The sequence below is a fragment of the Burkholderia sp. Ac-20384 genome, assembly GCF_017104605.1.
Lineage (GTDB): Bacteria > Pseudomonadota > Gammaproteobacteria > Burkholderiales > Burkholderiaceae > Burkholderia > Burkholderia lata.
The window spans coordinates 1-42542 of sequence record NZ_JAAGPE010000063.1 but is presented as its reverse complement, the minus strand read 5'-3'; the positions used below and the strand labels follow the sequence as shown (position 1 = coordinate 42542).

Annotated in this window: 33 protein-coding genes, 1 rRNA gene and 1 pseudogene; 21 read left to right on the top strand and 14 right to left on the bottom strand. The window is 63.4% G+C overall.

Features of this window, described 5'->3' with window-relative positions; translation table 11 throughout:
* Positions 1-3 precede the first annotated feature (3 nt).
* Together rrf and G3O00_RS14800 are read left to right on the top strand one after the other, a co-directional pair.
* Positions 4-116, top strand: a 5S ribosomal RNA gene (gene rrf, locus G3O00_RS14805).
* A gap of 441 nt (positions 117-557) precedes the next feature.
* Positions 558-851 carry a hypothetical protein gene (locus tag G3O00_RS14800; RefSeq protein ID WP_206143419.1) on the top strand — a complete coding sequence of 98 codons (294 nt, stop codon included), beginning with the start codon at positions 558-560 and terminating at the stop codon, positions 849-851.
* 132 nt (positions 852-983) lie between these two features.
* Here the strand turns inward: G3O00_RS14800 and G3O00_RS14795 are convergent, their stop codons facing one another.
* From G3O00_RS14795 to G3O00_RS14780, 4 genes are all read right to left on the bottom strand, one after another.
* Positions 984-1700, bottom strand: coding sequence for a class I SAM-dependent methyltransferase (locus G3O00_RS14795; protein ID WP_206143418.1), 717 nt, complete (start codon positions 1698-1700; stop codon positions 984-986).
* A gap of 105 nt (positions 1701-1805) precedes the next feature.
* Positions 1806-2102: a ferredoxin family protein gene (locus G3O00_RS14790; RefSeq protein WP_081436543.1), complete on the bottom strand. Its 297-nt coding sequence runs from the start codon at positions 2100-2102 to the stop codon at positions 1806-1808.
* A 2-nt stretch (positions 2103-2104) separates the two neighbouring features.
* Entirely contained in the window at positions 2105-2413 is a 309-nt protein-coding gene (locus G3O00_RS14785; RefSeq protein ID WP_206143417.1) for a hypothetical protein, read from the bottom strand.
* Positions 2414-2425: 12 nt separating this feature from the next.
* Complete coding sequence (locus G3O00_RS14780) at positions 2426-3010, bottom strand: sigma-70 family RNA polymerase sigma factor (protein ID WP_011349334.1); 585 nt, start codon at positions 3008-3010, stop codon at positions 2426-2428.
* Positions 3011-3553: 543 nt separating this feature from the next.
* On the opposite strand from G3O00_RS14780, the gene G3O00_RS14775 reads away from it, so the two are divergent.
* Positions 3554-5383, top strand: coding sequence for a methyl-accepting chemotaxis protein (locus G3O00_RS14775; RefSeq protein WP_206143416.1), 1830 nt, complete (start codon positions 3554-3556; stop codon positions 5381-5383).
* 50 nt (positions 5384-5433) lie between these two features.
* Here the strand turns inward: G3O00_RS14775 and G3O00_RS14770 are convergent, their stop codons facing one another.
* The 3 genes from G3O00_RS14770 to G3O00_RS14760 all read right to left on the bottom strand — a co-directional run bounded on the left by G3O00_RS14770 (position 5434) and on the right by G3O00_RS14760 (position 7071).
* Positions 5434-5898: a GNAT family N-acetyltransferase gene (locus tag G3O00_RS14770; RefSeq protein ID WP_011349336.1), complete on the bottom strand. Its 465-nt coding sequence runs from the start codon at positions 5896-5898 to the stop codon at positions 5434-5436.
* Positions 5899-6007: 109 nt separating this feature from the next.
* Entirely contained in the window at positions 6008-6379 is a 372-nt protein-coding gene (locus tag G3O00_RS14765; RefSeq protein ID WP_206143415.1) for a nuclear transport factor 2 family protein, read from the bottom strand.
* 92 nt (positions 6380-6471) lie between these two features.
* The gene (locus G3O00_RS14760) at positions 6472-7071 is read right to left on the bottom strand and encodes a hypothetical protein (protein ID WP_206143414.1); all 600 of its coding nucleotides are present in this window, start codon (positions 7069-7071) and stop codon (positions 6472-6474) included.
* 384 nt (positions 7072-7455) lie between these two features.
* Here G3O00_RS14760 and G3O00_RS14755 point away from each other — a divergent pair, with 384 nt between their 5' ends.
* The 3 genes from G3O00_RS14755 to G3O00_RS14745 all read left to right on the top strand — a co-directional run bounded on the left by G3O00_RS14755 (position 7456) and on the right by G3O00_RS14745 (position 12144).
* Positions 7456-8961 carry an aldehyde dehydrogenase gene (locus G3O00_RS14755; protein ID WP_206143413.1) on the top strand — a complete coding sequence of 502 codons (1506 nt, stop codon included), beginning with the start codon at positions 7456-7458 and terminating at the stop codon, positions 8959-8961.
* Between the two features lie 81 nt (positions 8962-9042).
* Positions 9043-10434 (top strand): aspartate aminotransferase family protein, encoded by a 1392-nt coding sequence (locus G3O00_RS14750; protein ID WP_206143412.1) that lies wholly within the window; start codon positions 9043-9045, stop codon positions 10432-10434.
* Between the two features lie 300 nt (positions 10435-10734).
* The gene (locus G3O00_RS14745; RefSeq protein WP_206143411.1) at positions 10735-12144 is read left to right on the top strand and encodes a cytosine permease; all 1410 of its coding nucleotides are present in this window, start codon (positions 10735-10737) and stop codon (positions 12142-12144) included.
* 362 nt (positions 12145-12506) lie between these two features.
* On the opposite strand, the gene tssM is transcribed toward G3O00_RS14745, so the two are convergent.
* The 5 genes from tssM to tssH are packed head-to-tail and all read right to left on the bottom strand — an operon-like array spanning position 12507 to position 22572.
* Positions 12507-16298, bottom strand: a complete 3792-nt coding sequence (gene tssM, locus G3O00_RS14740; RefSeq protein ID WP_206143410.1) for a type VI secretion system membrane subunit TssM — start codon at positions 16296-16298, stop codon at positions 12507-12509.
* A 15-nt stretch (positions 16299-16313) separates the two neighbouring features.
* Positions 16314-17741, bottom strand: a complete 1428-nt coding sequence (gene tssA, locus G3O00_RS14735; protein ID WP_206143409.1) for a type VI secretion system protein TssA — start codon at positions 17739-17741, stop codon at positions 16314-16316.
* Positions 17738-18418: a type VI secretion system-associated protein VasI gene (gene vasI / locus G3O00_RS14730; protein ID WP_206143408.1), complete on the bottom strand. Its 681-nt coding sequence runs from the start codon at positions 18416-18418 to the stop codon at positions 17738-17740. Before vasI ends, tssA begins: the two co-directional genes overlap by 4 nt.
* Positions 18415-19992: a sigma 54-interacting transcriptional regulator gene (locus G3O00_RS14725; RefSeq protein WP_206143407.1), complete on the bottom strand. Its 1578-nt coding sequence runs from the start codon at positions 19990-19992 to the stop codon at positions 18415-18417. The genes vasI and G3O00_RS14725 overlap by 4 nt, the downstream gene beginning before the upstream one ends.
* Positions 19993-20004: 12 nt before the next feature.
* Positions 20005-22572: a type VI secretion system ATPase TssH gene (tssH, locus tag G3O00_RS14720; protein ID WP_206143406.1), complete on the bottom strand. Its 2568-nt coding sequence runs from the start codon at positions 22570-22572 to the stop codon at positions 20005-20007.
* A gap of 494 nt (positions 22573-23066) precedes the next feature.
* On the opposite strand from tssH, the gene tssB reads away from it, so the two are divergent.
* The 10 genes from tssB (at position 23067) to G3O00_RS14670 (ending at position 34410) form a co-directional block, all read left to right on the top strand.
* Entirely contained in the window at positions 23067-23570 is a 504-nt protein-coding gene (tssB, locus tag G3O00_RS14715) for a type VI secretion system contractile sheath small subunit (RefSeq protein WP_206143405.1), read from the top strand.
* A gap of 52 nt (positions 23571-23622) precedes the next feature.
* Positions 23623-25095 (top strand): type VI secretion system contractile sheath large subunit, encoded by a 1473-nt coding sequence (gene tssC / locus G3O00_RS14710; RefSeq protein WP_206143422.1) that lies wholly within the window; start codon positions 23623-23625, stop codon positions 25093-25095.
* A 13-nt stretch (positions 25096-25108) separates the two neighbouring features.
* The gene (gene tssE, locus G3O00_RS14705) at positions 25109-25537 is read left to right on the top strand and encodes a type VI secretion system baseplate subunit TssE (RefSeq protein ID WP_206143404.1); all 429 of its coding nucleotides are present in this window, start codon (positions 25109-25111) and stop codon (positions 25535-25537) included.
* A gap of 10 nt (positions 25538-25547) precedes the next feature.
* Positions 25548-27314, top strand: a complete 1767-nt coding sequence (gene tssF / locus G3O00_RS14700; RefSeq protein WP_206143403.1) for a type VI secretion system baseplate subunit TssF — start codon at positions 25548-25550, stop codon at positions 27312-27314.
* Entirely contained in the window at positions 27278-28297 is a 1020-nt protein-coding gene (gene tssG / locus G3O00_RS14695; RefSeq protein WP_206143402.1) for a type VI secretion system baseplate subunit TssG, read from the top strand. Before tssF ends, tssG begins: the two co-directional genes overlap by 37 nt.
* Positions 28294-29658: a type VI secretion system-associated FHA domain protein TagH gene (tagH, locus tag G3O00_RS14690; protein WP_206143401.1), complete on the top strand. Its 1365-nt coding sequence runs from the start codon at positions 28294-28296 to the stop codon at positions 29656-29658. Before tssG ends, tagH begins: the two co-directional genes overlap by 4 nt.
* A gap of 43 nt (positions 29659-29701) precedes the next feature.
* A complete protein-coding gene (locus G3O00_RS14685) occupies positions 29702-32290 on the top strand; it encodes a T6SS effector BTH_I2691 family protein (protein ID WP_277399273.1) in 2589 nt (862 codons plus the stop codon).
* A complete protein-coding gene (locus G3O00_RS43360) occupies positions 32290-33090 on the top strand; it encodes a DUF6708 domain-containing protein (protein WP_241025147.1) in 801 nt (266 codons plus the stop codon). Before G3O00_RS14685 ends, G3O00_RS43360 begins: the two co-directional genes overlap by 1 nt.
* 64 nt (positions 33091-33154) lie before the next feature.
* Positions 33155-33961: a DUF6708 domain-containing protein gene (locus tag G3O00_RS43355; RefSeq protein WP_241025146.1), complete on the top strand. Its 807-nt coding sequence runs from the start codon at positions 33155-33157 to the stop codon at positions 33959-33961.
* A 191-nt stretch (positions 33962-34152) separates the two neighbouring features.
* Positions 34153-34410 carry a PAAR domain-containing protein gene (locus G3O00_RS14670; RefSeq protein WP_206143399.1) on the top strand — a complete coding sequence of 86 codons (258 nt, stop codon included), beginning with the start codon at positions 34153-34155 and terminating at the stop codon, positions 34408-34410.
* Between the two features lie 180 nt (positions 34411-34590).
* On the opposite strand, the gene G3O00_RS14665 is transcribed toward G3O00_RS14670, so the two are convergent.
* Positions 34591-35595 (bottom strand): AraC family transcriptional regulator, encoded by a 1005-nt coding sequence (locus G3O00_RS14665; protein WP_206143398.1) that lies wholly within the window; start codon positions 35593-35595, stop codon positions 34591-34593.
* 143 nt (positions 35596-35738) lie between these two features.
* Between G3O00_RS14665 and G3O00_RS14660 the strand changes: the two genes are divergently transcribed.
* Genes G3O00_RS14660 through G3O00_RS14650 form a run of 3 tightly spaced genes read left to right on the top strand, consistent with a single transcriptional unit; the run spans position 35739 to position 39405 of the window.
* A complete protein-coding gene (locus G3O00_RS14660) occupies positions 35739-37406 on the top strand; it encodes an acyl-CoA synthetase (protein ID WP_206143397.1) in 1668 nt (555 codons plus the stop codon).
* 22 nt (positions 37407-37428) lie between these two features.
* Entirely contained in the window at positions 37429-38196 is a 768-nt protein-coding gene (locus G3O00_RS14655; protein WP_206143396.1) for a 3-hydroxyacyl-CoA dehydrogenase, read from the top strand.
* Positions 38197-38214: 18 nt separating this feature from the next.
* Positions 38215-39405: an acetyl-CoA C-acyltransferase gene (locus tag G3O00_RS14650; RefSeq protein ID WP_206143395.1), complete on the top strand. Its 1191-nt coding sequence runs from the start codon at positions 38215-38217 to the stop codon at positions 39403-39405.
* Positions 39406-39513: 108 nt separating this feature from the next.
* Here the strand turns inward: G3O00_RS14650 and G3O00_RS14645 are convergent, their stop codons facing one another.
* Positions 39514-40206: a TetR/AcrR family transcriptional regulator gene (locus G3O00_RS14645; protein WP_174943740.1), complete on the bottom strand. Its 693-nt coding sequence runs from the start codon at positions 40204-40206 to the stop codon at positions 39514-39516.
* Between the two features lie 355 nt (positions 40207-40561).
* Here G3O00_RS14645 and G3O00_RS14640 point away from each other — a divergent pair, with 355 nt between their 5' ends.
* Entirely contained in the window at positions 40562-41842 is a 1281-nt protein-coding gene (locus G3O00_RS14640) for a Zn-dependent hydrolase (protein WP_206143394.1), read from the top strand.
* 135 nt (positions 41843-41977) lie between these two features.
* Positions 41978-42542: pseudogene (locus G3O00_RS14635) on the top strand (dihydropyrimidine dehydrogenase); the annotation flags it as partial.

Sequence of the window (42542 nt, the reverse complement as noted above, 5' to 3'; positions counted from 1 at the left end):
TTGCCTGATGACCATAGCGAGTCGGTCCCACCCCTTCCCATCCCGAACAGGACCGTGAAACGACTCTACGCCGATGATAGTGCGGATTCCCGTGTGAAAGTAGGTAATCGTCAGGCTCCCTAAGCCAAGAACCCCTGCCCGAAAGGCGGGGGTTTTTGCATTTCGGCGGCGGAAATGCACTAAGGATCGGGACGGGCGGTCCGGCTGGAACTGGGGCACCGAATGCGTCGATCCAGGCACCTGCCGTTCTCGAGCGATCCGCGGCACCGTCGCCACGCAAGTCTTTAGGTGCGTTTCGCTGCGCTCCACATCAATCTGGCTGGGGCCGAAGCGCCGAAGCGCCGAAGCGCCGAAGCGTCGACTCGGGTCTCCATTGTTCTCGAGCGGTCGACAGCTCTGCGCCACTGATCAAATCGATCGAGCTGGCCCCGCACTCGTGGCTGGCGCTGGCCGAAACCCACATTCAAACATCCATCCTCCGGCTATTGCCCCCAGACAAAGTAGTACCGTCTTCAGGAGCCACACAGGCCGGCCTGTTCATCAGTGAGGAGATGCCGATGCGCGTAATTGCAGAAGAGCCGTGGAGTTGGTTCCTGTTGGAGGAGGACGGGAAGCTATATCTGGACGTACTGGTTGAACACAGCGCTGTCTCATTTAGCGTGACGTCCGAACTCAGTCCTGAACAGGCGACGCGCTACGCCCACGAAGGCATCCGTTACCTGTGCGACCTCTCGACCGCAATGCGCCAGAAGGCATTGATGCGCGAATGGTCTGCGCCACCCCTTCCTCCTGATTGGGAAGCGCGCTCAATTACTGCGATCCATGAATGGCAAAAGCGCCGCAACGGATAGCGCCGGGCACCCGATCTTCGCGATGTATCGGGTGAACGATGTTCTTGATTATCTGCGCGGCGCAATTTCGAGCGATGGCGTCGTTCTTTATCCCGAGATCCCACCGTACAAACGTTTCGACGACGTCCCGACTCAAGAAACGACGACCGTAAATTCGACCCCCGATTCAAAGTCGAGGGTTGTGGTCGAATACCGCGGGTCGTCGTCGAGGTAGTGCTTATACGGTCGAACAGCGTCCTCGGCCGTGTACATGTTGTCGGCAAGTACGACAGAACCCGGGCGCAGCAGGCGCTCGATCTGCTTGAACAGTTTCAGATAGGCATCGGCCCATACGTCGATAAAGACCATGTCGAACGTACCGTCCAGTTCGGCAACGGTCTCGAATACGTCGCCTTCCCGCGTGTCGACATAGGCGTCCAGGCCTGCCGTCCTGACGTGAGCGCGCAAATGTGCACACTTGAGCGCATCGCGTTCGGTCGCGACGACCAGGCCACGGCCCAACGTGCGCAGCGCTTCGGCGAAATACAGCGTGGACACGCCGCATGAACTGCCGAGTTCGAGGATTCTCGCCGGCCGTTGCGAGAGCACCATGTTGCGTAAAAATTTTCCCGTTTCCGGGGACACCGCCAACGACAGCGGACTGCCTTCCGAGGACTCGAAGTCGTCGCTGGACAGCCCGAACGTTTCGAGAAACCGCCCCCGCAGACGAGGGGCGATCGCTTCGTATTCCTCGGCTAACGACAGGAAATCCTCATTCGATCCCTGGAACTGCGCACGGGCGCGGGCGACGATTTCGGTTCGGCTCTCTTCGTGGAGCCGTTGCAGAAGGGCGATGGTAGGTGAAGCCATATGCGTTCCTTGAGGAGATTGATCCGGTCGACGATGTATCCAACGACTGCTTCTCCCGTCAGGGTTACTGGGCTGTCGTTCAATATCGGCGATACACGGATGGCGCTATGCCGTTCGGGCGAGCGTGATGGCGCGTTCGGGACACGCCGTCACGCAAAGTCCGCATGACCGGCAGGCATACGCATTCGGCGTGTAGGCGACCTTCATTCCATGCACGCGCAGCTTCAGGCGATGCATCAGATCGAGGCCCTGGAAATCGGTCTGGTCGATGCGTCGGATCTCGAACACGTGCTCGGGGCAAACCGCGACGCAATCGCCTTTGCCTTCGCAGCGTTTCAGATCGACGACCGGCGCAATCACCCCCGGCTGCTGTTTGCAGTCGCCCGTTGATTCATCACGCACGGTCACTCTCCCGTGGGTCGGTCGTTGCGGGATCGCCACGCGGTCCGGAAATGCTCGCGTTCCTCCGGTGTCATGGATTCCCACTTGCGCCAGTGGCGTCGACCGCGCCAGCCGTGATGTCCGCGGAATCCGCCGAACAGGATGCGGCTCAACACGAGCAGGCCCAACGCATGGGCGAAGTCGATCGTACGGGCGCCGACGAAGAGCGCCGGAATCACCCAGTTCCATAACATCATGACGACCCATCCGAGCACGCCGATCGCGACCAACACGAGCAGCGCCTTGCCTGCACATCTGATTCGGAAATTCATCTGTCGATTCCTCTAGGTGTTATCCAATTCGTCATAAATGGGCTGCAGCCGGGCACGCAAATGCAGGACCGCATAGCGTTTGCGAGCGAGCAGCGTATTGAGCGCGACACCGCTTTGCGCGGCCATCTCCTTGAAAGACTGACCCTCCAGCTCGTGTGCGATAAAGACGTCACGCTGATTCGTCGGCAACTCGTCGAGCGCATCCTGCAAGGCCTTGAGCACGAGCGTGCGAGCGTAGAGTGCTTCGGGGCCGGCATCATGCGCCGGTAGCGCGAGGTCGAGGCGATACTCGCTGTTCGCGTCATCGTCGACCTCCGACAGGTCGGCCAGCGGCTGCTCCTTCTTCTTGCGAAAACGGTCGACGATTCGGTTGCGCGCGGCACGGAAAAGCCACGCGCTCACCTGTTCAATGGGCGCTGGAAGTCGATACGCTTGTACGAACTCGTGAAACACATCCTGCAGGATGTCCTCGGCATCGTCCGGGTCGCGTATCCGGCGCCGGATAAATTTCACTAGCCTCGTTCGTTCACGCATCACTGTCGCTGTGATGTCGCGGTCCGGGTCGGTCATCATGTGCGAAGTGGGTGGCGATTCCATGCGCTTGAAGACGTTTCAGGCGCGCGAATATTGTGGCGAGCGTAAAAATCTGCAGCTGAACGCGTGGGCTTTGCGGACATACCCTTGATCGCTGACCCAGCCTGGGGAACAGGAATCGCAGGCGTCCCATCAAACATGCCTGCGAGAGAAAGGAATGGGTACCTCATCCCGTCTCTCTGCTTTGATACGCTGAACCGCATGCCTTCCTGCCGTCGCCCATGAGGAAGTCGACCGGATCGTGAGGCAGATGGATCTTCAGCCCTTCGCCGAACAGGGACGTGGCAACCGCCCGTGCATCCGGACGATCGTCGCCGGTTCATCAAGGCTCCCCGCTACGCGCTCCAGCCAGTCGGCGCGGTATCCGGTCTTGCCGGATCAGCCCCTCCGTTCCCCACTCCGAGGTTCCGTCGATCCGTTACCCACACTGGTCTGGCCAGTCAGGCCTTAAGTTCCCTCAACCGCAGTCGTTAAGTCGTTAAACAGGACGCTGCCTGTTTTCGGAGACCTCATTCATATAACGCGGTAACGGAGATCGAAGTCATCATGTTGTCCTCGATTCGTGCTCGGATACTTGCGACCTGTGTCGCCATCGTGGTCACGGCGCTGGCCGTGACAGGCGGCTTGGTCTATTACGTCGTCAAGCAACACAACGACGAGACAATCGACCAGAATCACAAGTCGATCCTCGCCGGGCATGCGCTTGCGATCAACGAATGGGTGGCCAGCAGAGGCCGGGAGACCCAGGCACTCGCGGACACGATCGCGATCGGCGAGGGCGACCCGCTGCCGGCGCTGAAGCTGCTTGGCAAGTCGGGCGGCTTCGAGGTGTTGACGCTCGGCCTGCCGGACAAGACCGCGTTCTCGAACGTGCCGCTCGCGCCCGGCTACGACCCGACAGCACGTCCATGGTACAAGCAGGCGGTCAGTGCCGGCAGCCTGGTCGTGACGGCACTCTACCGTGATGCAACGACCGGCAAGCCCGCTGTTGCGTTCGCGGTGCCGGTGGTGCGCGACGGCACGGTGAAGGGCGTGCTGGCCGCCAGCCTGTTCATGGAGAGCGTGAGCTCGATCGTGACCTCGGTACACCCGACACCCGCGAGCTTTGCATTTCTGGTGGACAAGGGCGGGCGCGTGATTGCGTCGGCCAAGACCGACCTCATCATGAAGCCGGCAACCGGTCTTTCACCTGCATTCGATGCCGACCACCTGGGCGCGCTGCAAACGGCATCCGAGCCCGTCGCCGTCGACATCGACGGCGCCACCAAGCTGGTGCGAGCACAGCCGATCGCCGGTACCGATTGGTCTCTCGTGCTCGCGCTCGACAAGGCGGACGTGACGGCCGGCATGCGCGCGGTCGCGACGACGACGCTGGCGGCAATCCTGATCGTTGCGGTGATCGCGGCCGCACTCGTCGGCGCGATGACGAACGCGGCCTTCAGGCGCATCCTGCTGGTCCGCGACGCGCTCACGGATGTCTCGAGCGGCAGCGGCGATCTGACGAAACGCCTGCCCGCGGACGGCGCGGACGAAGCCGCACAGATCGCGCATGCGTTCAACCTGTTCGCCGAAAAGATCAGTACGATCCTGCTGCAGATCCGCGAGTTCAGCGAATCCGTCAACCTCGCGAGCGCCGAGATCGCGCAGGGCAACCAGGATCTGTCGGGCCGCACCGAACATGCTGCATCGAGCTTGCAGGAAACCGCCGCTGCGCTCGAGGAAATCGCCGGCACGGCCCGCAACTCGGCCGATGCGGCGAGCCAGGTGAGCCATCTGGCGGAATCGGCGTCGGACGTCGCGGTGCGCGGCGGCGCGGTCGTCAGCGAGGTCGTTTCGACGATGAACGAGATCACGCAAGCGTCGAGCGAGATCGCCAACATCGTCGGCGTGATCGACGGCATCGCGTTCCAGACCAACATTCTCGCGTTGAACGCTGCCGTCGAGGCCGCACGTGCGAACGAGCACGGCCGAGGCTTCGCCGTCGTCGCGGGCGAAGTGCGTGCGCTCGCGCAGCGCAGCGCGCAGGCCGCCAAGGAAATCAAGCAGTTGATTCACTCATCGGTCGAGAAGATCGAGGGGGGCTCCGGGCTCGTCCAGACGGCAGGTGCGACGATGAACGAAATCGTCGAGGGCGTGCGCAGCATCACGAGCGTGATTGCGGAAATTACCGTCGCCGCCAAGGAGCAGAGCACGGGGCTCGAGCAGGTGAATCAGGCGGTGTCGCATCTCGACAATGCGACGCAGCAGAACGCGGCGCTCGTCGAGCAGTCGGCGGCGGCCGCGACGTTGCTGCGCGAGCAGGCCGCCAGGCTCGCGCAGACGGTCGGCGAGTTCAAGCTCGAGGACAGCCGTGCGATGAAGTTGCAGTCAGCCTGAGAAGAGGCGATGCCGGGTACGTCTGGCGGCGGTGCCGACGGACGTTGCAATCAGATCGTGATCCTCAAGATCGGGAAGAACCTGCCCGGGACGACGCTCGATTCCTTTTCGCCGATTTTTTCAGCGCCGAGCGCCAGATAGAACGGAACCGCATTGGGGTCCGCTTCGATCACGAAGCTTCTGATCCCTCTCGCCGCGCTTTCCCTGCGGACCTCTTCCCACAGCGCTCGGGCGACACCGCGGCCCATGTGGTCGGGATGAACGAACAGCCATCCGGGCGTCGGGCGATCCGATTCCGAAGATGCCCTGACCCAGAACCCGATGATTGCCTCGCCGGATTCCGCGACGTAACCGATCGACCCGTCGATCGTCTCCGGTGCAATCGTGAGATCGCTCTGCCACAAGTCGAGCCAGTCCTTCGGATAGCCCCAGTGCGCCTTCGAAATGCGAGCCAGTCGCGTGAGGTCGTCCGCGTCCGCGGTACGGGCAGCACGTATGGTGAATGGTGGGTGCATCTCGTCTCCTGTCATGGGCGATACCTTCGTCGAGGTATCGTCCGGCTCGCATGGACTCCATTCCGGATTTGCCGCTCGCCTGCTCGAAGGAAGGCCGAGCGCGACGCGGCTACGTGACCTGCGATGCATGCCCGGCGGCGACGCGCCAGCCGGCGGGCGATCGACGCCACAGCCGAGTATAGGCAAACACGCCGTCGAACGCCGCGCCGTCGAAATGGCCGGCGAGTGTCGCCTTCGTCGTGGTCAGGATCATCTCGCCGATCGCGCATGCGCGGGTTTCCTGCACATCGAGTCTGTCGAGACGCAGCAGCTTCGCGCGATGCGTCGCCAGGTCGTCCTCCTTCGAGATGACTTGTCCGGTCGGAACGGTGAACACCAGATCGTCGTCCAGCAACGCATCGAGCGCTTCGACATCGTTGGTCAGCATCGCGGCACGAAGCGCGGCTTCGCTGGGTTCGATGGCGGTACGGATTGCATCCATTTCAGGGCCTCGCATTGTCTCTGAAGGTTTGTGGTTCCACTCATACCGGCGAGCAACGGCAGCAACAAACATACCGCACCGACGGATACCGTCTACCGCGCGTTCGACGGCGATTGACGCCGGACGAGCATCACCACGCAGATGCCGATCGACGCAATGACGTTGACGGCCGGATAGAACGCAACCGCGACGCTCCACGTGTTCAGCGCCAGCAACGCCAGCGCGTACTTGAGCACGCACAGCGCGAAATACGCAAGGCTCTCGCTCCACGGATCGCGGAGCGTCTTGCGGACGGTCGGGCCGAGGCCTGCAAGCTCGATCAGCGTGACCAGACAGATCGAGATCGTCGGGTCGTCGGTCAGCATCCACAGCGGAATGGCCGACAGGGCCGCGATCAGGAAAAACCAGTCGATGCGTGTCCAGCCGCGCTCGCCGCGAAAGAGGCTTGCCACCAGCGTCAGAAAGCATGTAACGGCGATTGCTGCCGTGCACCACGCGGACGGCCCCGCACCTGCGACGAACTGGCCGGCAGCCGCGATCGCCGTGACGACCGACCACACGAGCCATGTGAACAGGTGCGGACGAACCGTGCGCCGGTAGATCGCGAGCGCATACGGAATCGCCGCCAGTAAAGACACGGCCGTTCCGATCGCGCCAAAGATCGAAGCGGCGCCCTGATCGACACTCATCATCGACGCATCCTCGTTCGCGCAGGCCGACCAGTATGTGGTCGGACGGGCCGGGGTGCAACGTCGTCCCGGCCTGGTGTCGCAGCGGGAGCCGCCTCGTATCGCGACAGAAGGCCGGCGCGATCGCACGCAAACAAACGGCACCGGGATCGTGACGTGGCAGGAAAACCCACTGCACGACTGCAGGATGAATAGAAATAACCTCTTCAATGAGAAGAAAAAGTGTTCTTTCAAATCTCTTTTTGATGACCGACAGTTTGCCAACCGGACGACTGCGGCGATGCGCGGCGGTCATGGGCATCGGTCGTGCCCGCTGGCGTCTTTCGTCGGGTCGAGTTCAGGCGGAGAACAACGCACAAACGCCTGGTCGTCAAAACGGAGTATTGAATGAACCCAACTTCAGCAGAAAATCATCAGCACGCGGACTGGAGACGTCTTGCGGCGCACGTGGTCCCGAGAACGCTCGCACATATCGGCGGCCGCAGCGTGCCGGCTCGAAGCGGCCGGACGTTCGCCGCGATCAACCCGGCCACGGAGGCCGTCATCGCGGAAGTCGCGTCGTGCGATGCGCCGGATGTCGACGACGCGGTACGTGCTGCGCGTCACGCGTTCGAATCCGGCGTCTGGTCGCGCTGTGCGCCGGCAGAGCGCAAGCGCGTGCTTTGCCGGCTTGGCGAACTCATCGCATCGCACGGCGCGGAACTCGCGCTGCTCGACTCGCTCAACATGGGCAAGCGTGTGGCGGATGCGTTCAGCATCGACGTGCCGGCCGCGGGCGGTCTGTTCAGCTGGTACGGCGAAGCGGTAGACAAACTGCATGGCGAAGTCGCGTCGACCGACCCCGGCAACCTCGCGGTCGTCACGCGCGAACCGCTGGGTGTCGTCGGCGCCGTGGTGCCGTGGAATTTCCCGCTCGACATGGTCGCGTGGAAGGTGGCGCCGGCGCTGGCGGCCGGCAACAGCGTCGTGCTGAAGCCGGCGGAACAATCGCCGCTGTCCGCATTGCGTCTCGCGGAACTGGCGCTCGAGGCCGGCCTGCCGCCGGGCGTGCTGAACGTCGTGCCGGGCTATGGCGAGACCGCGGGGCGCGCGCTCGGGCTGCATCCCGACGTGGACGTGCTCGCCTTCACGGGATCGACGGCCGTCGGCAAGAAATTCCTCGAGTACGCCGCGCAGTCGAACATGAAGCAGGTGTGGCTCGAGTGCGGCGGCAAGAGCCCGAACCTGGTCTTCGACGATACGGACGATCTCGACCTGGCCGCACGCAAGGCGTGCTTCGGCATTTTCTTCAACCAGGGCGAGGTGTGTTCCGCCAACTCGCGGCTGCTGGTTCAGCGTTCGATTCACGATGCGTTCGTCGACCGGCTGATTGCGCATGCCGCTGCGTTCATGCCCGGTGATCCGCTCGATCCGTCGAGCGGGATGGGCGCCATCGTCGACGAGCAGCAGCATCGACGCGTGCGCGAGTGGATTGCACGCGGCCGCGATAGCGCGACGCTCGCGATCGGTGGCGGTGCGCCGCGCGTCGACGGCAAGGGCTACTTCATCGAGCCGACGATCTTCATCGACGTGAAGCACGACGACGCCATTGCACGCGAGGAGATCTTCGGGCCGGTGCTGTCGGTGATGGCGTTCGACACCGAGGACGAGGCCGTCCGGCTCGCGAACGACTCGATCTATGGCCTTGCCGCGTCGCTCTGGACCGGCAGCCTGTCGCGCGCGCACCGTGTGTCGGGCCGGTTGCGCGCCGGCACGGTGTCCGTCAACACGGTCGATGCGCTGAGCGCACAGACGCCGTTCGGCGGGTTCCGCCAGTCGGGCTTCGGCCGCGATCTTTCGCTGCATGCGATCGACAAGTACACGGGCCTCAAGACGACCTGGATCAGTTACTGATTCGATGCGGCGGACCGCAAGCGGTTGCGCCGCGCAACACGACAACGCTTTTTATCCACAAAACGAACCGGAGACTCGCCCATGAATGCGCCCAACTTTCCGCATCGTACGACGCAGGACTATCAACGCAGCGACGCCGCGCATCACCTGCATGCATTCGTCGACCAGAAGGCGCTGAACGAGGAAGGCGCGCGCGTGATGGTGCGCGGCGAAGGTGTCCATTTATGGGACAACGACGGCAACCGCTACCTGGACGGCATGTCCGGGCTGTGGTGCACCAACGTCGGCTACGGGCGGCCGGAACTGGTCGACGCCGCCGCGCGGCAGATGAAGGAACTGTCCTACTACAACATGTTCTTTCATACGACGCACCCGTCGGTGATCGAACTGTCGGAGCGTCTGTTTGCGCTGCTCGGCAATCGCTTCAGTCATGTGGTGTATACCAATTCGGGATCCGAATCGAATGAAGTGCTGATTCGCACCGTGCGGCGGTTCTGGGACGTGATGGGCAAGCCGGGGAAGAAGGTGCTGATCGGCCGCGTGAACGGCTATCACGGGTCGACGGTGGGTAGCGCGTCGCTGGGCGGCATGGCGTTCATGCACGAAATGGGCGACCTGCCGATTCCGAACATCACGCACGTGGACGAACCGTACTGGTACGCGAATGGCGGCGACCTGAGCCCCGAGGCATTCGGCAAGCAGGCGGCGCTGTCGCTCGAGCGCAAGATCCTCGAGATCGGCGCGGACCGCGTCGCCGCGTTCGTCGCGGAGCCATTCCAGGGGGCGGGCGGGATGATCTTTCCGCCGGACGGCTACTGGCAGGAGATCGAGCGCATCTGTCGTCAGTACGACGTGCTGCTTTGCGCGGACGAAGTGATCGGTGGTTTCGGCCGGACCGGCGAGTGGTTCGCACACCGCCACTTCGGCTTCGAACCGGACCTGATCTGCATGGCCAAGGGGCTGACCTCGGGTTATGTGCCGATGGGCGGGCTGATCATGAGCCGGCGCGTCGGCGATGCGCTGGTCGACAAGGGCGGCGTCTACGCGCACGGGCTGACCTATTCGGGGCACCCGGTCGCGGCCGCCGTCGCACTGGCCAACCTCGACGTGCTCGAGCGCGAAGGCCTCGTCGAGCGGACGAAGACGGATACCGGGCCCTACCTGCAGAAGGCGCTGCGCGATGCGTTCGGCAGCCATCCGCTTGTCGGCGAGATCCAGGGCGTGGGCGCGGTCGGCGCGATCCAGTTCGCGAAGAACAAGGCAACGCGCGAGCGCTTTGCGAACGAGGCCGACCTGACCTGGCACAGCCGGACGGTCGGGTTCGAACTCGGCGCGATCGTGCGTTCGACGAACGGCCGACTGATCGTTGCGCCGCCGCTGGTGATCGATCACGCGCAAATCGATGAGCTGGTCGACACGATGCGCAAGGCTGTGGATGCCACCGCGCGCGAAGTGCTCGGGATCGACTGCTGACGGGTTGAGCGGCGCGCTTTCGCCCGATGGGAGTCGGGCGGGAGCGCACCGAACCACAGGATCCGATTCGGAGACGAGCCGACTGCGTGCGGCCACCGGAGTGGCAATCCGACAGGTTGAAGATCGGGCTTTGTGGGCGGTGGTCGCGATAAGGCAACGCGTCGCTGACCGATCATTGATAAGGAATGAAAATGGTGTGGCCGGTTTCTTGAAGCGCGTGTGCTTTGAGTCGGCCACGCATTCCGGGTTACCCGCCAGCCCCTGAATCCACGAACATCACAATAGAAACAAGGAGACGAAATGAGTCAGGGCGAGTCCGTTGCTCATCTCGAGGAAAGCACCATCCAGCCGATTCCGCTCACCGAGCGGCACGGCAGCGCGAAGGACCTGTTCACGATCTGGTTCGGGTCGAACATCATGATGCTGACGATCGTCACCGGATCGCTCTCGACCACGGTGTTCAAGCAACCGTTCTGGTGGGCGGCGCTCGCCACGCTCGTCGGCAGCCTGATCGGTGCGGTGTTCATGGCGCTGCATTCCGCGCAGGGGCCGCAGCTTGGCGTGCCGCAGATGATCCAGACCCGCGGGCAGTTCGGGTCGTTCGGTGCGCTGCTCGTGGTCGCGCTGGTCGTCGTGATGTATGTCGGCTTCTTCGCGTCGAATTGCGTGTTCGGCGGGCAGGCACTGCACAGCCTGAGTGCCGACATTCCGCTCGATGCGGGCGTCGTGGTGATCGGCCTGATCAGCCTGCTCGGATCGATCTACGGCTACAAACTGATCCACGCATATGCGCGGCTGTTGAGCTGGTGCTCGGGCAGCGTGCTCGTGCTGGCGTTCGTGTGGATCATTTTCGTGCACGGCTTGCCTGCCGATACGTTCTCGAAGCATTCGCTGAACCTGTCAGGCTTCCTGGGCGCGATGTCGGTCGCCGCGCTGTGGCAGATCGCCTATGCGCCTTACGTGTCGGACTATTCGCGCTACCTGCCGCCCGATACCGGGCCGCGCACGGCGTTCTGGTCGAGTTACTGGGGCTGCGTGCTCGGCTCGTTCTTCCCGATGCTGCTCGGTTGCCTCGTGGGCCTTGCGACGCCCGACGGCAATGTCGTGAGCGGCCTCACGGGCCTCACGCAAGGGATCAGCGTGCTCGTGATCGTCGTGCTGTCGTTCGGCATTGCTGCCAGCAATGCGATGGAACTGTATTGCGGTGCGCTGTCGGCGATTACCGTGCTGCAGACACTCTTTCCGTCGTGGTCGGGCAAGGCACGTGCGCGGGCGATTACCGCGATCGTTCTGTGCGGCGTCGCGCTCGCGATCGCGCTGTTCGGGCAGAACAATTTCCTCGCCGGTTACACGAACTTCATCCTGTTGCTGCTGTACGTGCTCGTGCCGTGGACCGCGATCAACCTCGTCGACTACTACCTCGTGTGTCACGGCGAGTACGACGTCGATTCATTCTTCCGGCAGGACGGGGGCATCTACGGACGCTTCAATACGATCGCCGTCGGTTCGTATGTCATCGGCATCGTCGCGCAGGCGCCGTTCATGGCGACCGATCTCTATACGGGAGAACTGGCGAGCCGGCTCGGCGGCGCGGATGTGTCGTGGATCGTCGGGTTGTCGCTGACGTCGCTCGTCTACTACGCGGGCTGCAAGCTGTTCTCGCGGCCGCTGCAGGGCGTTGCCGCGAGCGTTGACGGGGTTTCCCGGTGAGTCTGCGTCAGGTTACAGCACGAATGTTCGCAGGCGTTCGGCGTGGGCCGCGAGGCCGTCGAGGCCGAGGTAGTGGCTGAGCTTGCCGGTGCGGACCCGGGCGATGTCGGCGCGTAGTCAGCCGGGAACGGTCGAAGAGGGCATAGGGGGCGGTGACTGTGCCACGCGGGCTTTTCGTTTGATCGCCCGCTGCGGGCGGCACTTCTGTGCCGAGCGGGCCATTCGTGGATCTATCGATTCAGAAATGGCCCGATCCCCCCTCTAGATAATCGATTCTCCCGGATCTGATCTCGTCTCACCCGTACCTCGCGCTTGAAGAGGCTGTCGGGTAGCGCGAGGGACTGGCGGCGTTGGCCGCCGCCCTACGAGGACGGCGCGTCCAATGGCGCACTGACGCGCCGATCGCTGGAGAGCAACGGGGCGCTCTCCGGACTCAGACGGCGTTTCGCCTCGGCCGTGCGCGGTCCGCTCCCGGGCGTTGCCGCGCGCCGTTCGTCCTGTAACAACGTTCGCGGCAGCGCGAAACCCTTGAACAACGGTTGGGTGAACGGGTTGTTGGCCTTCTCGGTGCTGATGCGGTAGCGCATGCCGCCATCCGGTGCGGCAAAGCTGAGATCGATACTGGTGCTGGTGGCGCCGTTGAGGCGAGCCTGACTGAGCAAGCGATAGAGTGACCATGGGCCACGATAGACCAGTCCGCTGGCGCTGCCGCCAGCATTGACCAGGGTCATTCGGCTTTCATTGCTGGGTGCGAGCGTGTTGGGCCAGATGAGTGCAGTGCTGGTGGTGGGACCATGGTTATAGGTGATCAGTTGCCCCTCGACGCTGAGTGCGCTGCTGCGCTTGTTGGCGGCCAGGCCCAGCGGTTCGATGTAGAACTGCACGCCCAATTGACCGCGGTTGTTGAAGAAGGCGTCGCTGATCTTGTCGGCAGCCTTGAGCTGCGCAAGCACATCGTCGCGTACGAGATAACCGCCCAGGCGCTCGGAATACAACGCTTGGAGGTTGTCCTGGATGAACACGTTGAGGTACTTGTCACGGAACTGCTGCAACCTTCCCTGCGGCCCGAAGAAGGCAGTGAAGTCGTCCAGCGAGACTTCCTCGCGGCTGGCCGGGTTGAGCGGATAACGGTTGGCCAGGCGTTCACGATAGAAGCCGTACACGTCGGCATCCCAGCGCCTTTCCAACTCGCGCAATGCTTCTACGAGGACCACGTGCGAGGACTCGTTGGCCAGTTTGCCAACCTGGTGATTCAATGGCTCGGGCAGGCCACCGGCGATCCGCTGCAGGTTGGCGATGGGATCGGGGCCCTTGAGGGCGAACCGGTCCAGTACGACGCCGAGCGCGGCCTTGCCGCGATCCGGGCTGTCGTGGACGGCCCGCACGGCGTCCTGCACGACGCCGATGCTTTGCATTGTTTCGTCGAGGTACGTGGCCCGTTCGGTCTTGGCGTCGAGCAACCGGCTCATTGGTGCAAAGGCGCGCGCAATGGTGATGATCGGCAGAGGCTCGTCCGCCGTGTCGGCCGGCTGGTCCGCCTTGGCGGCCGCGATGGTAGCCTTCGCCTGACTTCCTGCCGTGTGGGCGCCGGCCACGTTGGCGGAACGGGCGCGAAGATCGCCGTTGTCGCGTACCGTTTCGACCAAGCGCTGTAGCGGCGCCGCCGGGCTGGTGACGCTATCCAGGATGGTGACGGCCTGGCCGATGTCCTGGAAGTCACGCACGGCGATGTGGTTGAGGTTGCGCTGCCAGGTGTCGATGTAGTCGCGGCTGTAGAGCGCACGGATGCGGTCGGCCAGCGCGCGCTTGTCGGCGTCCGAGTAGTCGATGTCGCGTCGTTCCCCGAGTGCCCACTGGTCGATCATGGCCAGGTCGGTGAGATCCTGACTATGCGGAGCGAAGTAGGCACGATAGCCCTTGGCGGTCAGCAGCGCGTCGATTCGACCGTCGACGGGCGGGTTGCTCCCCTTGGCAGGTGTCGTGCTTTCGGGTTCGTAGACGATGTCGTAGGCCGGCCCGATCTCGTTACGCAGATCGAGCGGGGCGGTCAGCGCCGCGCCGGCCTGGCGCCGCATCGTCATGTACACGCGCTGCGGCAGCGGGATCGTCCGCAACTCGCGTTGCACGGTTGATACGCGCTCCTGATATTGCGGCAGGCGGGCGTCGGCATATTTCATCGCATAGTCGAGATGGCTCAGCAGCGCGCGCTGTACGCCATCCTCGCCCGGGAATGCGGCTTGCCACTGCGTCGTCATCCAGTTTTCCACCACCGGCGGCCGACGATTGGGCCGATCCTCGATCATGCGGTAGACGCGCAGCGCGGCAAGTTGCGTATCGCTGTTCGCACCGGTGCCATCGAGCTGCTGCATCACACCGCTGGCCAGCGCGGGCAGGAAGCGCTGCGATAGCAACGTCAGGTAGGCCTGGTCGACCTTGGGTCCGATCGTGCGACCTTGGTACAGGCCGAAGTCGGCCACGATCGGCCACGCGTCGCGGTAGTTACCGTAGACGGCAACAGCGCTGGCGATCTGGTTCAGCGGTTGCAGCAGATTGCGGCCGCTCGGATCGAGCGCGCCGTCGATGGCATGGGTACTGAAGGCACGACTGCGCTCGAGTACGGCGAGTGCCATGTCACGGTTCAACGCGTAGTAGTGGTACCAGGCACCGATCAGCAGCACACTGCCGAGCGAAGCGACACCGAAGCGCAGGGCCAGCGCATGCTTCTTGTCGGCGATGACCCTGGGGTTATCGCCTGCGAGGCCCGATTCAGGATAGACGACGCGCTGGAACAGGTGCTGCGTAAAGTACGCCAGTGCGCGCCCGCTAGGCTGCATGACGTTGACGGGCTGGCGCAACGCATAGGCCTGCGCGGCGCTGGCGATGAAGGCGTTGTTGAGCACGCCCTGCTGGTAGACCGACGAGAAGAACATCCCGCGCGGCAGCGCCGGGGTGACATAGCGGTCGCTGCCGAGGACATCGGAGAGGAAGCCCAGCAGTATCGAGCGCAGGCCACTGAGTTGTCGGGTCAGCGAATATAGTGCTTCCCGCTGTGCCAACTCGGATACGTCGGCCAGCACGTCGAACACTTGCTCGTTCAAGCGATCGAGGAAAGTGTCGTAGTGCGTGCCCAGTTCGTCCAGCCAGGCGTCGTAATGCTGAACCGAATCGAGGGTGAAACTGAAACCGAAGATGTCCTCGCGAGCCGACCGGGGCAAGCGCGCGAACAGCGTTTCGAAGCCCTCCAGCAGGTCGAACTTGCTGAGCACCACGTACAGCGGCGGCCGTGTGCCGAGCTGCCGGCTCAGTTCGGCCAGCCGCGCGCGCAGCAGTGTCGCGAGGGCCTTGCGATCGCTCACGGCCTGGTGGGCGAGGGTTTCCAGGCTGACCATCAGCACGACACCGTTGAGCGGTCGCCGGCTGCGGTTGTGGCCGAGCCAACTGACGAAGCTGTCCCAAAGCCGTGCATGCAGGTCTTCCGGCAGCAGGCGGTGTCGCGCAGGCAGCTCGGATGGGGTACCGTCTTCGGCCTCGTCAACGTCATTGGCCTGAGCGATCCGTGGTTGGCTGATCAGCTCGCCCGGCGGATCGATCAGGACGGCTTGATCGCCCATCCACCAGTCAATGGTATAGATCTTGTCCGGGTCTTCTTGCAGGCGCCGGCTGCCGGCCTTCATTTCGCCGGTGAGAGAAAAAATCTGCCCGGACCGATTGACGAAGCTGGTCTTGCCGGCGTTTTCCTGCCCCAGCACCAGGTACCACGGCAACTGGTACAGCGCCTGTCGGCTGCCGAGGTTGCCTTGCAGCGTGGCGAGACTGTGATCGAGGTCGTGCTCCTGCGCCTGGATGTAACGCAGGCACGGATCGACCTGCCGCTCTTCGGCCTGCTGCCGCTCCGCCTCCAGCCGCTGTGTGCGTTTGCGCAGGCGCAGGGCCCACAGCAGCAGTGGCAGCACGAGCAGGACGACCGTTGCCAACATCCGTGCGGTGATGCTGCCCAGGGGGCGGTAGGTGCCCCAGTTCCACTTGGGCCCGAGCCACCAGATGGTAGTGAGTGCGAGCACCAGGAGCAGCAATGGCAGCAAAGGGGTGCCTTGCCGCCCCCAGCGCCACACGAGCCGCCCGTAACGTTGCAAATTGGACCAGATGTTCCCCATGACGATGCTCCCTTTTTAATCCTTGTGTTCTGCGCTGTCCGGCTGTTGCCGTTCGAGGAGGCTGAAGAGTTCGGGCTCCCACTCGGGAACCGACGCGCGTTGCATGGCGTGATACGCGCGGGCGCTCAGGCCATCGGCGAGCCACGTGAGACGGCGCAACCGCAGCAGTTCGGCGGCGATGCTGATGACGTGGCAGCGGTGCCGCAGGCTGGTTGCTTCCTGCTGGATCGTCTCCAACCGGCGCAGCATCGGCTCGATACCTTCGGTGTCGAGCACGCCGCGGAGCTCTTCGCTTACGGCTATGTAGTCATGCCCTGTACCGCTCGGCATGCCACTCGCCTCGGCGCCGCTGATCCACGCTTGTGTCTCTCCGTCCGCGAATGGCCGCCCATCGGCGAACTCCAGCTTGAGTAAGGCCGGTAGCCGGGTGACGAAGCGCTCGGTCGATTGGCGGATGGCCTCGGCCACCAGCGGCATTTCCAGCCGTCGGGCGATACCGGCGGCGAGGTAGCTGCCGCGCAGCCAGTAAGGAGACGAGGTCACGCTGCGCTCGACCCGTTGCAAGAGCGCGGGGTCGACGGCTTGCGTGCCGAGCGCCTTGGCGTAGCCGTCGGCGACGTCTGTCGGCACTGCCATCAACTCGGTCTGGTGGTGCCGGCGCGGTGGCGGGGCATTGGTGAGATGGGCCCACAAGGCGAACCGTCGCAGCAGATAGCCGGTCGGATCGTAGGCGTCCTGCTGGTTGATGATTTCAGCTGCGGCCAGCAGCGACTTGCGACCCTCGCGCTCATGGCCCGGCATGGGTAGCGCGGGCGTGAAGAACGCATCGGTCAGCACCTCCCTGGCGTCTGGTGTCACAAGCCTGGCGCTCGCCAGCTCCGGTGCGCGCAAGGCCTCGGCCTTTTGGCGCAGCAGGCCCTCCAGCCTGGTGAGCGTGTGTACGTCGAGCCTGGCGTGATCGGCACTGCGTTGCAGACTATCGAGTGCTGCCTGGCCTGCCTTGTAGAATTCTTCGCCGTAGCCGGTGCTCTCCAGCGAGGCCAGGCTGTCGGAAAGACGCTCCAGCAACTGCTCGACCAGCCGTCGTTTGGCCGGGTAGCCAGTGGTGCCCGGGCGCGGATAGCAGGCTTCCCAGTAGCGCTCTACCATCCCGGCCAGCACGCCGGTGGCCTCGGCCCAGCCGCGCCAGCTACGCGTGCGTGCGCGTGCGGTCAACAGATGCCCGGCGATGCGCAGGTGCTTGCACTGGCTTCGCAGGTAGGCTTGCGAGGCTTCATCGACGTACGGCCAGTCGATGGTCGGCTCCTGCAGGCTGCCGAGCTTGACCATTTCGTGGTCGATGCCCTGGAATGTGTCGTCTTCTTCGTCAAAGGTGCCGGCAGGCTGGCGCGCGTCCAGCGGCGCCAGCAGGGCATCGAGGTCCAGCGGCGGGGGCAGCTTCACCAGTGACAGGCCTCTCGTTGCTCGGCCAGTTGTTCGCGCAGCCGGCCGACGTCGAACGCCAGCCCGTCGAATGGGGCTTGGTCGCTTTCGATTCGCAGGTGCTGCGCGGGCCGGATCAGCGCGCGCAGTTGCTCGACCGCCACGAGCCCTCGTCCCGCATCGGTGACGGTGCCATCCTCGAGTACTTGCCATGGCCGGCTGTCCGAAACCGGCTTATCGTCGAGCAGCAGTCTCAGGTTGGCGCGATTGATGGGCAACGCGTCGGCCGTCAGCAGTTGCAGGCGAGAGATGTTCTGCAGGCAGCTGATGGCGAGATAGTGGCCGGGAGCAGCACCGCCCAGTGCCGGTACCGAGATGACAACCTTGTCCTGGCCTGGCAATCCGTCGGGAACGCGCATCAGCAGCGAGCCGGTATCGCCGGCACGGCGTTTGGCCTCGTTGGTTTCGACCAGGGTAACGATGTCCGGTCGCGCGACAGCGGTGCGCGCGGGCGTTTGGATCGGCGGCGCGGCTACTACCGGTGCCGCCGGTGTGCTCACCTGGGCGTCGAAACATGCCAGCCGCTCCTGCGGCGATACGATGGTCGTGCAAGTGCGGTCGGGGTGGGGGGCTGTGTGGCCACGGTCGCAACCAACCAGCGCCGCTGAGAACAGCAATGTCAAATTGAGCCATCTCATGATTGGCCATCCTCTCCATTCAGATTCCACTCCTGGCATTTGCGGGCCAGGGTGCGTTTGGGAATACCGAGGCTGAGCGCAGCCTCGCGCCGAGACCCGTCGACCTGACGCAGCCGTTCTTCGACGACAAGGCGCTCGAAGCAGATCAATGCGCCTCGCAGGTCGTCGGTGTGCATGAGCTGTTGCAGCGTCGATGCTATTGCCGATGGCGGTTCGTTCTGCACCGCCGGCACGTGTTCTCCCAGGTCCGCAAGCAGGTCGCCACGGAGATGACGGCCGGGCGCAGTGCGCTCTGCCGCGGCCAGTACCAGGCTGCGCAGTTCGCGTACGTTGCCGGGAAACGTATGTGCCTGCAGACGTGCCAGCGCACTGGCGGAGATGCCGGCGACGTTGCCCTGAGATTCACGGTTGTACTGGAGCAGTACGTGCGTCACCAACGCAGGAATGTCTTCCGGGCGTTCGCGCAAGGCCGGCAGGCGCAGCACGCGCTGACGAATGCGGAAATACAAGTCTTCGCGGAAGGCTCCGTCACGCACCAGCGCCGGCAACGCACGATGGGTGGCGCAGATCAGCCGGAAATCGGAGGCTTGTTCGCGCGTGGCACCCACCGGCCGGAATTTCTTCTCGTTCAGCAGGCGCAGCAGGGTGCCTTGTAGCGCCAGCGGCATATCCCCGATCTCGTCGAGGAACAGCGTGCCCCCATGCGCTTCCGCAACAAGTCCGGTGCGCGCCTGGGTGGCGCCGGTGTAGGCACCGCGCGTGGAGCCGAACAGCTCGGCTTCGATCAGGTCCTTGGGAATCGCCGCGCAGTTCACCGGCACAAACTTTCCGTGTCGGGACGACGCCTGGTGAATCAGCCAGGCCGCGTGGTCCTTGCCCGAGCCGGTTTCCCCGGTCAACAGCAGCGACAGCGATGAGTCGGCCAGCCGCAGCATGTCGTCTCGCAGGCTCCGAGCGACCGAACCCACTCCGACGAATTCGGCGGCCAGCAAGCGGGATGCGCGCGCACGGCCATGCTCAAGTTCGTGACACCGGTCGACGCTTTGTTGTTGCGTCTCGGCAAGGTTGGCTCCAGAAGCAGCCTGCAGGCGGGCCGACAGTACGTGATGCAACGTGGTGAGCTCCTGCCAGGCCGGATCTGCATACCAGGCGCGCAACGCAGCATCGTCACCGAACAACGCGAAGATGCCGACGACCTGATCCCGGGCACCCGGAATAGGCAGGACCAGCAGGGCGGCGCGGACGCCGAGCTGCTCGCGCAGGGTGTCGAAGCTGGCGCCGACTTCAACCAGCGTGTCCAGACGCGCGATATGGCACGGCTGGGCACTGTTCAGGCAGTACACAAGCGGATTGTCGAGCTCCCGCAGCGAGATCGCCGGAAGCGCACCGACATTGGCTGTCCGGGCCTGCGCGAGCGGTAGCAAACGATCGCCGGCGCGCTCGCGCCAGTAGCAGAGTGCTAGCGCAATACCCGTGCCATCGCAGGCGGCGCGCAGCCATCCCCCGGCCAGTGAGGCCAAGGTGCCAGCCTGCGCCCACTCACGCGCCAGCAGTACGGCTCCCACGGTATCCATGCCCGGCCCTTGTCAGTGCAACGCGGCGTGGAAAGAGCCGTCTTCCCAGCGCAGCTCGGCGCGCTGGAACGGTGTACCGAGAGCCTGTCGTTGCAGGACGGCGAGTGACAGTGGCGGCAAAAGATCGCCATCGATACTCGCGTCCAGCATGCGGGCGCCGTCCGAATGTCGCGTGCAGCGTACATGCAGCTCGGCGTGCGCGGAATTCGCGACTTCGAGGCGGGCGTTGTAACGTGCGGTGAATTGCTGCTGCAAGCGCTGTATGCGACTGTCCACGATGTCACCAAGCACGTCGTCGTCAAGGTAGCGATACGGCACCACCTGCATGCGCGCCAGCAGGGCCGGCTTGAAGAAGGCCGTCAGGCGTTTGCGCAGCGTGTCAGGATCCGGATCGGACAGCGAAGGATCGTGGTGGTCGAAGCCAAGGTTTGAGGTCAGGAAAAACAGGATGTTCTGGCAGTCGATGCGGCGACCTTCGCCATCGGCCAGTTCACCCTTGTCGAAGGCCTGGTAGAACACGTTCAGCACTTCCGGATGCGCTTTTTCCACTTCGTCCAGCAGCACCACCGAATACGGTTGCCTGCGGATGGCCTCGGTGAGCACCCCGCCTTCTCCGTAGCCGACGTAGCCGGGCGGCGCGCCCAGCAGGCGCGACACGGTGTGCTTTTCCTGGTACTCGGACATGTTGATCGTGGTCACGAAGCGCTCGCCGCCGAGCAACGCTTCGGCCACTGCCAGCGCCGTTTCGGTCTTGCCGACACCACTGGGCCCAACCAGCAGAAATACACCCATTGGCGTACCCGGTCGGCGCAGATCGGCGACAGCCGTCAACAGACGCCGATGCAGCGCTTCCAGTGCCGCGTTTTGCCCCTTGACCCGTGCGCTCAGGGTGACGGGAAACCGTTCGAGGCGCGTGAGTTGATCGCTGTTGATGGTGGTGGCCGGTATGCCGGTCCAGTCGGCGATGACTTGTGCGATCTGCTCGGCACCCACATCGGCATGCAGCAACGCGCCATTCCGCTGCAATTCGGCCAGGCGGGTGACACAGACGGGCAACTGTTGCGGAGCGTTTCCGGTCGTTTCCGCCTCGGCACGCAGGGTGACGATCATGTCGACCACGGCTTTTTGTTGCTCCCAGGCTTCGCGTGTTTCTGCGATGCACGCCTCCACGCGCTGACGGGCGTCACGCAGTACGTCGAGCCGCTTCGTCGCAGGTGTGCGGCCCGTCCGCGCATCGCGTGCGAGTTGCTCGGCTTCCGTGTCGATCTGTCGGAGTTCGTTCTCAAGTGCCGTCAGCCGGCGTGGCGGTTCGGCCAACGTGGTAGCGACGCGGGCGCAGGCGGTATCCAGCACGTCGATCGCCTTGTCGGGCAACTGCCGGCCGCTCAGGTAGCGCGCCGACAGGGCGGCGGCGGCTTGCAGCGCGTCGTCCGCGATATAGACGTTATGGGCCTGCTCATACAGGGAGCGCAAGCCGCGCAGGATGTGCACGGCGGCTTCCGGACTGGGTTCGTCCAGTTTTACCAGCTGGAAGCGCCGCGCCAGCGCGGGATCCTTTTCGAAGTATTTTTTGTATTCCGTCCACGTGGTGGCTGCGATGGTTCGTAGCGCACCACGCGCGAGCGCCGGCTTGAGCAGGTTGGCTGCATCGCTGCCGCCGGCGGTGTTGCCGGCACCAATCAGCGTATGCGCTTCGTCGATGAACAGGATGATCGGCTGCGACGCGGTCAGGACTTCATCGATGACCGCCTTCAGGCGCTTCTCGAACTCGCCCTTGACCGATGCGCCAGCCTGCAGGGCACCCAGGTCCAGCCCCCACAGGCGAATGTTGCGCAATGTCTCAGGCACGCGCCCCTGCACGATGCGCAGGGCAAGGCCTTCGACCACTGCACTCTTGCCAACACCGGCATCGCCTACAACGATCGGGTTGTTCTTGCGGCGCCGCGACAGGATGTCGATCATCAGGTCGATTTCGGCATCACGGCATAGCACCGGGTCGACATGTCCGTCGCGTGCCTGCGCGGTGAAATCGTGACCGAATCGGGCCAGTGCGCTGTCCTTGTCGCCGAGGTCGAGTCGGCGATCGACGGAGGCCGCGCCGGCGGCCTCCGTCGACGTGGCCAGCAGTGCGTCGAAGCGTTTGCGCAGCGATTCGCGGTTCACGCTATCGAGCAGATGGATGGCCGCCAGCGGCAGGTAGCGGCCAGGATTGAGCAGCGTGGCGAGCAACAGGGCGCCGCTGCGTATCTGCGTTTGCCCGAGCTCGACTGAACCGAGTAGCCATGCCTCCTGCAGCAGCTCGACCAGCAGTGGCGAGAAGGACGGATACTGGGCATGCCCGCCATCTCCCGTCGGGAATGCAGTGGACAGCGCGTGCCTGATTGCGTCGAGGTCGATGTCCGCATCGCGCATGACGATGTGGACATCACATTGGGGCATTTCCAATAGTTTGAACAACAGATGAGGCACCGTGACTTCGGCCCCGCGTTGCCCGATACAAAGGCTACCTGCCTCTTCCAAGGCTTGTCGGCATAGCGGATTGAGACGCTCGAAAAGCGCGGAAAGATCCACAGTGATCATGTAATAGACATCTCCATTAACAGGAGAGGCTTTTCTCAAAAAGCACAATCCTTATCAATCAATTCGAATGCTTCGTTTGGTTGGGCCGCCAATCTCTTTTTCGGAAATTTATTGCGTTGGTTGGCGGGTAAATGGCCTGCTATATGACTCATGTTTGCCAAATTAAACGTGCATCGCGACAGCTTGTCCATAAGAAATTGCATTTGAAAACAATGGAACGGGTTCGTATTGTTAATTCGAACTTGTACTATGAGATTTCATAAAAAAATTGGAATTGTCTTATTTCGCTGAAGTCTATTTCCCAATTAGTCTCCTGATTGGCAGGTAGCAGACTGTCCCTTGGAAATACATGGCGCAGGAGGGGCGGTGGATTCCGGTTCCGCCAGCCCGCTGCGTATGCATTCAACGAGCCCGCGTGAGTTATGCGTCGCGGGCCGTCATTTTTTTTGGATTGCACTCAAAAAAGCATCAGCTAGTCAAACTGGGAGTGGCTCATGGCAAAGCAAGGATCGGTTGCGCCGAAGGAACGCATCAGCATTCGCTACGTTCCGTCAACTGGCGGGGAACAGGAGGAAGTTGAGCTTCCTCTGAAATTACTGGTGACGGGGGATTTCAAGGGGCGTGAAGACGACGTTGCGCTCGAAGACCGCGTCGCCGTGAGCATTAACAAGGACAATTTCAGTCAGGTGATGTCCGAATTCGGCGTCGGTGTGGTGATAGACGTGCCGGCTGTGCTGGAAGAGGAAAGCGAGAGCGACTCGCTACGTCTCGATCTGAAGTTCGAGGCGATCGAGGACTTCGGTCCCGACGCGATCGCGCGGCAGGTGCCGGAACTGCGCAAGTTGCTCGAATTGCGCGAGGCGTTGGTGGCGCTCAAGGGGCCGATGGGCAACATCCCGGCGTTTCGCAAACAACTGCAGGCAACGCTAGGCGACGAAGCGGTCCGCGGCCAGCTCGCCAAGGAGTTGGAGCAATTGCTGGGAACCGGTCAGGCCTGACAGCCGGCTGCCCTTTTTCTTCCCGCACGCACAGGACATCACGATGACCAAAATGCAATCTACCGCCGCTCACTCGCAGGAGACGGTGCCCAAAGAGGGCCTGCTGGCCCAGATCATGGCGCAGACCCGGCTGCAGCCCGCCCAGGAGGGGTATGCCGTCGCCGAACGCGGCGTGGCCGCCTTCATTGCCGAGATGCTCAAGACCGACGCGCGTGAGCAGCCGGTCAACAAGCAACTGGTCGATCAGATGATCGCGCAGATCGATGCCAAGCTCGGCAAGCAGATGGACACCATCCTGCATCAGCCTGACTTGCAGAAGCTGGAGTCAGCGTGGCGCGGCCTCAAGATGCTGGTGGACCGCACGGACTTCCGCGAGAACATCCTCATCGATGTGTTCCAGGCCACGAAACGTGAACTGCTGGAGGACTTCGAGAGCGCTGCGGACATTACCCGCAGTGGTTTCTACAAACACGTCTATACGGCCGGGTACGGGCAGTTCGGCGGCAAGCCGATTGGTTGCGTGGTCAGCAACTATACGTTTGGTCCGTCCGCGCCGGACATCAAGCTGCTGAGTTATGTCGCGGCGCTTGGTGCGATGGCACATGCTCCGTTCCTGGGGGCGGCCGGCCCCGAAATGCTTAACCTGGAATCGTTCCAGGAAATCCCGAATCTCAAGGAAGTCCGAGACATCTTTGAAGGTCCGCGCTTCGCCAAATGGCGCAGCCTGCGCGAATCCGAAGACGCACGCTATCTCGGCCTGACCATGCCGCGCTTCCTGTTGCGTCAACCGTATGATCCGCTGGAAAACCCGGTGCGCAGCTTTGCCTATCGCGAGACCATCGACGGCTCCCACGCCAACTATCTGTGGGGCAACACCTCCTACCTGCTGGCCAGCCGTATTACCGACAGCTTCGCCAAGTACCGCTGGTGTCCGAACATCATCGGCCCGCAGTCTGGCGGCACCGTAGACGACTTGCCGGTTCACCTGTACGAGTCGCTCGGGCAACTGCAGGCCAAGATCCCGACCGAGGTGCTGATTTCCGATCGCAAGGAGTTCGAGCTGTCGGCGGAAGGCTTCATCCCGCTGACGATGCGCAAGGACAGCGATAACGCCGCGTTCTTCTCGGCCAATTCGGTGCAGAAGCCCAAGGTGTTCCCGAACACGTCCGAGGGGCAGGCCGCGCAGACCAATTACATGCTCGGCACGCAATTGCCGTACATGTTCATCCCCAACCGGCTTGCGCATTACATCAAGGTGCTACAGCGCGAGCAGATCGGCAGCTGGAAGGAGCGCCAGGACCTGGAGCGCGAACTGAACAACTGGCTTCGCCAATACATCGCAGACCAGGAAAGCCCTACCTCCGATGTACGTAGCCGCCGCCCGCTGCGGGCCGCGAAGGTCGTTGTACAGGACGTGGCCGGCAATCCCGGCTGGTACCAGGTCGCGCTGTCCTTGCGGCCGCATTTCAAGTACATGGGCGCCAGCTTCGATCTGTCGCTGGTCGGCCGGCTCGACAAGGAATAAGGGGACCTGACGCATGCCACGCTCGCCCGGTCAGGGAAGCCTGTTCGATCGTCTCGATCCGGATCTGCCGCCACGTCGACAGCGCACGCGGCAGGAACTGGCCGCCGAGCGTGTTCATGCGATCAAGCGCCATCTCGAACGCATCTTCAATAGCCGGCAGGGCGGCTCGCAAAGCACACCCGAGTTCGGCTTGCAGGATTTGAACGACGCTGCGGCCAGCCAGATGGACTTGCGCCATCGGGTCTGTCTGGATGTCCGCGCTGTCGTCACGGCCTATGAGCCGCGCGTACAAGTGCTGGACGTCCGTCCCGTCACCCTGCACGGGCAGCCCGACGGGTTGCACTTTCGGTTGCATTGCCTGGTGCCGCTGAACGATGCCGCGGAGGACGTGGAGATTGACCTGCTCGTCCAGCACCGTGAACGCTGGATCAACGTGAAGTAGTGGAGGCCTGATGCCACTCAAGCGAAAGTTCCGCGAAGAGCTGGACTATATGCGCCGTCTCGGCGGAGTGTTCGCACGCAACAACCCTCAACTCGCCCGATATTTGGGCGAGGAGGCCACGGATCCCGACGTCGAACGGCTGATGGAAGGCTTTGCCTTCCTCACGGCCAAGCTGCGGCTGAAGATCGACGATGATTTTCCGGAGTTGACCCATCCGCTGCTGCAATTGCTCTGGCCCAACTATTTGCGCCCATTGCCCAGCGTGACCATCATGCAGTTCCGGCCGACGGACCGGGCCGTCACGGAGCAGCACGTGATCCGGCGTGGCACGCGTACGCTTGCGCGCGAAGTCGACGGCATCGCCTGCGAATACCGAACCTGCGCGGACGTGGCCGTCTATCCGCTGCAGATCGATGAGGTGAGCGATGCGCACTCGCTGGAGAAGTCGGTCGTTCGCGTGGATCTGTCCACCCTGAGCCAGAATCCACCCAGCACCTATGGCTGCGACCGGTTGGATTTCTATCTGAGCGGGGACGACTACACCGCGCTGACGCTTTATCTGTGGCTGGCCAAGTACCTCGCCGAGGTTCGTTTCGAATACGGCGGGACCGTGCGGCATATCCCGGCTTCCCAGGTGCTGTTTCACGGCTTCGATCCGGCGCAGGCTTTGTTGCCCTACCCGAAGAACGTCTTGGACGGTTACCGTGTCTTGCAGGAATACTTTCAGTTTCCGCGGCGATTTTTCTTTTTCGGTCTCCAGGGCCTGCGCTCGCTTTGGCCTACCGAGCAAACAGATCGCATCCGCATCGAGTTTCACTTCACCCGGCCCATGCCTGAAGACGTGCGCATCCGCACGAATGATTTGGCGCTGTATTGCGCGCCCGCGGTGAACTTGTTCGAGCACGAAGCCGAGCCGATGCGGCTGACGGGCAAGGCGGCCGATTATCGGCTGGTGCCGGCAGGGCAACGAACCGATGCCTACGAGATCTTCAGCATCGACCGCGTCGACGGCTGGAAGAGCGAGGGGAGCGGCAAGCCCGGCGAATGGCTGCGTGCGTACCAGCCATTCGAGTCGTTGCGCCACCAGATCGATTACGAACGTGGACGCACCACGCTTTACTACCGCACCCGCATCGATCCGTCACTGACGGCTTCCGGTGTAGAGCACCGGGTGTCGTTCGTGCGCGGCGACGAGCACCACTACGTCGGTCGTGACGAGACGGTTTCGCTGACGCTGACCTGTACCAATCGCGACCTGCCACTGGCCTTGGGAGCGGGTGACGTGTGCGTTCCAACGTCCGACACGCCCACCTTCGTCGCCTGCCGCAATCTGCTGGCGCCGACACCATCGTACCGGCCGGTGCTGGACGGCAACCTGCAGTGGCGGCTGATCTCCAACCTCTCGCCGACCTACCTGTCGTTGCTGTCCGTTGAGCCACTGAAGGCCATCATTGCCGCGTATGACTTTGCCGCGCATCACGACATTCAGCGGCGGCGTGCGACGCAGAAGCGGCTGGATGCACTCCGGGAGATCGTCACCGAGCCGGTCGACCGAATGTTTCAGGCGCTGCCCATCCGAGGCATTCGCAGCATCATCAAGGTCGACCAGGACGGGTTCGTCTGCGAGGGGGACCTCTACCTGTTCGGCACAGTACTGAGCCATTTCCTTGCGCTGTACAGCAGCATTTCCTCCTTCCACATGCTGGAGGCAGTCAATACAACCAATCAGGAGCACTACGCATGGCCCATGAGAAGCGGGACCCAGGCCCTGATTTGATCGACACGCTGCTGGGCGAAGCGAGAGGGCACGACTTCTTCGTCCTCCTGGAGCGGCTGCATATGCTGCTCGGCGACAACCTGGAGTCGGCGGATAGCGACGACCCTGAGCGGCAGCGCATCCGGTTGACCAACTATGCCGGGCTGGGGTTTCCGGCTTCGGACGTGTCACGGGCCGAGCGCCTGCAGCATGGCGATCCGCACCAGTTCGAGGTGCAGGCCACTTTTTTGGGTATGCATGGCCCCGACTCGCCGCTGCCGTCCCACTATGTCGAGCGGCTGGCCTACGAGGCCGGGCAAGGCATCGGTATCCGGCCGGCATTCTTCGACGTCTTTCACCACCGGTTGTTGACATTGCTGCACCAGGCGTGGCGCAAGTACCGGCACTACATCCGCTTCCGGCCGGGCGCCAGCGATCCGCTGTCGCAACGACTGTTCGCGTTGATCGGCCTGGAGAACAGCGCGATTCGTGGCGCCACCCCGATCGCGTGGAGCCGCCTGCTTAGCTTCGCCGGTGCCGTGGTGCATCGCAGCCGTTCGTCCGCAATGGTCACTGGGCTGATCGCACATTGCTTCGATCTCGACGATGTCGCGATTCGGGATTTCGAGTTGCGTCATACCGATATCGATCCCGGTGACCGCGTCCAGTTGGGTCTCCTCAACGGCATGCTCGGCGAGAATTTTCGGGTTGGCGACAGCGTGCGCACGCGCCACAGCAAATTCACCATCGTCATCGCAAATCTCAGTCAGGCGCGCTTCCGTGAATTTCTCCCGCACGGGGAAAACTTCGAGCGGCTGCGCCAGTTGGTCGCCTTCTTGCTGCGCGATCAAACCCCTTGTGATCTCGAGCTGGCGCTACGGGAAAACGAAATCGCTTCCTTCAACCTCGCGGGTGACATCGGCACGGAACTCGGCTGGACCAGCTTTCTGGAACAACCTGCTCTGCGCAAGCCGCCCCGCGTTCGACTCACGGTACGCGCATGAATCCGGTGATTACAGCACCCCATCTCGCCTTGGTGGTGAGCAATCCGCAGGCCCTGCAGCAAGGCACCGCACCACGGCACAGCTTCGATATGAATGGTGGAACCATCGGCTCGCAAAACGCCAATTGGACGCTCCACGACCGTGCCGGTCGGGTGCAGTCTCAGCACTGCGAAATACGGTTTGAAGACGGCGGCTACCTGGTCATCGACCGCTGCGGCGACACCCGAGTCAACGATCAGACCCGTCCGCTGGGGCTGCATGCCAGCGCACGCTTGCGCAATGCCGATACCTTGCACGTCGGACCTTACCGTCTTTCGGTTCATCTCGATGTTGACGCACACACGCTCCCCGATCCGTCTCGCGTGCTGGCTCAGCACGACGTGACGGAGCTGCTGCAACCCCCCGATGACTACCTGAGCAGTCTGCCGATCATTGCGGCGGACCCGGGCCAGATCACGGAGACCACGGATCCCGACTGGGCTGCGTTCCAGGCCTTGGGTGAGTCGGTGTCCTCGCAAGGCCAGCTTGACCCGCTGCAGGCACTGGATCTCGCCGACTCGCAGGATACGGGCACCGCGCTTCACACGTCGCTCGACCCTCGCCACTACGGGGCGACGCCGCTCGCGGCGCAAGCTGACGTCGCCACCACGCCACAGGAAGCTTTCCACGGCAGCCCCGTTCACGTCTCAGGAGCCCCCATCATGTCTGAACAGGATCACGTCGACTCCGCCGCCCGCGCGTGGCTGAATGCCCAGCACGCGCCCGGCCAGGATGCTGCTGGCCTCGTCAATCCGCTGATCGAAGGGCTTGGCGCGCCGGTGGGCGCGCTGAATGCACACGCGGCCTACGCCTTGCTTTTTGAGGCGGGCCGCAGCCTCAGTGCGGTCATCCATGGCTTGAGCGAGTTGCATCGTGGTGCACCCGGCCAGATCCAGGGCCAAGCCTTCGCAGCACGCACGTTGCAGCCGATCGAGGACAACCCGTTGCGACTGGGCCAGAGTTACCCGGACACCGTCCGCGCGATGTTTGCGGCCGATCGCAGTCTCGTGCACTTGTCGCCCGCTGCAGCGATCGAAGAATCCCTGGAGCAACTTCAGCGCCAGCAGCGGGCCACGCGTCGGGCCATTACCGCCGGCCTCAGTGCGTTGCTGCAGGCGTTTTCGCCTGAGCAGTTGCAGCGGCGCTTCGCCCGCTATCGACCGCCGCAGGCTGTTCAGGCGAATCACGAGGGTTGGCCGTGGCGGATGTACGGGCACTACTACGAAGAGCTGGTATCCAGCCGGCAGCAAGGCTTCGACAAGCTGTTCTGGGAAGTCTTCGAGCAGGCCTACGACCAAGCCATGCGCACGGAGGCGCAATGAAGCGAGCCGTCGCGCTCGTGCTCGCCAGCATGCTGCTCGCCGGCTGCTCCACGGTGGGCAATGTATTCAAGAAGACGGGGAAGATCCTGATGGACCCCTCGATCGCAGTGGGCGCGCCGGACGACCAGCGGAGCTCAACAGCCTGCGGCTCTCCGTCGTTACCCTGCGCCAGCACTGGCGCGAAGACCCGACGCGACGGTATGCCTACCTCACATCGCAATGCCTGCTCGGCATCAAAACCTACATTGCTCAGCTTGTTGAGGCCGAAATTCCGCCACCGGCGGGTGATTTCTGGATGCCGAGCGAAGCCGGCAGCCCACCGGTGTTTCAGGACCCGGCAAAGGAACGCGACGCCACGGTTAAGAGCACAACCAAGAGCCGTGTTGCCAGGCTCGAGGAGCGTTATTGGGAAACCGGCCCGAAGGGACGGAAAACCTTCCAGGACGCGTACGACAAGACAGTCAACGATTTTCAGAAGGAGATCGATGCTTATGCGACCGACTGGGGTGCGCAGGTGAATGGTGCCGACTGGTGGCGCATCATCATGCTCGACTACGACGACACCGATCCTCGCTCGCGGCAATGCAGGCTTGGCACGACTGCCGACTGTCTCGCGGGCGGTGTCACCGACGCGCCATCGCCGCCAGCCAAACCAGGCGAAAAACCCAAGCCGGAGGTGCTCGGCCCGAGCGGCAAGGTTTGGCAGCAATTGCTGAAAGACCCCAACAGCCCGGCATACATTGCGCTGAATGGGCAACATACCGACCTGCAGAAGGCGTTCGAGCCGCAGTTCGCAGCCGGCGCCATGCCCAATGATGCTGGCAAGAAATACTATGACGTGATCAAGCTCATTGCGACCAGTAGCGACGGCGACGAATGGCGTAGAGGTGTCATCGTTGGTGCGGCGGATCAGTTACTCGCTGCCATGCACGATGCCGCCAATCGCCTGGATAGCAGTCTGAGCGTGGGCGCCAAGGCGGCGCTGGATAACCTCCATGTCGGCGCGGCATGGTTGTACGGTAAAACCAAGCTCACGCAGGTCACCATTCAACTCACGATAAGCGAGTGCTTCGACCTGCTCTCGGAAGAAATCCGCAACCACGCCAACGCGGCGCAAAAAGCAGCCGGCAAGAGCGTTCGCGCCATGCTGCTGGGCAGCCTGATTACCATCCCGAACGCCAACGTTCGCAACGTGCTCATCGACGTGACGCTCTGGGCCAGCGGCTCGGCCGAAGAGGTCAAGCAACGACTTCTGCAACTCAGCCAGGACGCGAAGGAGGGGGCGCGTGATGTCAAGCGGGCGGCCGACGTGCTCGGGCAGGACGCTAAAGCGGCGTTGCGTCAGGTCAAGGCGGGCCTGAAGAACCTGGAGCCCGCCGCCGCCAAGGTGCTCAGTGGTTTGCAGATCGGTGCTGCGGGCGCACGTCGTTTCGCCGGTAGTAGCTTTGCTGGTATCAAGAGCCTGTCCGTCGGCAGCGTGGATGGCGGACTGTCGTTCGTGGGGCTGTACCTCTTGCAGGATAGCGTGAAGAGCACGTTGGCTGATCTGGATGCGAAGGTGGGGGCGCGTCACCCGGAAGCGGTTGCTGCGTTTTACAGTGCATCCATCGGCTTGATAGGTGCAGGTGTTGAGGCGGTTGGCCTGGCGATCAAAATTCCGGCGGAGGCCGCTAAGGAGTTTGCATTGCGGTGGGGGGCTGACAACACACCGGTACTTAGCCGCGTCGTCGGGTTAGGCGCAAAAATGGTGGCGGTCGGAGGGGCGGTTGCAGCCTTGGCAGGAATTTCGGATGCTGCTGCAAGTATTAGGGCGGCAATTCGTGTGGCGAAGGTTGGGGACTCAACGGCGGTGAGAATATATTCCGGCGCAGCAGTTTTGTCTATTGGCGGTGCTTTTTTTACGGCTTGGGGATCCTTAGGTTCTGCTTTGGCGGCTTCCGGTTCCGCATCGCTATTTGGTCCCCTCGGGATTGGTATTGCGCTCGGGCTTCTCGCTTTTGCGGCAGTTCAGTATGCCAAAAGCCGTGAATCCGACGCTCTTGAGCAATGGGCACGATGTTGCTACTTCGGACGGGCAGAAGACAAACAGCGTTGGCGCGATCCAGAGAAAGATACGGACCATGCAATCGCGGCACTCAATGCCGCAGTACTGGGCATGGATGTGACCCTCAGTTTTGAAAGTGGAACGCGTCCTAGACCGATTGACGAACTCACCATCGAAGATGTAGATGTGCTAAAGAATGGTGGTGCTGTTGAAATAGGAGTAGAGTTGGTTTATAGCGCAGTATTGCCAGGATTCGACGACCAGCAATCACGCTATCGCTTTACCCTCATTACGGAACGCTTTGGCGTTGCGGCCACCGGTAGACGCTTACCAAGCTTATCCTCTCATGTTATGGCATCGGGTCAATTCAACGATACGGGTACGCTCAAGCAACCTAATGTACTGAAGCGGCCGGATTACTCGTTGGAGAACGAAACAAAACCTACGGGGAAGCGGCCGGTGCTGAGCGGTCGATACTGGTTGGATCCGGTACACAAGATCAAGTCTGCAACTCTAACGGTGACCTTCTGGCCCGATAAGACTGATCAATCTGGTTTTGCTGCTATCGAAATAACCGAGGATCTCTGATGGTGAAGCCGAAGCTCAATCCTCCCTGTCCAGGTTGGCGATGCGATCTCCCAGATCCCAACGAAACTGTCCGGGAAAGTCCGGCACTGTTATCTATGTCCCCGGTGCATATCGATAAAGTTTACATGGAAATTTCGCGTAACACATTATCTATTCGCGGTCTACTAATTTGGTTCGCGGTATTGGTGGCTATATGGTTGGTGCGATCAGTATGTGTGGCAGTTTTTAATCTATTTGATGTACAAGAATTTAAGATTTCTGTCGATAGGGTTGCGGTAACTATCATCTTGTGGGGCACAATGGCGGTGGCTGCATGGGCAAGTGCGGTGTTCTATCGTATGGACGCTTCCCCTCCGCGCGACCTCCCTCTTCGCTTCAACCGCTTGCGCCGTAAGGTGTATGTGTATGGTTTTTACTCGGTCTGGTGGAACCCGTTTACGCGGTGGCACGTCACAACGGCGAGCTACGACTGGGACGATCTGCGTGCTGAGAAGTGGAAGGTGCGCGGAGCGACTGCTGGCGGTGCCCTGATTCTCAAAGAGGGCGTTTCTATAGCCGTGGTTTCACCTGGCACGAACAACGTCATTACGCGGTTCGACTTCAGCACTACTGCCGCCAACACGACGAACCTATGGGCCTACATCTGCTCATACATGCAAAACGGCATCGAGGGTCTCGACCCTGACCACGCCGAGCCACGTGATCTCAACGACGTTGCCCCGTACAACCTCGCCCTGCGCCTGGCACCCAAGGTCGAGTGGCCCGCCGACATGGACCGCGAGTCGAGGACGGCCCCGTGAGGTCTATTGAATTCGGAGTACATGGGGGCTACGTGATTTGTCGCCGGTGTGGGAGGAGCAACTAATGGCAAAGCCGAAACTCAATCCTCCTTGTCCCGGATGGCAACGTGACCTTGCTGGCCCAAATGAGCCTATTCGAGAAAGTCCCAGCTTGATATGGTTATCTCCGTCGTATCTTGACGCTGTCTATATGGAGCTTGAGCGAAATTCATTGAAGATACGTGGCCTAGTCTTGTGTTTTTCGCTGGGGATGGCATTGGCAACTTTCTTCTATGTCATTTTTCAGATTTGGCTCTTCGCAACGACTGAAATGCTTGCAACGAGCACCATTCTAGATATGGCCGGTTTTGCTCTCATGGACCTCAGTATGTGTTCGTTTGGAGTGTGGGCCTCGTATGCCATGTATCGTGCGGACGTCTCAGTACCACGCGATCTGCCACTGCGCTTCAACCGCCTGCGCCGCAAGGTCTATGTCTACGGATTCCATTTGGTGTGGTGGAATCCGTTCGCGCACTGGTACGTCACTACGGCAAGTTATGACTGGGATAATTTGCGCGCCGAGAAGTGGAAGGCCAGGGCTGCGACTGCAGGTGGTGCACCCATCATCAGAGAGGGCGTCTCCATTGCCGTCGTAAAGCCTGGTACGAACGACGTCATCACACGGTTCGACTTCAGCACTACTGCCGCCAACACGACGAACCTATGGGCCTACGTCTGCTCATACATGCAAAACGGCATCGAGGGTCTCGACCCTGACCGTGTCGAGCCACGTGATCCCAACGACGTTGCTCCGTACAACCTCGCACTGCGCCTGGCGCCCAAAGTCGAGTGGCCGGCTGACATGGACCGTGAGTCGAGGACGGCCCCGTGATCTCTGTCGAGTTCGGTATATGTTGGGCGCAGCGAATAACGATTAATCAGAACCGGGATGCTTGGGCGAGCGCGATCGAACAAGGACGGTGCCTCATGTCTTTGCCTGTTTTCGTATTCTTGTTAGCGAACGCTAGCAAGTAACAGCCAGGCTGATTGACCTACCATTACTCATAACTCAAGGAATCCGTAGTGAAACCAGTCGTACTTGTCGGCCATCGTCATAGCTGCCCTCTCCACGGCGAAGGAACCGTCACTAGTGGGGCCGCATCCTTCAACCTCAACGGTAGGCCCGTGGCATGCGTGGGGGACCACACCAGTTGTGGGGCCGAAATCGAAACCGGTTCGCCCGGCAGCGCTATCGACGGCCGTCCCGTCGCTCGCCTGGGTGATACCACCAGTCATGGCGGCACCCTGGTCGAAGGCGACGCGGGGTGGCTCGTGGAGTGATCGAGACCGGTCATCGGGAAGCGGTCCACCGCGATCGTGGCCGCGACAATGGGTCGAAACCTCGCCTGCATGCGAACAGTACATCGTGGATGCGCGGAAGGCTTGTGTAGTGGAGTCGAGTTAGCGCAAACGATCCCTAATGCGACTGCAGTAGCGGGCGTCGATGGCAACGGTTACTGATCACGTTTCCTGATTCGCCGCATGCACATCCCGCCGGAACGCACCAGGACTCGTACCCGTCCATTTCCGGAATGCGCGATGAAACGCGCTCGGCTCGGTAAACCCGAGCTCGGCCGCGATCTCCGCCACGCTGAGCGCATCCCCGCGCAACAGCGACTGCGCCAGTGCGCCGCGCAGTTCGTCCTTGATCGCCGCGAAGCTTTGCCCCTCGCTGCGCAGACGCCGCCGCAGCGTCGCGGGCGTCGTACCGAGGCGCACGGCCAGCGTGTCGAAGTCGGGCCACTCCGCAGCCGGTAGCGTTTTCAATTGCGCGCGCGTCTTCGCGACCCAGCCCGTATCGTGCCGGTAGCGGACGAGCAGGTTGCCGGGCGCGCCGCGCAGGAAGGTCTTCAACGCCTGCTCGGAGCGGATCGTCGGCAGCGCGAGGTACGCGGCGTTGAACGCGAGCCGGCTGTCGGGCCGGTCGAAATGCACGGGCACGCCGAAGAACTGGTGATAGTCGCTGCGCTGGTCGGGGCTCGGGCACGCGAAGTCGATGCGCTGCAGCGGGATGCGTCGGCCGATCAGCCAGCACGCGACGCCGAGGAGGATCAGCCAGAACGTCCGGTACGCGAACGCCGGGTAGGGCGCGCCCGTCTGCGTCAGCACGATCTGCGCCTGCCCGTCGGCCACGACAAGCTCGCCATGCGGCTCGTCCAGCACCACGCGCAGGAACTGCAGCGCGCGCCGCAGCGCCTTCTCGAGCGTGCCGGCGTGCAGCACCGCATGGCACAGCAGCGTGAAGCTGCCGTGCCGCATCGGGCGTGCGGCGAGGCCGAAGAACTCGTCGTCGAGCGCACCGGCGATCGCGAGCCACAGCCGGCCGTACTGCTGCGGCGTGACGGGCTCGCGCACGGCGGCCGGCAGGCCGGCGGCGCGTAGCACGGGCTCCGTCGGAAGGCCTTGCCGGCGCAGGCACGCGAGCGCGTCGTCGACGAAATCCGGCGAAATCATCTGCGGCCCCATTTTCCTGCGTCCTCCCGACATGGCAAAAGCGATCACGATTCTAGATTCTGTTTGTCATTGATTGCAATGTGCGGGCTGTCTACTATCGAACTATCCCCGTCGCGCCCCTGGCTCGCGGTGGCCATAACGCACAGGAGACACGCATGTCTGATGGAGCTACCGCCCAAGCGGTGCCGGCCTACGCCGACGCCGTGGCCCGGTTCAGTATCGAGACCGCCGCGCAGCAACTGCACGGCGACCTGGAGCGCGGCCTGAACGCGTGCGTGGAATGCTGCGACCGGCACGCATCGGCGGACGCGGTCGCGCTCGACTGGATCGACGCCGGCGGGCAGCACCACCGCTACACGTTTGCGCAGATGAAGGCACTGTCGGCACGTGTCGCGAACCTGCTGGTTGCGCAGGGCGTGAAGCCGGGCGACGTGGTGGCGGGCCTGTTGCTGCGCACGCCGGAACTCGTCGCGACGATCCTCGGCACGTGGCGCGCGGGCGCCGTCTACCAGCCGCTGTTCACCGCGTTCGGCCCGAAAGCGATCGAGCACCGGCTGCGCATGAGCGACGCGCGCCTGGTCGTGACCAACGTCGCGAATCGCGCGAAGCTCGACGAGATCGCCGGTTGCCCGAGCGTTGCGACGGTGCGCGAGCCGGGCGAGACGCTGCCGGAACGCGACATCGATTTCCGCGCGGCGCTCGACGCGCAGCCCGACACGTTCGAACCGGTGCTGCGCAAGGGCACGGACCTGTTCATGATGATGTCGACGTCGGGCACGACGGGTTTGCCGAAAGGCGTGCCGGTGCCGCTGCGCGCGCTGCTCGCATTCAGTGCGTACATGCGCGAGGCGGTGGACCTGCGTGCCGGCGACCGGTTCTGGAACATCGCCGATCCGGGCTGGGCGTACGGCCTCTATTACGCGATCACGGGCCCGCTGCTGCTGGGCCACGCGACGACGCTCTACGAAGGCAGTTTCACGGTCGACAGCACGTACGACGTGATCGAACGGCTCGGGATCACGAGCCTCGCCGGCTCGCCGACGGCCTACCGGATGCTGATGGCGTCCGGGACGGAAGCGGCGGCACGGCTGAAGGGCAAGCTGCGCGTGGTCAGCAGCGCGGGCGAACCGCTGAATCCGGAAGTCGTGCGCTGGTTCGACGCGGCGCTCGGCGCGCCGATCTACGATCACTACGGCCAGACCGAACTCGGGATGGTCGTGAACAATCACCACGGCCTCGTACATGCGGTTCACGCCGGTTCGGCCGGCTTCGCGATGCCCGGCTACCGCGTCGCGGTGCTCGACGAGGCGAGCCGCGAGCTCGGCCCGGGCGAGCCCGGCAACCTGGCGATCGACATCGCGCGCTCGCCGCTGCTGTGGTTTCACGGCTACTGGCAACAGGACACGCCGGCGATCGCGGGCGGCTATTACCGGACCGGCGATAACGTCGAGCTGGAACCGGACGGTACCGTGAGCTTCATCGGCCGCGCGGACGACGTGATCACGTCGTCGGGCTACCGGATCGGCCCGTTCGACGTGGAAAGCGCGCTGATCGAGCATCCGGCCGTGAGCGAGGCTGCCGTCATCGGCGTGCCCGATGCGGAGCGCACGGAGATCGTCAAGGCGTTCGTCGTACTGTCGAAAGACTACGACGGCACGCCGGCACTGGCCGAGGAACTGAGCCTGCACGTGAAGCGGCGGCTGTCCGCCCACGCCTATCCGCGCGCGATCGACTTCGTCGACGCGCTGCCGAAAACCCCGAGCGGCAAGATCCAGCGCTTCGTGTTGCGCAAGATGGAAGCCGAGAAGGCCGCTCAACCCTGAACACAACCTGTACGGACTGCGAATGGATATCAAGGATCGTGTTTTTCTGATTACGGGCGCCGGTTCGGGCCTCGGCGCCGCGGTGGCGCGCATGGTGGTCGCGGAAGGCGGCAAGGCCGTGCTGCTGGACGTCAACGAAGAGGCCGGTGCGGGTCTCGCGCACGAACTGGGCGCGGCCGCACGCTTCGTGAAGACCGACGTGACGAGCGAAGCCGACGGCCAGGCGGCCGTCGCCGCCGCGCGTGACGCGTTCGGTCGAGTCGACGCGCTCGTCAACTGCGCGGGCGTCGCGCCGGGCGAGAAGGTGGTGGGCCGCGAGGGTCCGCATTCGCTGGACCGCTTCGCACGTGCGGTGTCGATCAACCTGGTCGGCACGTTCAACATGATCCGGCTGGCCGCCGAAGCGATGTCGAAGCAGGACGCCAATGCGGAAGGCGAGCGCGGCGTGATCGTCAACACCGCGTCGGTCGCGGCGTTCGACGGGCAGATCGGGCAGGCCGCGTATGCGGCGTCGAAGAGCGGCGTGGTGGGCATGACGCTGCCGATCGCGCGCGAGCTCGCGCGGTTCGGTATTCGCGTGGTGACGGTTGCACCGGGCATCTTCGCGACGCCGATGATGGCCGGCATGCCGCAGGACGTGCAGGACGCGCTCGGCAAGAGCGTGCCGTTCCCGCCGCGGCTCGGCCGCCCGGAAGAGTTTGCGGCGCTGGTGCGCCACATCGCCGAGAACACGATGCTGAACGGCGAAGTCATCCGTCTCGATGGCGCGTTGCGCATGGCACCGCGCTGACACTGGAGGAAGCGAATCATGACGACTCAGGATCCGATCGTAATCGTTGGTATGGCGCGTACGCCGATGGGTGGTTTTCAGGGCGACCTGGCGGCCGCCAGCGCGAGCGACCTTGGCGCGGTAGCGATTCGCGCGGCGCTCGAGCGCGCGAACGTGCCGGCCGAACGCATCGATGAAATCGTGTTCGGCTGCGTGCTGCCGGCGGGCCAGGGCCAGGCGCCGGCGCGGCAGGCCGCGCTGAAGGCCGGGCTGCCGCTCGCGGCGGGCGCGACCACGGTCAACAAGATGTGCGGCTCGGGGATGAAGGCCGCGATGTTCGCGCACGACCTGCTGCTGGCGGGCTCGGCTGGTGTCGCCGTCGCGGGCGGGATGGAGAGCATGACGAATGCGCCGTACCTGCTGCCGAAGGCGCGCGCGGGGATGCGCATGGGTCACGGGCAGGTGCTCGATCACATGTTCCTCGACGGGCTCGAGGACGCGTACGAGAAGGGCCGCCTGATGGGCACGTTCGCCGAGGATTGCGCGCAGGCATACCAGTTCACGCGTGAGGCTCAGGATGCGTTCGCGATCGCGTCGCTGACGCGTGCGCAGCGCGCGATCGCCGACGGGCATTTCGTGTCGGAAATCGCACCGGTGACCGTGAAGGCCGGCAAGAGCGAAACCGTCGTGTCGATCGACGAGCAGCCGGGCAAGGCGAAGCTCGACAAGATCCCGACGCTGAAGGCTGCTTTCCGCGAAGGCGGCACGGTGACGGCCGCCAATGCGTCGTCGATCTCGGACGGCGCAGCCGCGCTCGTGATGATGCGCCGCTCGGAAGCCGAGCGCCTCGGCCTCACGCCGAAGGCCGTGATCGTCGGGCATTCGACCTACGCGGACAAGCCGGGCCTGTTCGCGACCGCGCCGATCGGCGCGCTGCGCAAGCTGTCGGAGAAAACCGGCTGGAACCTGCGCGACGTCGACCTGTTCGAGATCAACGAAGCATTCGCCGTGGTGCCGATGGCTGCGATGCGCGATCTCGACCTGCCGCACGAGAAGGTCAACGTGCATGGCGGCGCGTGCGCGCTCGGCCATCCGATCGGTGCATCGGGCGCGCGCGTGATGGTGACGCTGCTGGCCGCGCTTGAAACGTATGGGATGAAGCGCGGTGTCGCGTCGCTGTGCATCGGCGGTGGCGAGGCGACGGCGATCGCGATCGAGCGCATCGTCTAACGCACGACGTGTAACGCATCGCACGTACGCTGCGACGCGGGCAACGGGTATCGCACGGGAAACACCTGTGCGATACCCGTTTTGCTTTTCGCGGATCGCGTTGTCGCGCTAATCCTTCGCGTGCGGCGACACCGCTCCGCACGCACGAATCACGAGCTGCACGACCTGTTCGGTCTTCTCGTCGAACGCCTTCTGCGTGAACGTGCGCTTGCCGCTCAGCGCGCGGATCTGCGCATCGAAATCCGCGTAGTGCTGTGTGGTGGCCCAGATCAGGTACATCAGCGCATGCGCGTCGATCGGCGCAAGCAGCCCGCGCGCGATCCAGCCGTCGATTACTTTCACGCGTGTATCGAACCACGGCTTCACGCGTTCCGACAGGATGTCCTGCATGTGCTCCGCACCGTGGATGATCTCGTTGGCCCAGACCTTCGAGCCGAGCGGACGCCGCCGCGACAGCGCCATCTTCGCGCGCACGTAGGCACCGATCGCTTCGACGGGATCGTCGTCGGCCTCGAACGAACCGGCCGCGCGATGCCAGTCCTCGAACAGGTCGTCGAGCACGCGGCGGTACAACGCAAGCTTGGTCGGGAAGTAGTAATGCAGGTTGGCTTTCGGCAGGCCGGCGCGCTCCGCGATCATCGCGGTACTCGCGCCGTCGAGCCCGCGTTCCGCGAATACGGCCTCCGCACAGGCGAGCAGATGCGCTTCGTTGGACTCGCGGATGTGCGCCTTGCGTCGCCGCAAAGGCGCGGGCGTTTCGTCGCTGTCGGTGGCTTCGGTTGCCGCCTCGTCATGTCTCATCGTTGCCCTCGCGCGGCGGGCGTGCCGCGTTGGGCTTCATTCTAGCCGCTGATTCGCATCGAACGCACGCGTACTGATATCGCGCATTCATCGCCATGCTGCGTTGCGGTGGCACGTTTCTCGCTCCATTCATTCACGCAAGAAAGAGATTGATTTGGTGATTTTGATCGTCTAAAACCTGTCCAATCGGACAGGATTCGATGAGCGGGGGAACCTTTCAACCGGATTCGTCGGACGATCTTCGCGAACGATCGGGGCATGCACCGCGCTTGGGCGGCGTTGCCCCGAAACAGGCATGACACGCACCGGCACAGACCGGGCTGACGACATCACCGACCCCACAGGAGCGATACGAATGAACGCGGTATCGGAAACAGTGAAGCGGGCAGCTTTCGACACGTCGATCAAGGTCGACGGCAAGCGGTTGTGGGACAGCCTGATGGAAGTCGCGAAGATCGGTGCGACGCCGAAGGGCGGCGTGTGCCGCCTCGCGCTGACCGATCTCGACAAGGCCGGCCGCGACCTGATCGTCGGCTGGGCGAAGGCCGCCGGCTGCACGGTGACGGTCGATACGATGGGCAACGTGTTCATGCGCCGCGCGGGCCGCGTGGCCGATGCGGCGCCGGTCGTCACGGGCTCGCATGCGGATTCGCAGCCGACGGGCGGCCGCTTCGACGGCATCTATGGCGTGCTCGGCGGCCTCGAGGTGATTCGCAGTCTCAATGATCACGGCATCGAGACCGAGCATCCGGTCGAGGTCGTGATCTGGACCAACGAGGAAGGCTCGCGCTTCGCGCCCGCGATGGTCGCCTCCGGCGTGTTCGCGGGCGTGTTCCCGCTCGAATACGGGCTGTCGCGCAAGGACGTGGACGGCAAGACGATCGGCGAGGAGCTGGCGCGTATCGGCTATGCGGGCGACGTGCCGTGCGGCGGGCGCAAGCTGCACGCGGCATTCGAACTGCATATCGAGCAGGGGCCGATTCTCGAGGCGGAGTGCAAGACGATCGGCGTCGTGACCGACGCGCAGGGGCAGCGCTGGTACGAGATCACGTTCACCGGCCAGGAAGCGCACGCGGGGCCGACGCCGATGCCGCGTCGCCGCGATGCGCTGCTCGGCGCGTCGCGCGTGGTCGATCTCGTCAACCGGATCGGCCTCGATCATGCGCCGTTCGGTTGCGCGACGGTCGGCATGATGCAGGTCTACCCGAACTCGCGCAACGTGATTCCCGGCCGCGTGTTCTTCACCGTCGATTTCCGTCATCCGGACGACGCGGTGCTCGCGAAGATGGATGCCGCGCTGCGCGAAGGTGTGGCACGCATCGCGGGCGAGATCGGGCTCGAGACCGAACTCGAGCAGATTTTCTATTACAAGCCGGTCGCGTTCGACGCTGCCTGCGTGGAAGCCGTGCGCAGTGCGGCCGATCGCTTCGGCTTCTCGCATCGCGACATCGTGTCGGGTGCCGGTCACGATGCGTGCTACCTCGCGCAGGTCGCGCCGACATCGATGGTGTTCGTGCCGTGTGTCGACGGTATCAGCCACAACGAGATCGAGGACGCGACGCCGGCATGGATCGAGGCCGGCGCGAACGTACTGCTGCACGCGATGCTGTCGCGCGCATGCGAGCCGGCTTCATGACGCCAGGACCGTAGCAGCCGGCAGGCCGCTCAACGCCTGACAGCCTGACCGTAGCATTCCTAATAATGACCGCCCCGACTGTGCATTCGCAGCCGGCGGGGACGGCTTTGTCTCCACCCAGTCGAAGGAACGCGTATGACCTCCAAGCCAACCGGCGATATCGCCGCGCATCGCCTGTCGTCCACGCAACTCTCGTGCGAATTCGCCGATATCGCGCCGCTGCTCGATCCGACTGCCGCCGCGGCCGCTGCCAGCCGCTGCCATTACTGCTACGACGCGCCGTGCGTGCAGGCCTGCCCGACGCAGATCGACATCCCGAGCTTCATCCGCAAGATCGGCAACGGCAACCTGAAGGGCGCCGCGACCGACATCCTGTCGGCGAATCCGCTCGGCGGGATGTGCGCACGTGTGTGTCCGACCGAGATCTTGTGCGAAGGCGCATGCGTGCGCAATCACCAGGACGCGCAGCCCGTCGCGATCGGTGCGCTGCAGCGGCATGCGACCGACTGGGCGATGGAGACCGGCGCGGTGCGCTTCACGCGTGCGCCGGACACGGGCCGCCATGTCGCGGTGGTCGGCGCGGTGCCGGCCGGGCTCGGGTGCGCGCCCCCGCCCTCGACCTCCGGGCGCCGGGTTCCGCTGTTCGTTGCGCGGCCCCAGGGCGCGCGTCTCCGCCGCTCCGGGGATGACGCGTACACCA

Coding starts and splice junctions, on each gene's coding strand:
- G3O00_RS14800 (WP_206143419.1), top strand. CDS start 558: ATGCGCGTAATTGCAGAAGAGCCGTGGAGTTGGTTCCTGTTGGAGGAG.
- G3O00_RS14795 (WP_206143418.1), bottom strand. CDS start 1,700: ATGGCTTCACCTACCATCGCCCTTCTGCAACGGCTCCACGAAGAGAGC.
- G3O00_RS14785 (WP_206143417.1), bottom strand. CDS start 2,413: ATGAATTTCCGAATCAGATGTGCAGGCAAGGCGCTGCTCGTGTTGGTC.
- G3O00_RS14780 (WP_011349334.1), bottom strand. CDS start 3,010: ATGGAATCGCCACCCACTTCGCACATGATGACCGACCCGGACCGCGAC.
- G3O00_RS14775 (WP_206143416.1), top strand. CDS start 3,554: ATGTTGTCCTCGATTCGTGCTCGGATACTTGCGACCTGTGTCGCCATC.
- G3O00_RS14770 (WP_011349336.1), bottom strand. CDS start 5,898: ATGCACCCACCATTCACCATACGTGCTGCCCGTACCGCGGACGCGGAC.
- G3O00_RS14765 (WP_206143415.1), bottom strand. CDS start 6,379: ATGGATGCAATCCGTACCGCCATCGAACCCAGCGAAGCCGCGCTTCGT.
- G3O00_RS14760 (WP_206143414.1), bottom strand. CDS start 7,071: ATGATGAGTGTCGATCAGGGCGCCGCTTCGATCTTTGGCGCGATCGGA.
- G3O00_RS14755 (WP_206143413.1), top strand. CDS start 7,456: ATGAACCCAACTTCAGCAGAAAATCATCAGCACGCGGACTGGAGACGT.
- G3O00_RS14750 (WP_206143412.1), top strand. CDS start 9,043: ATGAATGCGCCCAACTTTCCGCATCGTACGACGCAGGACTATCAACGC.
- G3O00_RS14745 (WP_206143411.1), top strand. CDS start 10,735: ATGAGTCAGGGCGAGTCCGTTGCTCATCTCGAGGAAAGCACCATCCAG.
- tssM (WP_206143410.1), bottom strand. CDS start 16,298: ATGGGGAACATCTGGTCCAATTTGCAACGTTACGGGCGGCTCGTGTGG.
- vasI (WP_206143408.1), bottom strand. CDS start 18,418: ATGAGATGGCTCAATTTGACATTGCTGTTCTCAGCGGCGCTGGTTGGT.
- G3O00_RS14725 (WP_206143407.1), bottom strand. CDS start 19,992: ATGGATACCGTGGGAGCCGTACTGCTGGCGCGTGAGTGGGCGCAGGCT.
- tssH (WP_206143406.1), bottom strand. CDS start 22,572: ATGATCACTGTGGATCTTTCCGCGCTTTTCGAGCGTCTCAATCCGCTA.
- tssB (WP_206143405.1), top strand. CDS start 23,067: ATGGCAAAGCAAGGATCGGTTGCGCCGAAGGAACGCATCAGCATTCGC.
- tssC (WP_206143422.1), top strand. CDS start 23,623: ATGCAATCTACCGCCGCTCACTCGCAGGAGACGGTGCCCAAAGAGGGC.
- tssE (WP_206143404.1), top strand. CDS start 25,109: ATGCCACGCTCGCCCGGTCAGGGAAGCCTGTTCGATCGTCTCGATCCG.
- tssF (WP_206143403.1), top strand. CDS start 25,548: ATGCCACTCAAGCGAAAGTTCCGCGAAGAGCTGGACTATATGCGCCGT.
- tssG (WP_206143402.1), top strand. CDS start 27,278: ATGGCCCATGAGAAGCGGGACCCAGGCCCTGATTTGATCGACACGCTG.
- tagH (WP_206143401.1), top strand. CDS start 28,294: ATGAATCCGGTGATTACAGCACCCCATCTCGCCTTGGTGGTGAGCAAT.
- G3O00_RS43360 (WP_241025147.1), top strand. CDS start 32,290: ATGGTGAAGCCGAAGCTCAATCCTCCCTGTCCAGGTTGGCGATGCGAT.
- G3O00_RS43355 (WP_241025146.1), top strand. CDS start 33,155: ATGGCAAAGCCGAAACTCAATCCTCCTTGTCCCGGATGGCAACGTGAC.
- G3O00_RS14665 (WP_206143398.1), bottom strand. CDS start 35,595: ATGGGGCCGCAGATGATTTCGCCGGATTTCGTCGACGACGCGCTCGCG.
- G3O00_RS14660 (WP_206143397.1), top strand. CDS start 35,739: ATGTCTGATGGAGCTACCGCCCAAGCGGTGCCGGCCTACGCCGACGCC.
- G3O00_RS14655 (WP_206143396.1), top strand. CDS start 37,429: ATGGATATCAAGGATCGTGTTTTTCTGATTACGGGCGCCGGTTCGGGC.
- G3O00_RS14650 (WP_206143395.1), top strand. CDS start 38,215: ATGACGACTCAGGATCCGATCGTAATCGTTGGTATGGCGCGTACGCCG.
- G3O00_RS14645 (WP_174943740.1), bottom strand. CDS start 40,206: ATGAGACATGACGAGGCGGCAACCGAAGCCACCGACAGCGACGAAACG.
- G3O00_RS14640 (WP_206143394.1), top strand. CDS start 40,562: ATGAACGCGGTATCGGAAACAGTGAAGCGGGCAGCTTTCGACACGTCG.